The sequence below is a fragment of the Halovivax cerinus genome, from assembly GCF_024498195.1.
Classification (GTDB): Archaea; Halobacteriota; Halobacteria; order Halobacteriales; family Natrialbaceae; genus Halovivax; species Halovivax cerinus.
The window spans coordinates 2393339-2450162 of record NZ_CP101824.1; the positions used below are offsets into that span (position 1 = coordinate 2393339).

Consider the following 56824-nt stretch of genomic DNA (forward strand, 5'->3'; position numbering starts at 1 on the left):
AGTGCAAGGCTGATTCGCCACTCCACACGAACTCTCATGGTAACCCCCTACGAGACACGCAACTAACCACGATATATCGGGATTCCGGGTAGGGAGTATTAAACCATCGTAATACGACGGGCGCGGAGATCTTTCTGAGGAGATTGGGTTAGACAAATCCTTCTTTAGTGGCGCCGTTTGTCATCTCACCTGTTCAGCACGGGGAATGATCTATAGCCGGAGTTACCCTACGTAACCATATGAACGTCCGTCCACCTAGCGTTCGATATCCACACTCGTTCTACGACGTCTTCACCATCGTCGTGACCGCCGTTGTCGTTGCGGCGATCGTTCTCTCTGTCGCGTACGGCACGGTTATCCGGATTGAGATGGCTGTACTACTGACGGTGGTTTTCGCGTGGGCCGCCTGGGCTATCACTAAGATACTCGCGCAGGAGACCGCCCCGGGAAAGACGAAGCCGTACAAATGAGATACCTGTATCAGAATAGCATTTCTGTCTATCCAGCCGGAAACCCGGGTATCGAGAACATTCAGGCGGGAGTTTACAGCACGCCCAAACTGATTACTGCTAACACGAATGGATTATGTCTCGTGAGTCGTAAGGCCTGACAAATGTATATCATCGTCGTCGGTGCCGGTGACATTGGTACTCCGTTAGTTGACATCGCCACCCGGTCCGGAAATGAAGTCGTCGTGATCGAACAGGACGAAGAGCGGGCAGACAGGCTCGCGGGTGAGTACGACTGCTTGATCCTCAATGCAGATGCAACGATTAAGAATACGCTTCAGGACGCGGGGGCCGACCAGGCAGATGCGATTATCTCGACGACCGACCGGGATGCCACGAATATTATGATCTGTCTACTTGCGAACGAACTCGAGATTCCTTCGGTCGTCTCTGTCGTTCACAATCCTGATCACATGCGCTTGTTTCGTCAGGTAGGCGCTCACACGATGAAAAACCCCGAGGAACTCATCGCCGAGCATCTCTATCGGGGTGTCGCTCGGCCGTCGATCGTCGATTATATGCGAATCGGAGAGCAGGCGGAGGTTTTCGAAATCACCGTCGAGGACGATGCGCCAATAGCGGGGAGAACCCTGCACGAAGCTGCGACGAACGATATCCTCCCAGGCGATGTCTTGGTCGTCGCTATCGAACGGAATGGCCAGGACCCACCGGTCACGCCTCAGGGGAATACCAGGATCGAACCCGATGACTTGCTGACAATCTATGCCGCTTCTGGGGTGACGTCAGAACTGGTCCAGGTGTTCGGCTACTCTGAGAAGTGATATAACGTCTTTTCTGGCTCCCGGACGGACTCAACTGTTCGGGTTATACGGCCTGCCGACAGTGCTATTGAAGTTTGGCGGCCCAGTCGCCACAAATTCGATTGGACGGGCCTGCCATCGTTTCGGTGTATATATGATCCTCTGTTGAACAAGAAGGTACTGATGAAGGCGGCACGTAAAACGATCGGGCGGGATTTAGGGCGCATTTTGCAGGCACTCGCCGCCCTGCTGTTCGTTTCTCTCTTCATTTCGATCGCCTGGGGGGAGTACTATGCGATTCCTGCGCTCGTTGTCTCCGGCCTCGTTCCGTTGTCTATCGGCAGGGCCTTCACAATCCGGTTCCGCGACGCCGCGAACCCCGGAAAGCTCCACGGAATGATGATCGCTGCCGCCGGCTGGCTCTTCGTCGCAATTTTTGGCTCACTTCCGTTTTTTCTGATTGCGTGGACTGTCGAACTCTCTCCAGCGGTATTTTCCTCACCGCCACAAACGGAGACGCTCGCGGCCTTCAAATCCCCGCTCAATGCCCTTTTTGAAAGCATGAGCGGTTTCACCGGAACTGGTTTGACGATGACCGACAACGAAGAAGTACTCCCCCGGACCCTCCAGTGGTGGCGCTCGTTCAGCGAGTGGATTGGGGGTGTCGGGGTGATCGTCCTTACCACCGCGATCCTCGCGAGACCAGGAAGTGGATCGTTGACCCTTTACGAGAGCGAGGCACGATCCGAACGAATCCACCCTAGCATCGTCTCCACAGTCCAGACGATCTGGTGGATATTTATTCTCTTTACATTCCTCTCAATCCAGGTCCTTTGGCTGGTCGGCATGCCACCGTGGGAGGCGATCAACCATGCGATGACCGGCCTTTCGACCGGTGGATTTTCCGTAACTGATGAATCGATAGCCACGTACGACAGCGCTGCGATCGACTTCGCACTTATCCCGATTATGGTTCTCGGGAGCATTGCGTTTCCCGTACACTATCTCATTCTTCAGGGCCAACTTCGCAACTTCTACAAAGATCTCCAGACCCGCTGGGTGTTTATCTACATGACCCTCGGATCGGTCTCGCTAACTGGACTTCTGTATTACGGCGGGACGTACGATACGCCTTTCAGCGCGTTTCGCTACGGTTCGTTTCAGTTCGTTTCGGCGGCTACCTGTGCGGGCTTCCAAACGGCAGTCGACGCTACTAACGTTGGTCTTGGCAACTGGCCAATCCAGGCACAACTCGCCGTCGTATTCGGTATGGTCGTCGGCGGTGCTGCAGGGTCTACAGCCGGCGGTATCAAGCTTATTCGTGCAATCACGTTAGTAAAAGGCACACGCCACCGAATCTCCGACGTTTTCTACCCCGACACGGCAGTCCGCCGGTTGAAAATCAACGGTCGGCGATTGACGCAAACGGAAATTCGTCAGGAGTTCGAAGAGGCGGCGATTATCGGGTTCCTCTGGTTCGTCTTCCTGGGCGTTGGGATCTTCGCTCTGTTACTCACCCTCCCGATGGGGGAGTACACACTCGAAAATGTGCTCTTCGAAGTGGCGAGCGCGCAAGGGAACGTTGGGCTATCGACGGGAATCGTCGGGGCCGAATCGCTTCCAACTCCGGGAAAAATAGTCTTCCTGTTCAACATGTGGATCGGCCGCCTGGAGATCATCCCCGTTCTCGTTACGCTACGCGCCATTTTCCGTCGAGGAGGACTCTACCGATGACAAGGCCCGATCTATCACGCATCGATCGAGTCGTTGACTTCGGTCCTGACGACAGCGTATACGTTTGGCTCTTACTCGTCGGCCCGGTTGTAATTTCGCTCACTGTGACTTTTGGTCGATCGTGGGCGTCGGTTAGTGCCTCCCTACTGTACGAGGCTGCTTTCTGTATCGCCATTGCGTATCGGTGGATAACCGAGTCGTGATCCTGGTATTGCACCCTCGAAAGACGCTCGCTACCGTTGTCACAGGTTCGTACATTGAGCGTGGATGATGCTCTTCACATACTCTCAATTACCTCGTCAAGCACTGCGGCGTCGACGAAGACGACGACGTGATCGCCGGGCCTGACGATCGTCGTCCCGCGGGGCGTGATCAGGTCGCCGCCGCGGGAGATCGCGCCGATGACGACCCCGTCTGGGAGGTCCTGCGTCGCCTCGGCGATCGGCTTGTCGGTGAGGGTGCTGTCCGGTCCGACTTCGATTTCGATGACTTCCGCACGGTCGTGTTCGAGCATCGCGACCTTCTCCGTGCGCGCCGCACGCGTAAAGCGGACGATCTCTTCGGCCGTCTCTTCACGCGGGTTGATCACCACGTCGACGCCGACCGTCTCGAACAGCGTGGCGTACTCGACGTTCTCGATGACCGCGACCGTCCGTTCGACGCCGACGCGGTGGGCGAGCAAGGCGGCGAGCAGATTCTTCTCGTCGCTGTCGAGGGCGGCGACGAGGACGTCGGCCTCGTCGATGTGCTCGCGCACGAGAAAGTCGGTGTCGGTGGCGTCGCTCTGGAGCACCATCGTGTTCGGCAGGTTCTCGGCCGCCTCTCTGGCTCGCTCGGGATTTCGTTCGATCATACGGAGTCGATGGCCGTGCTCTTCGAACTCACGGGCTGCTTGGATGCCGATTTCGCTCGCGCCGACCACGACGACATCCTTGGTTCCGTTGTCCTCGACGCTGGCGACCTCGTTCGCGAACCGGGTGATCGACTCGGGACTGCCGATGACGACGACCCTGTCTCCCTCGCACATGACCGTGTTCCCCTTGGCGACGAGCATCTCGTCGTCCCGGAAGACGGCGGCGAACGTCAGCGAGTCGTAGCGGTCGGCCTCCTTGACGGTCTGTCCGGCGACGGGGCTGTCCTCGCGGATCTCGAACTCGGCCATCCTGACGAGCCCGCCGGCGAACATGTCGACGTCGCGAGCGGCTGGCAGGCCGGTGACGCGAAAGATGGCCTGTGCCGTCAGGAGGTCGGTACAGACCATGAAGTCGACGCCGAAGGCGCCCTCGGAGCCCTGCCAGGTCTCGAGCAAAGTCCGGCGCCGAACCCGGGCGATAGTGAACGCATCGCTCTCGGTCTTCGTCGCACCGCAGATCACGACGTTCGTCTCGTCGCTGTCCGTACTCGCGATGACCATGTCTGCCTCGCCGATCTCGGCTTCGCGGAGCGTCCCGATCTCGGTGCCGTCGCCTGCGATGGCGAGAACGTCGAGCTCGTAGGTGAGGTCCTCGACGATGTCCTCGTCTTTGTCGACGACGATCACGTCGTGGCCGTCGGCCAGATTCTCGGCGATAGTCCGGCCCACGGCGCCGGCACCGACGATCACGACGCGCACGATCGATCACCGTCGTTCATTGGCGGCGATTGCCGAGCCACGATCATATACGTTCCGTCATCCGTATTTCCTACGCCGATGGTCTGAGGGTGCGATTAACGACAAATGCGTTCGAATCAACGGACACTACTGGCTTTAGCCTGGCCCGTTCGGGCTCGCCAGTTCGAGTCACGACGCGCCAGTTCCGACGACCTGCTCTCGAGGCGAAGCGAAGCGCCACTCCCCATCGCCGTTCCGAATCCATTATCTCTCCGCCTGTCCCAGCGGGTGATACGCAATGGCCCTTCGGGTAGACTGGCGGTCGAGTGCGAGCCAGACGGGGACGGTACTGAAGTGGCTGTCCGTCCCGCTCGCAGCGCCGCTGCTACTGGCACTCCTTGACGGCAGGGCCATCGTCCCGTTCGCCGTCGCAATCGCCGTCACGCTGGCCCTCGGCACCGGGATGGAGCGACTGTCTTCGGTCCGGAACCTCGGCCACCGGGAAGCGCTTCTCGTCGTCGCCTCGGCCTGGTTCGGTGTTGCGCTCGTCGGGGCGATCCCGTTCGTCCTCGTCGGACAGTCGGCGCCGCCCGAGTCGGCCTTCGCCGGATTTCCGGTTGCAGTCGGCGGTGGCGTCAGTTTTACGGGTGAGTTCGGTGGCGTCGTCAACTCCCTTTTCGAGAGTATGAGCGGGCTGACGACGACTGGCGCGACGATCATGAGCGCGTGGGACTTCGCGAACCAGTCCCGGGCGATCCTCCTTTGGCGCCAGCTCCTCCAGTGGCTCGGCGGGCTCGGCATCCTGATCGTCGCCATCGGCCTCTTTGCGAACCTACGCGTCGGTGGCGCACAGCTGATGGAGACCGAGACGCAGACACAGAGCGTGAACAAGCTCACCCCGGAGATCGAACAGACCGCCCGGATCATCTGGGGACTGTACGTCGGATTGACGATCGTGACGATCGCCGTCCTGTACGGGCTACACGTCGTCGGGATCGCGCCGGAGATGACTCTCTTCAACGCGGTCGCCCACGCGCTCACGAGCGTCTCGACGGCCGGTTTCTCCCCGGAGGCTCAGAGTATCGGCGCCTTCGAACCGATCGTCCAGTGGGTCCTCATCCCGGTCATGCTCGTTGGGGCGACGAACTTCATCCTGCTGTGGTACGTCGTTCAGGGAGACCTGGAACGACTGTTGCGATCGGAGGAGTTTCGGTTCTACCTCGGTATCGTCACCGTGGCAGCGTCGATCGTGATCGGTGTGCTCGTCGTCGATCCGGGACACATCCAGTCTGTCGAGGCCTCCGTTAGACACGGCCTGTTCAACGTCGTCTCGATGATCACGACCACGGGATACGCGTCGTACGATTACACGACGTGGGGTCCGGGCGCCCAGCACGTCCTCTTCCTTTCGATGTTCGTCGGCGGGATGGCCGGCTCGACGACGTGTTCGATCAAGACGTTGCGCTGGCTGGTCATCCTGAAGGGGCTCTACCGGAACCTATTTCTCTCTATTCACCCGACGGCGGTCCGCCCGATCCGGCTCGGCGACTCGGTCGTCGACGAGGAGACGATCGGCGACATCTTCTCGTACGTGATGCTCGCCCTGCTCATCTTCTTCGGACTGACGGTCCTCGTAGTCGTCGACGCCTCGCTCTCGGGACGAGCCGTCTCCGAGTTCGACGCGCTGGGCGCGGCGGCGTCGATCGCGCTCAACATCGGCCCGGCGTTCGGCGAGGCCGGCCCGATGGACAACTACGCGGTGTTCCCGACCTCGACCCGGTTCGTCATGGTCGTCATGATGTGGATCGGCCGGATCGAGTTCATCCCGGTGCTCGTCCTGCTCCTGCCGGCGTTCTGGAAGTCCTGACTGACGAACGGAGCGCACGGACGGCAGTCCGTACGTGTTCGTACGACGCAAATTGCAGCCGCTGTAACGGTCGCGTCGGAACGTGACCCCGACGTACCGTGTTGGTCCGACGTACCGTGTTGGCCCGGCGTACCGTGTTAGCCCGACGTCACGGTTCTCGAAACGTCGACGCGAGCAGGGTCGAGCCCCGCAGTGTCGACGCTCCTCCCCGGATCTGGATTTTCAGCCACATCGGACCGAACAGGGTGCGAGCCACGACGCGGCTGCCCGCCCGGCGACGCCACGAGGTGCCGGCTCCCCGGCAGTCGCCAGCCACGACAGCCTATCGGCGCGTGGCGGCATCCCCCAATCGAATCGAATCCGGGGACGTACCTCGCGACACGTCGCTATCGGCGGAGAATCGAGGGGCTGGTTTGCGAGACGTTTATGTCTCGTGGGCAGGTACGCAATCATGGCTTCAGCCTCTTCGGTGGAAGCCACGTCTCGGGTGCTCTGACACCCGGGGCATTTCAGCGCATCCCCCTGCGACAGTTCGGAGACGGTGACTTCCAGCGAGAGCTACTTCGCAGTGTGACTTATATCTACTGGTGAATATCGGAAATATTGGAAGGTGCAGTCTCTCGAATCGATTCTGGCGTCGACGATCACATCGTTCTATTCTACGGGAATCGGTCGTAAATCGAAGACCGGTGACCGACGGTACCGATCTTCATCACCCGTTCGTCGTGATCGAAGCGCACGATCGCGCGGTAGTCGCCAACACGAAGCGATTGCCACGGATCCATCCCGGTAAGCGGTTTCGCAAAGTCCGGTGGAGCTCGGAACTCGTCAGTGACGACATCGTCGAACTTGTCCAGAAGCCGTTGCTGTGTCGTCGCGTTCAGCCCACCCAGCGCCTCCGCAGCGCGCTCGGAGAGTTCCCACGTCCAACTCACTCTTCTCACTCGTCGCTGTCCGTCCCGAACCGTTCACGGGCTTGCTCGGCGTTCACTGTCTTCCCCTCCGCGAACTGTCGTTCGCTTTCCGCGAGATCTTCCAGCGCCCGTCGAGAGAGACGGGTTCCGTACACCGCATCGCGCAGTCCTTCTCGCATGAATTCCGATCGAGAGTCGTAGCCGTCTTCCTGCCATCGTTCATCCATGTCCGCGAGGAAGTCGGTGGGCAGTCGAAGGTTCACCTTCTCATTGTTGTCGCCACCGGTGGTGTTTGAGTGAGCCATATAGTGTAGTACGTGCGTACTACATAAGTCGCTTTCGCCACTGATGACGCTACTCGATACCGAGTAGTGTCGCCAGCTATCGCGCAGAGTCGACACGAGCAGGGCCGCCCCCTGTAGTGTCGACGCTCCTCCCCGGATCTGGATTTTCAGCCACATCGGACCGAACAGGGTGCGAGCCACGACGCGGCTGCCCGCCCGGCGACGCCACGAGGTGCCGGCTCCCCGGCAGTCGCCAGCCACGACAGCCTATCGGCGCGTGGCGGCATCCCCCAATCGAATCGAATCCGGGGACGTACCTCGCGACACGTCGCTATCGGCGGAGAATCGAGGGGCTGGTTTGCGAGACGTTTATGTCTCGTGGGCAGGTACGCAATCATGGCTTCAGCCTCTTCGGTGGAAGCCACGTCTCGGGTGTGTCAGCACCCGGGGCATTTCGGCGCATCCCCCTGCGGCGGATTGGAGACGGTGTCTTCCAGCGAGAGCTACTTCGCAGTGTGACTTATATCTACTGGTGAATATCGGAAAATATCGGAACCGGGAGTGACACTCCGGCCGGGGATTCGATGGGGGATATCGTCGCCAATACCGGATCTCGTTTGCGGACCCGGATGGTTCGACAGCCGATTCATCGGCTACGGTTGGTCCGTAGTACCTGAAGCGGGTATTTGAGTGATCCTCATTTATTTATGGCAGTCGACGGTACTTTAATTATGGTCTCCCGGGTTTCGGTGGTCGTCGTCCTGCTCACTGTCCTCGGCTCTGGATGTGTGACTGGCCCGGTATCGTCTACCGATACCGAACCAGCGGCTCCCCTCCCCGAGAAACCGGACACGCTCACCGAACGGACGGTCTCGAATTACACGACCACGTACGAGGCGACCACGATCTACAACCGGTACGTAGACGACAATCCGACGAACAATCAGCTATCCTGTCGAAGCGACGTCCGTGTCGCCCTCGAATCGGCGTTCGTCGTGCGCGTACAGTGTACGGGCGGTGTGCAACTGGCCGGCGGTATTATGGAGAGCGATTCACACGTCGACGTCGCTGCGTCAGTCCAGTACTACGTCAGCGACGATACCACCATTCGCATCGATACAGCCGACTTTCGAGCAGTTAGACATCAGGGGTACCAGCCGGACGGGTCCGATCGAACGGGTTTCACTCTGGTGAACCTCGCGAACGATTCGGCCGCTGTGCACGTCGAACTCGAACGTAACGGCTCAGCGTCGCCGCTGCACTTCGAATACGATGTCGATCCGTACGAGGGCGTCGCCCAACTCGGACTTCCGTTCGAGTACGGCACTACGAGGGAGATGCGAATCCAGACCGACGATTCGACGGCCACTGCAGAGTTCACCTCGGAACGGATCGAATTCGATGCGCCGACGGTCGGTTACATCCTCCCCGACGGGAACGTTCGCATCACAGCGGGCCCCTCCGAACTGTGACGATAACGGATCCGTCCGTCGCCATGCAGAGAACCAGGTCGCGACTCAGCGGGAGTAACCTCGAACTTCGTACGACTGCTCCCCGGAGATGGGGATTGGCGCTCGATTAGACCTGCCCGTGGACTCGTGTGCCGGCTACCGTCGCGTTTCGGAACGGCGCCCCGCCGGCCCGTACCAATCCTTTTGCCGTCAGCCGACGAATCGTCGCCCATTGCCATGCACTTTCGACACCTGTGCGTTCCGGTCGCCTCCGAGGCCGACGCGGACGTGACCTGCGCGGCGCTCGATCCGTACCTCGAAGGGGTCGACCGGGTCACGGCCGTCCACGTCATCGAGAAATCCGGCGGCGGGATCGACAAGGCGCCGCTGGGGAAGCGAGAGGAGGATTCGGCGGACATCCTGGACGCCATCGAGATGGCACTCGGCGATCGGGTTCGGGTCGACACGGACCGGTACTACGGCACCGACGTCGCGGAGACGATCTTCGAGGCTGCCGGCGACGTCGACGCGGACGCGGTCGCGTTCCGCGCCCGTGGCGGCAGTCGAATCGCCCGTCTGCTGTCGGGTGACGTCTCCACGCGGCTCGTGACTGATCCGGCGATCCCGGTCGTCTCGCTCCCCGAACCGGCCGAGTAGTCCTCCACGTCGAATCCGCCGGCTGCAGCCCATCGTTACGATCGGCCGAACAGCCGCTCGAAGAATGAACGCTTCGTCGGCCGTTCGGCCAGCAGGACCGAACACTCGACCTCGTCGACGACGTCGTAGACGAGCGAGTGATCGACGAGCCGGGAGAGCAGCCCGCGCTCGGTCGCCCCGATGAGCAGGAGCGTCCGATCGGCCGCCTCGCGTCGGATCGCCGCCTCGACGTCGCCCGTCGCGTCGATCGTGAGGGTGGCGTCGGCCAGATCGTGGTCGGCGGCCCACGCGGAGAGGAACGCCTCGCCTTCCTCCCGCTCGGACGGATCGTCGACGACGTACAGCAGTTCGACGTCCGCGCCGGTCGTCCGCTGTAAGGTGCGGGCGACGTCCGCGCTCAACTCCGAGTCCGGTCCGCCCGCGGTCGGCAGCAGGATGCGCGAGGTGTCGAAATCTCGCTCGTTCAGGACGAGGAAGTCACACGGCAGGTCGTGCGTGAGCTCGTCCAGCGGGCGCTCGGCCCGTCCGGCCGCCCACGGCCGGTCGTCACCCCATCCCATGACGACCGCGTCGGCGTCGTGTCGATGGGCGGCGTCGAAGATCGCCTCGAATGGCCGGTGCGAGACGACCGTGGTCGTCTCGATCTCGACGTCGGATCGGGAGACGCTCTCGCGAGCTTGATCGAGCAGTCGCTGTGACTCGGCGTCGATGCGATCGGTCATCGCCGCGCCACGATCGAGCGGCGTCTGGTCTGGCACCTTGACGATGTGGACGGCGTGGACGATGCCGTCACGGTCCGCAGCCAGTTCGCTCCCGAGTTCCATCAGCGCACCTTCGGTTCGGGGGTTCGAGAGCGGGACCATCACGCGGTCGGGGACCGCCTCGTCCGGAGCCGCGACTTCGGCCGCGGAGACGGCGGCGTCGGGCATCTCCTCCGACCGGTCGAGAATGTGTTCGCTGAGAACGCCCTGGACCGTCGTGTGTTTTCGCGCGTAGAACCAGTACCAGGCGACGGAGCCGACGACGAAGGCCATACTCAGCGCGATGACGATCCCGTCCATGAAGTAGATCAATCCGAAGGAAAAGAGCGCTCCCAGGATGGGCGTGACCGGGTAGAACGGGACCCGGAAGTCCGGATCGTACTCCGGCACGTCGGCCTCGCGAAACGCGATCAAGGCGACGTTCATCAGGGCGTAGACGACGAGGTGGAGGACGCTCGCGGCGTTCGAGAGGATCTTGAGATCCTGTCCGAGCGCCACGATGAAGAGGAGGATGAGACCACCAGTCAGAGCGATCGAGCGATACGGCGTCGCGTATCGCGGGTGAATCTCGTTGAGTTCGTCCGAAATGAGCTTGTCGCGCCCCATCGCGAAGTTGATACGCGCCGAGGCGAGGATGGAGGCGTTCGCCGAGGAGGCCGTCGCGAGCAGCGCCGCGACCGAGATGGCGCCGACGCCGACCAGTTCGAGGAGGGGGATGCCGGCGAAGCTGCGTTCGGCCACCTGTGAGACCGGCGTCTCCAGGTGCAGCTGGTCCCACGGGACGATGCCGACCATGATGCTGACAAGTATCGCGTAGAAGACCGTGACGATCGCGACGCTGCCGATCACGGCCAGGGGGAGATTGCGCCCAGGGTTCTTCAGTTCCTCCGCGACGGTCGCGATCTTCGCGTAACCGAGGAACGAGACGAAGACCAGCGCCGTGCCCGGGAGGATCGCCCCGTAGCCGAGGTCGGTCGGGGCGGGGCCGTCCTGGAGCAGGACCGCCCACTCGAACTCGAAGAATCCGGCGGCGGCGAAGACGGTCAAGATCAACAGCAGCGTGGAGACGATGATCGTCTGGATGCCGCCGGTTTCCTTCGCACCGATGTAGTTGACGCCGACGAACGCCACGCCGGCGAGCAGCGCCCCGATCTGAATGTCGGAGACGCCGATCGTCGTCGTTCCGCCGACCAGTGTCGTCCCGAGGAATTCGGCCTCGAAGAGCGATACTTCGGGGAGCGACACGGATGGGAGTGAGAACGTCCCCAGTGAGAGCGAGGGGAGTTCGGCGGCCGTTCCCTCGAGCATGCCGGTGAGGTAGCCGCCGAACCCGATGCAGTAAAACGCCGAGGCGAAGGCGAGCCCCATCCAGTCGCCCATGCCGGAGATCGACCCGAACATAGGGCCGAGGCCGCGATTGATGTAGTAGTACCCGCCTCCGGCTTTCGGCATCGCCGTCCCGAGTTCGCTCACGGCGAGGGCGTTGATCATGGCGATGGCGCCACCGATGACGAACGAGACGACGACGATCGGGCCCGCCTCCTGCGCCGCGATCCCCGGCAGGACGAAGATCCCGGCGCCCATCATCGTCCCGATCCCGATCATCATCGCCGAGACCAGCCCGAGGTCCTTGGCGAGTTCCTCGTCACTCATCGGTCAGGAGGCCTCGTCCGTAGCTGTGTCGCCACCGGTCGGTGGAGGACGGTGCGACTCGCGTTCGGTTTCGACAGTCGGGTTCATGCTCAAGGGCTACTAGCGACCCACCTTAAGCGTTCTGAGGACCGCTCGATCGACGGTGGGCGTCTCTCGGCCCGGTCGATTCGACGCAGTCGGTCGGTATCAGGCCGATCTTGTCTCCAACCGAGGCACCACCACCGCTTCGATTCGGTCGGCGTAGCCCATCAGCGTCGTTCCCAGCACACTCATCGCGAGGACGTAGCCGACGGCGAGGGCGTAGAGTTCGTCGGCGACGCTGCCGGGAAGCACTTCGTTCGCGCCGGCCGTGAGGGCGACGCTCGCGATGATCAGCGAGAACTCGCCGCGAGTGGTCATGCCGAGGGCGACGCGGAGGGATCGTTTCGCCGAGAGGTCGTAGACGCGTCCGCCCCAGTAAGCCGTGACGAGCTTCGTAACCGTCGTGACGACGACGGCGATCGCGATGAGGTCGACGACGGGCCCGAACGACCCTGGATCCGTACGCAGGCCGATCCAGAGGAAGAACAGGGCCGCGAACGCATCCCTGACGGGTTCGAGGAGCCGTTCTAAGTCGTGAACGTGGCCGGTCGAGGCGAAGCCCATGCCGACGAAGAACGCGGCGACGGCTTCGCTGACGCCGAGCGAGAGCGCCACACCCGCGATCAACACCGTCAGCCCGAGCGTCCGGATCACTGTGAACTCGTGGGAGGCACCGGCGAGCAGTCGCTCGAAGAACGGCTCACCGACGGAGACGAACGCGACCAGTGCGCCGATGAAGCCGAGGCCGATCGCGACCGATCCGAGTGCCTCGGAGACGCCCCCGCTCCCCGTCGCGATCGCGGTCGCGATTGCGAGGTAGACCGCGATGAAGAGGTCCTCGTAGACCAGGATGCCGAGGATCGGGTCCGCCTCGTCGTTCGCGATCCAGCCCAGGTCGATGAGCGACTTGGTGATGATCGCCGACGAGGAGATGTAGACGATCCCGGCCACGAAGAAGGCGGCCAGTGCGCCGCCGAACAGGAGCCAGCCGAGGCCGAACCCGACGACGAAGGTGCCCAGATCGATCGTCCCGGCCGTGCCGATCTTCCGCCGGGAGGCAAGCAGTCGTTCCAGATTGAACTCGAGCCCGAGGAAGAACAGCAGGAGGACGATCCCGAGCTCGGCCCCGAGGGTAACGAACTCCCCGGTTCCGTCGACGGCGACGGCGCTCGCCCCGGCGACGAGGTCGACGCCGGCGACCTCGAATGGAGGGGCCACGTCCGGCAGGCGCCCGAGGACGAACGGCCCGAGGACGATCCCGACGAGGATGTACAGCGGGATGACGGACTGGCCGGCCCTGTCCGCGACGAGACCGGCGAGGGCAGCCGCGGCAAACAGGATGCCGACCTGAAAGAGCGTCACCTCGGCCACGGTCGCACCCCCACGTGATACCGTTTCGACGGGTACCTCGCCGTTGGCGCGCGCTTCGGCGGTCGCGCCATCCGGTCGTGCGCCGCACTGAGTCGGGCCATCGTCACTGGTTCAGGCCTCGTCACCGGATACCATCGATTCGAACGTCTGACAATTCTCGCGTTCGCCGACGACGACGACCGTGTCGCCCGCCTCGATGACGGTGTCCGGCTCCGGCGGTGACAGGACGTCGTCGTCGCGCTGGATCGCCACGACGGAGACTCCCGTCCGTTCACGGACCCGGGACTCTGCGAGCGATTGTCCGACGAGTTCGGCGTCGTCGTCGACGTTGTACCACTCGATGAGGGTCTCGTCGGAGAGCAGCGTCTCGACCTGTTTCGTCTCGACCGGCTGGAAGTACGCCCCCTCGAGTATCGTCCCGACCGTCCGCGCGAGACGATCCGAGAGTTCTGCGACCTTCTCGCCGTCGGCGTCCGCCGACTCCTTCCGGTAGAGTTCGCGTTTTCCGGTGTTGTGCGTGATTATCACGAGGCGAGCGTCGCCTTCGAGTTCGACCTCGTGTTTCTTGCCCACCCCGGGCAGGTCGCTCTCGTAGATGTCCATACCCAGACAGGGGGATCGAACCGCCTTAAATCGGTTGTCGGAGACCGCGTTCGAACCGGTGTGGAAGAATCCCTGGAACCGCCGAGTTGGATCGCCGGTTGGACTGGACCCCGTGAGTTCGACCGTACTGGTCTCTTCGAGTCCGACCGTACTGGCCTCGTCGAGTCCGACCGTACTGTTCACCGACCCGGATCGACTCACTCGTCGGGCGCTACCTCGATCGTGGGCGAGTGGCGCGTCGACTCGATGGTCGTCCAGACGAGTTCGCGGTACTCGGCGGTCGTGTATCGTCCCGTCGTGTACGCGTTCGCCCAGTCGGTGTAGACGACCACACTTCCGATCGGTTCGTCGGGTGATTCGAGGATCGTCGTCCCGAGTGCGTACGCGTCGTATCCGGCATCGACGAGTGCCGCGTACGCACCGGCGAGTGCGGCCACGTGGTTGCCGATTCCCTCGCTCCGATCGACGTCCGTGACGTAGTCGACCGCCAGCACGTCGCGTTTCTCACGAACGGATTCGACGCGTGGTACCCGAATCGTCACGGCCTCTGTGAACGTCTCTACGTCGCTGACATCCGCCCCGGCGGCCGCCTCGACGCTCGCGTCGAACCGGTCGGCTCTGGTCTCGATGGGCAGCGACGGGATCAGTTCTGCGACCGGCCACTTCGTGTTCGGCGGCAACTCCGACCCGACGTCCTCGGTACAGCCGGCCAGTCCGGCGAGCCCCGCAACTGCGCCGATACGGAGTACGCGCCGGCGAGTCAGCCAACCGGTTGGCGACGTCGAGCGCGCATCGCTCCTACCGTCGGCCTGCGATCGCTTCTCACCGCCGGTGGCGCTGTTCGCTTTCACCGGCACGACCCGGTGTCCGGTCATAGTCGTTGCTGGGGGTCGCTGCCGAACTACGGTGGGCTTGCGTACGTCGGGCGGCGGGACACCCACGAACGACGGTAGCACCGTCTCGATGCCGCAGCGGACTGCGATCCGTGGACAGTGGTAGGTGACCGCTCTCCGTGGACAGTGGTAGGTGACCGCTCTCCGTGGACAGTGGTTTTTGTCCGTTGTCGTGGGAGGGAGGGCACGTGGCGTTCGAACTGTACGATCTGCTGGTGATCGTCGCCGGCATTCTCCTGTTCGGTATCGCTATCTTGCCGCGCTTCGTCGCTCGGCGAGCCATCTCGCTTCCGATCCTCTTCGTGGCGTTCGGTGCCGCCGTCTTTTCGCTGCCGATCGGGCTCCCAGCGCTCGATCCGTTAGAACAGCCCGCGGCGACCGAACGACTGGCCGAGTTTGGGGTGATCATCGCGCTGATGGGCGTCGGGCTGAAACTCGATCGGCCGCCAGGACTGCGATCCTGGGCATCGACGTGGCGCTTGCTCGCCGTCGCGATGCCGGTGTCCATCGCTGGCGCGGCGGTAGTGGGGTGGTGGGTCGTCGGCTTCGTCGCGCCCACGGCCATCCTGCTCGGGGCGGTCGTCGCCCCGACCGATCCCGTCCTCGCCGCCGAGGTGCAGGTGGACGAACCCCAGACGGGAGCCGAGTACGAGGACAGACCCGTCGGTGACGACGACGTCTCGTTCGCCCTCTCCTCGGAGGCGGGGCTCAACGACGGGCTAGCGTTCCCGTTTACCAATCTCGCGATCGCGATCGCCCTGATCGGGCTGGCGCCGGGCAACTGGGCCGTCGAGTGGCTCCTCGTCGACGTGGGCTACCGCATCGTCGTCGGCACCGTCCTCGGCGTCGCGTTGGGGTGGCTCGTCTCACGGCTCATCTTCCTCACCGCTCCGGACACCAAGATCGCCCAATCGGTCCAGGGACTCGAAGCCGTCGCCGGGACCCTGCTCGTCTACGGACTCACGGAGGCGGTCGGTGGCTACGGCTTCATCGCCGTGTTCGTCGCCGCCGTGACGATCCGCAGTTCGGAGCGCTCTCACGAGTACAACGACGCGCTCCACCAGATTGCCGAGCTTGCCGAACAGCTCGCGATGGGCGTCATCATGATCTTCTTCGGCGGCGCGATCGCGAGCGGCTTGCTCGCCCCGCTGACCGTCGAGGCGACCGTCGCAGCGGTGGCGATCGTCTTCGTGGTCCGGCCGCTCGCTGGCGTCGTCGCACTTCTGGGCTTCGACCGGCCGTGGACGGAACGCGCCACGATCGCGTTCTTCGGAATCCGCGGCATCGGCTCGTTTTACTACCTCGCTCACGGACTCAACGAGGCCGTCTTCGCGGACGTCGAGTTGCTCTGGGCGCTCGTCGGAGCGGTCGTCCTCGTCTCGATCGTCGTCCACGGTATCACGGCGACGCCGATCGTTTCTCGGGTGACGAACGCGTAACGCGAGATCGCGGGTGGACGGGTGTCGTCCTCACGAGGACGTGTCGTCGACGGGTGGCCAGGCCCACGCGTCGGCTTGCACGACGCCCAGAAGTTTCCGTCGACGCTCCCGTCGATCGGCGAGTACGTCGGCGAACGCCTCGTCGGAGACCGTCTCGATGCCGGCGATGCGGAGTCGGTCGATCTCCGGCGGTGGCGGGAGCGCCTCGGCGGGGTCGATGAACGATCGGTCGAGCGTGTGGAGGTACCGATCCACGCTCGACCGGGCGCTCCTGAGGAGGGTCGCGTTCGGCTGTGCGTCGGGTTCGACGCCGTGTCGGAGGAGTGTCAGTGCGTCGTCGAAGAGGGCGACGGCGACGGCCGAGGAGTTTTCTGAGCGCTCGCTGTGGTAGTAGTGCAGGATCGGGTAGGCCTGATGTTTGTCGGAGAGCAGATCGAGCTGATCCGAGAGCGAGTTCAGTCGCTGCTCGAGTCCGTCGAAGCCATCACGGTCGGTGTGTCCGTTTCGGACGAACGCTTCGCTACGCTCACCGAGGCCAGTGACGGCACTGGCGAACGCCCGTTTCTCGGAGACGGCGGAGAGTACCGTGAGAACGTACGAGACGCCGAGCGTGACGAGGGCCATGCCGCTTGCGGTGGTGGCGGCGCTGGCGAGTTGCCAGCCGTCGGTCGTCGGGACGTAATCGCCGTTGCCGGCGGTAAACATCATGTACGAGACGTAGTAGAGTCGGCCGGCCCAGTCCGCCGGCGCACCGCTGCTCGAACTGATAACCGCGAACCGATCCCCGGCGAAGAAGAAGCTCCAGCCGAGCCAGAGACCGACGATCCAGAGCGTCAGCGTGGCGGTGAGGATGAGCGGACCGGCCAGGCTCAGCGCCCGTTCACTCCCGCTTACTCGCCGGAGTCCCCGCCAGAAACCGGTCGTCAGCGGACCGGAGAGCGGGCCCGATCCGCCGTCCACCCACAGCGTCGTCCAGAGGATGTCGACGATCGTCGCGACGAGCACGACGCTCCCAACGCCGAGGTAGAGGGGGCGCATCGTACCCAGGTACGTCGCCTGCGCCCGTCAATGTCGGGCACGCACATCGTGAGCCGACGAACCAGATACACTCCACTACGGGGGTGACGACGTCACTGTCAGAGCTCTGCGACCATCACGTACTGTACCGGTGTGCCGTCGGATTCGACTACGGCAGACTCGTATTGTCCAAAAAAGTAAGCGTCGATCGGCCGTCGATCGGCCGTGACTGTGGTCGTTACTCGTCTCCCATTCCGGCGTCCTCGGATCCCATCATGTCCTCGTGGGCGTAGACGTAGATCGTCGCACGTTCGACGGTCCAGCTCGTGTCGACCTCGGACGTCGTCGAGTCGTCTTCGGAATCGTCCATGCCGACGCCGCCGTCGGTTTCGTTGTCGTCCATGCCGACGCCGTCGTCGGTCTCGTTGTCGTCCATGCCGACGCCGTCGTCGGTCGTGTCAGTACCCATCTCTCCGGTCAGATCGGAGAGCGAGCCCTGAGTGTAGACGAATATGGTCGCCGTATCGATACTCACCTCGCCACCGTCATCCATTCCGGTATCGGTAGCGTCCTCGGTTTCGTCGTCGTCCGTGCCGACGCCGTCGTCGGTCTCGTTGTCGTCCGTGCCGACGCCGTTGTCAGTCTCGTTGTCGTCCGTGCCGACGCCGTCGTCCCCCATCGTCGAATCGTCGGTCTCGTCACCGACGATGATGAAGATCGAGGCGGCGTCTAACTCCGAGTCGGTGAGGCTCGTGTCACCGTCCGCGCCGGTGTACTCGTCGTCGTCGATGACGACGAACACGGTGGCCTGCTCGATCGTCAGGTCCCCACTGGGGGCTCCGTCCATGGAGCCAGTGTCACCGGCCTCGGATTCGGTGTCGTTCGCGTCGCTCTCGTCGGTTCCAGCGTCATCGCCGGTCGCGTCGGCCGCTCCGCTCGCGTCCATGCCGGTCTCCTGGAGGTCGACGACGTTCGGTGCCTCCACGGTTACCTGCATGTGGACGTTGTCGAACCGATCGACGCTATCGGCACTGGTCTGGTGATCCCCGGCGTCGTCCGTTCCAACGCCGGTGTCGTCGGACTCGTTGTCGTCGGTGCCGACGCCGTCGTCGGTCTCGTTGTCGTCCGTTCCGACGCCGGTGTCGGTCTCGTTGTCGTCGGTCGTGTCTCCGGCCATATCGCCCGCATCACTGACCGGAACGTTCGATTCGTCGGGGACGACGAACACGGTGGCGTTCTCCACCGTTACCTGTAGCTCGTCGTCGTCCGTTGTTTGTTCGTGCTGGTCGGTCCACGCGCCCGTGCTTGCCACCCCTACCGCAGCAATGCCCGAGAGGAGCATCGCCACTGTGAGGGTGACGGCTATCAGTTGTTGTCTGCTCATGCCTCGCGAATCGACCGACGAGGGCCTACGGGTTAAAGTAGAAGAACGATTTCATCCGGTAAGTGCCTCTTTCGCGGCGAAATTCACGAGTAGGTTGATCTTCATCAACTTCTATAGCGTTCTATCTACTATTCGTGACATTCTGATCTGTCCGTCGTCCGTGTTCGACTTCGATCGTGGGCATACGGGCCAGAAGAATCCACTTTGTCTCTTCTCGTTTCTACCGGTCTCCGCCTCCCCGGGCCACGAGGACGGAAACCGGGGAGCGCCGGACGACCGTTTCTGCGACACTGCCGAGCAAGACGCGCGAGAGGCCTTCCTGTCCGTGGCTGCCGATGACGATCAGGTCCATCGATTCCGTTTCTGCGTAGTCGACGATCCGAGTGTCCGGTTCGCCGGTCACGTGCGTCGTCTCCAGGTCCCGTCCGTACTCCGCCGCGACGTCGCTCGCCGACTGGAGGATTTCTTCTGCGTGTTCTTCGACCTGCTCACTGACGGGGAGCTGAAGTTCGGGGCCGACGAGCTGGGCCCAGTAGCCCTGCGGGATCTCGATGACGTACAGCGCCGTCACGTCGCTATCGGGGAATTCGTCGAAGACCAGTTCGAGCGCCGCTCGCGACTGTGGCGATCCGTCGTAGGGAACGAGAATCCGGTCGGCCATGCGCCTCCTTTTCGCTCAACCGATATAATACTGTCCAGAACGGCGACAAATGATCGGTTCGCCCGCCAGTTTTCGAACGCAGTTCTCTCTCTCTCTCTCTCTCTCTCTCTCGCGTATATCCTCGCTATCTCGTCCACGAGTGCCAGAACGGAGTGGGGGAACCGACCACAGTCACGGGACCGACCGGCTCGATGCCGCTCACGAGGCCGTCCGGTTATCCATACCTGTTCCAGCCATCGTCTTGAGGCGCTCGATCCGGCGGGTCGTTTCGGGGTGCGTCCGGACGAACCGGGTTCTCGAGCGCTCGGCTGGCGGGAGGATGTCGAGCGCGCTCGTCGAGCGCGCGTACTCGCGCTTGTCCTGTGTCGGAGGCCCGCGACTGTCGTCGAGCGTCTCGAGCGCGCTTGCCAGTGCACTGGGTGACCCGGTCAACTCCGCCGCGGCGCGATCGGCCGCGAACTCGCGCCCGCGTGAGAAGAGTCCGATGCCGAGTTCACACAGCCGTTCCTGTGCCGTCGGTACCGCGGTCAGGACTCCCCACGCGAGGAGGCGACCGCCGTGGGTGAACGGGCTCATGGCGTGAACCCGATTCAGGGTCGGTCGCTCGTCGGCCTCGAGCCGTTCGGCGACGAGCAGCGGGACGAGCAATCGTCGCATGAATCGACTGTCGTCGTTTGCCAGGTGTGCGACTTCGTGGGCGAGCACGGCGAGCCGCTCAGCGTCGTCGAGTTCGCGTATCAGGCCGCGGGTGAGCACGATCGTCCCGCTGGCTCGGCCGCCGATCGCGTACGACTCGGGGCGTCGTCGGTTGACGATGCGGAGGTCGGGTTCCGGAACCGCCGCCTGAGCGGCCAGTTTCCGGCTCGCCGCGGCGAGTTCGGGGTGGCGGTCGTCCGCCGGCGTCCCGGGCTCGGCGATCGCCCGCTCGAACGCCCGAATCTCGGCTCGCACCGGCCGCAGATAGACGAGGGGGAGCGCGACGAATCCGATTCCGATCGCCGCCGCGACGAGCGTCGTCGGTGGAATGTCCCAGACAGTCACGATCCAGGTTTCCTCCAGAACGGGGAAGAACAGGGCAGATAGCAGCGCCACTACCGTTCCGACGACGAGGAGGGCGGTGGCGCCGAGGACGCCCGCCGCGATCACGGCGATCGTGAGCGAGACACCGGTGACGATCACCAGTGCGCCGAGCCCGCGCCCGACCAGGGACAGATGGTGCCGTGTGAGTGACATGGCTGAGATTCGTTGGTTATCGGTTCTCCCAGTGACGCATGAATATTGTGGTCGTTGACACGAACGCAGTGGTGCTGGAATCTCCCCTGTCGGGATGAGCGGACAAACGGGCGCCGTCGACAGTTGTCCACCCTGCGTTGGCCGGGACCTGCGTTTTCACGAGCGGAGTGGTCGACCGAACGGGTGTGACCAGTGCTCGGTACGACGACGTGGGCCATTCCGGAAGGCTACATTCCCGTGGGAAGCACCGGTTCAGAGCCGGAACTGGAGAGTCACGAGACGGTGTGTCTCTTGAACGCGGGTGACGAGGCCGCAGTCGTCGAGATAACGATCTACTTCGCCGATCGAGAACCGGTAGGCCCGTACACCGTCACGGTTCCGGCGAGACGGACCCGTCACGTCAGGTTCGACCAGCTCGAGGAACCGGAGCCGATCCCGCGCGGGACCGACTACGCTAGCGTCATCGAAGCCGACGTCCCCATCGTCTGTCAGCACACGCGACTGGACTCGCGACAGGCCGAGAACGCGCTCCTCTCGACGATGGCGGCGCCGATCGAGTGAGGAAATTCGAACGAGGCGAGAGTGAACAAACTCGGACGAGTTGGAACCCGGACGAGTTGGGTACGACCGCGCGCGGACCACGCGGCTGCGTCGATAGCAACGTTTTCGACCCTCGTCGCGAAACGCGGGATATGAACTTCTTCGATCGGCTGCACGACCGGATCGTCACGGTCGACAGCGTCGTCTCCGTCGGGCTCGACCCCGACCCGTCTCGCATCCCGGCTCACCTGCAGGATCACGACCTTCCGCGGTGGGCGTTCAACCGGCGAATCATCGACGCGACGCACGAACACGCGGCCGTCTTCAAACCGAACGCTGCCTTTTACGAGGATCCGGACGGGTTCCGGGCCTTGGCAGAGACGATCGCGTACGCCCACGGCAAGAACGTCCCCGTCTTGCTCGACGCCAAGCGGGCGGACATCGGCAACACGACGCGACAGTACGCCGAACTCGTCGATCCCGATTCCCCCGGGCCGTCGGCGGATGCGATCACCGTCAATCCGTACATGGGTAGGGACTCGTTACAGCCCTTCCTCGCGAACGAGGAGGCCGGCGTCTTCGTCCTCTGTCGCACCTCGAACCCCGGCGGGGCGGATCTCCAGGACCTCGAACTCGAGACCGGCGAAGCGCTGTACGAACGCGTGGCTGCACTGGCCGACCTCTGGAACGAGAACGACAACGTGGGCCTCGTCGTCGGCGCGACGAAACCCGAGGAACTCGCGGACCTCCGGGAGCAGGTGCCGGATTTGCCATTCCTCGTCCCCGGCGTCGGGGCCCAGGGTGGCGACGCGGAGGCCGCCGTCGAGTACGGCCTCGCGAACGGCGTCGGACTGGTCAACTCCTCGCGCGGGATCATCTTCGCTGGCGAGGATGCCGGCGCGGACTTCGACACGGCGGCAGGGAGGGCCGCGAAACGCCTCAAGAAACGACTGAATCAGTACCGCGACGAGTGAGTTTCTCTCTCTCTCTCTCTCTGCCTGCTCCCGCCACGTAGGCCCTCCCTAGAACCGGTGAATCTCCGTGTCGTCGGTATCTCCTGGTTGTGCCTGTGCCGCACAATCCGCACAGAGGCCAAGTCCTCCCTCGAAGTGGACGTCACAGACGAGTGCCCCGCAGTTCTCACACCGATGCTCCGCGGGCCGTGACTCGCAGATCTGACAGAGGCCTTCGACGCTCATAGCTTTCCCACGACGCCGAAGGGCTTGAAAGCACGGTGGTCGGGGTTCGGTGCGGTCGACAACTGCGTCCGAACCCGAGTGTACCCGAGAACGATCGATCGATTCTCGCGACGGCGTTACGTCGAATCGAGGCTGAACACCTCTATCTCGTTCCCCTCACTGTCGACGAAATGGAACGTCCGGTAGTCGCCGATTTCGAGTATGGTCTCGTGGACCATCTCCGGTGCGATCGATTCGATTCGTTCGTATGCATCGTCGACGTCGTCGACCTCGAAATTCGGCACGCAGTTGTTCCCGAATCTGATCTCGTGGCCGTCGTACGCAGCGTTGTACAGGCCGAAATCGATCGTACCGAACGTAAAGATCGAAAATCGTTGCTCTTCCTGTTCGGGTTCTCTGTCGAATAGCTCACGGTAGAAGTCGACCGCTCGATCCATGTCCTCGACCCCGACGTAGACGGAACTCAGTTCCACGCTGATCGCACCCTCTGGTCCGTTTCAGTCATGATGTTTTCGAACACTTTCTGCCGATCGTTCATAAAAACACTCCGGATACTGAAACTGAAACCTATCAAGCGCGCTATACAGAATCTGCACGGATAGGGCGCTATCGACAGTACGCAGTGACGGCTACTCACTAGCTGTGACGGACGATGGAGAGCGAACTCGCGACGACGGCTCCCACACCGACGTAGTACAGGAGATGCACGACGGCGAGGCCGACCCACGGAGTACCGTGTTCGAGCCCGCCCCAGCCGCCGAGGAATATCGCCCCAGCGATGCTGTCGGCGATCGTCCGTGGATCGGCGAGTGCCGTCACCGCCAGCTCGTCGACGAGAGTCGCGGTGATGATCCCTGGGAGTATCAACGCCAGCCCGAGCGCCAGATCCGATCGGCTAGTGGTGTGCATGTCTTGCCATTCGGTCTGGCCTGAACGTGATTTGTATTCAGCAATGGACGTGGGAACTCTTTGTCACCACCTCTACCGGGGCGATTCGAGTCCTGTCGAGCCCATCGTCCGTAGACGGTGCCTGGATGCGGTCGCTGTCTCATCGGAGCAGACCGGGGTGGACGCCGGTCTGTCGTGGAATGCTAGCACGGATCACTGGCGAAGATTTTTCCTGTGTGAGTGGGTACCGAACTGTATGTCCCGTGACCGGGCCCTGTTGCAGCGGGCCCTGGACCGTGGCGAGGAGGACGGTGGCAACGTCGAATTCAAAGAGCGTCTCTCCCGACACATCCACCTGGCCGAGGGACGTCGCGAGAGTCTCGCTGCGCAATTGCGCCATCGGGTTCTTTCGGGCGACGGAGAGGCGACCTACGTCGTTGGCGTCACCGACGACGGCGGCCTCGCCGGCATCTCGCCGGACGCGTTCTCCGAGTCGATGGACGTCCTCTCTCTGCTCGCCGAGGAAGCCGACGCCCACATCGAGGACGTCCAGACGTGGGGCGTGGATCGATCCGACGCGGATGCGGACTCGTCCGTCGGGGACGGGAAGGCAGGCGCGTCGGAGGGTGCCAGCGAGACCGAGTCCACGGGCGGGCTCGTCGGCGTCGCGACTATCTGTGACGGCGCGGTTCTCGAGACGGACACCGAACACGTCGTCGTCGGGACGGCCGGCCACGTCGACCACGGCAAGTCCACCCTCGTCGGTTCGCTGGTGACCGGCCGGGCCGACGACGGCGAGGGCAACACGCGAAGCTTTCTCGACGTCAAGCCTCACGAGGTCGAACGCGGCCTCTCGGCGGACCTCTCCTACGCGGTTTACGGGTTCGACGACGATGGCCCGGTTCACGTTCGGAATCCGAACCGGAAGGGCGACCGCGCGGCTGTCGTCGAGGAAGCCGACCGACTCGTCTCGTTCGTCGACACCGTCGGGCACGAACCCTGGCTGCGGACGACGATCCGTGGCCTCGTCGGGCAGAAACTCGACTACGGGTTGCTCACCGTCGCGGCCGACGACGGGCCCACCCGTGTCACGCGCGAACACCTCGGGGTCCTCCTCGCGACGGATCTGCCGACCATGGTCGCCATCACGAAGACGGACCTCGTCGAGGACGAGCGCGTCGAGGAAGTCGAACGCGAGGTCGAACGCCTGCTGCGCGACGTCGAGAAGTCGCCGCTGTCGGTCGAGCGCCACGGCGTCGACGCCGCCGTCGAGGAGATCGACGAGACGGTCGTTCCGATCGCCCGCACGAGCGCGGTCACGATGACGGGCCTCGACACCCTCGACGAATTGTTCGACCGGTTGCCCAAGACCGCGGGCGAGGACGGCGAGTTCCGGATGTACGTCGATCGCTCCTACTCGGTGACCGGCGTCGGGGCGGTCGCATCGGGGACGATCAAGTCGGGTGCGGTCGAGGCCGGCGACGAATTACTCGTCGGTCCGATGGCCGACGGCGGGTTCCACGAAGTCGAGGTGCGCTCCATCGAGATGCACTACCACCGCGTCGACAGGGCTCGCTCCGGTCGGATCGTCGGTATCGCGCTGAAGGGGATCTCCGAATCGGCCCTGGAGCGAGGGATGGTCCTCCTGCCCGCCGACGCAGATCCCGAACCCGTCCGGGAGTTCGAGGCCGAGGTGATGGTGCTCAACCACCCGACCCGCATCGGGGATGGCTACGAACCCGTGGTACACCTGGAGACGATCGGCGAGGCCGCGGCGTTCTACCCCGAGGGTGGTCGTCTCCTGCCAGGCGACACGGGAAAGACACGCATTCGTTTCAAGTTCCGTCCGTATCTCGTCGAGGAGGGCCAGAAGTTCGTCTTCCGCGAGGGCCGCAGCAAGGGCGTCGGTACGGTGACGGACGTCACGCCCCGAGTCTGACTCGAGCCGGTTTACGCCAGGTGACGGACGGGGTTCTCAGTACCGAACCTGACAGAAACAGTTAGTATTCCCGCGGGTGAACTGTCGACTATGCACATCTTCGTCGCCGGCGCGACAGGCGTCCTCGGACGGCGACTCGTCGCGGAACTCGAAGATCGCGGCCACAACGTGGTCGGACTAGTACGGGACGACGCAGGCGCGGAAGCGGTCCGATCGCGTGGTGGGACGCCGGTCGTCGGTGACGTACTCGACCGCCCCTCTCTCGTCGAGGCTGTCGGGCCTGACATCGATGCCATTGTCCACGCGGCGACGGCGATTCCGACCGACGCGAAACCGTCCGCGGCGGACTGGAAACGCAACGACCGGATCCGGATCGACGGAACCGAACATTTGCTCGCGGCGGCCAGAGAGGCCGAGGTGGGGCAATTTGTCGCACAGAGCATCGTCTGGGTCGCTCGCCAGCCCGACGGGAGCGCGTTCGACGAGACGGCGACGCCGAACCCGGATCGAACGACGGCGTCGGCGCTCGAAGCCGAGGAGCTGGTGGAAGCGGCGACGGCCGGGACCGGGATGGATGGCTGCGTTCTACGCGGCGGCTGGTTTTACGCCCCCGATGCGGCACATACGCGCCAATTCGGCGAGCGTCTCCTCGCCGGCCGGATGCCTGTCGTCGGGAGCGGCCTCCTCGGTCGCCGGGACGCGACGCTCTCGGTGGTGCACGTCGACGACGCCGCGGCGGCCTACGCCAGCGCGATCGAACACCGCCTCTCTGGGGTGTATCACGTGGTCGACGAGGAACCGGTGACGCTGGCTGCGTTTCTGCGCACGCTGGCGGACGAACTCGGCGCGTCGGCGCCACGTCGAGTTCCCGGCTGGCTCGCACGGCTGGCCGTCGGGCGCGACACCGTCCGACTGCTGACGAACTCGATGCCGACGAATGCGGCGCGTTTTCGTGCGGAGACGGGCTGGAAACCTGTATACTCGACCTACGAGGCGGGGATCGAACGCGTCGTCGAACGGTGGCGGGAAACCGGTGCGATCGAACGGGTCGACGGTAGGTACGTCTGGCGGGGCGAGGTGTGACCGGACGACGATCTACACTTGCGCCACACCGTCCGCTCACTCCGCGAGCCGATACCCGCCTTCGACCCGTTCGACGAGGCCGAACGCCGCGGCCCACCCGAGCAGTCGGTCGATACGGTCCGTCCAGTGCTCCGTGAGGTCGTCCCCGTGGCGGCGCCGAGCCGTGCGCGGGATCCCGCCCCCTTCGTCGAGGTGGGCGAAGACGGCCGTCGGCGGGAGCGGCTCGTCCGCCGTCTCGATCGCGTCGAGGACTACGGCAGCGCCCACCACTCGCGATCTGAACGCGTTCGCGAGGCACTCCGGGTCGAGGGTACCGTCTATCGGGTTGCGCCGGTAGCCAGTCGATTCCTCGGCGGCGAGTTCGAGCGCGCGGCAGAACGTCAGCCAGTCCGCCGCGGCGTCACGCGTTTCGATCGTCGTTATCGCCATCACTCGGGCACAGCAATCGAGTTCGGGATCGGGCGTCGCCGGAAGCGCCGTCCGGACGGCGTCGAGCGTGACGAGCGGCTCGTCGGCCGGTGGAGCGGGGAGCGGTTTGAATTGCACGGGTGGTCTCGGGGATCGACTACAGGTCGAACGACTCGACGAGGACGTCCTCGTGCGTCTCGCCGAACGTGTGTGTCTCGCCGCCGAGTACGTCGACGGTGACCGTCGCGGGACCGAACAGTTCGGCTGGCGCGTCCTCGAAGTTCCAGTCCATCCCGTCGAAGATCTCCGCGAACGGACTGCCGTGCTCGTCGGCGGCCGACGACGCGATCGCGTCGAAGTCTTCGAACGGTTCGCGGACGACGAGGTGAGCGCGACCGCCGTAGGCGACCGCGTCGGTCGTACGGCCGATGGCCGTCCGCTCGTCCGCGGCGACGGGTGCGACCGGGGCACGACTGCTCGCGGAGACGATATCCCGGGGATCGTAGCCGAGTTCAGTGAGTCGGTACGTCGCAAGCTCGGCCACCCGCGCGGCGTTCGTCACGCTGCCGACGAGGCTCGCCGTCGGGTACGCGAGGAGGAAGACCCCGCTGGGCTGGACGTCGGCGAACGCGGCCACCTGGTCGGCCGCGGCGACCGTCGGTCGCTCGTCCGTCTCGACGGCCAGCGCCGTGAGGTCGAACTCTTCCGCGTAGCCGAGTCGCTGATAGACGTCCTCTTCGGCGACGAGTGCGCGAGCTGGACCGCTGCCGAGTCCCTCGAAGTCTTCGGTCACGAGCTCCCAGCCGGCCTTCTGGGCGCACAGTAGCGACAGGGCGGGCTGGTCCGTCGAGAGTTCGACGTACGGAATCGACGCGCCGGCGAGCGTGTCGAGCGCTCGGTGAGGGGTCGCGAGTCCGGCGGTCTGAATCTCCGTGAGTAATAGACCGGCCTCCATCCCGCCTGGGTGATCGATTCCGAAGTCGAGGACGGTCGATTCGTTCGCGAGTTCCGTGACGCCGAGGTTCAGTTCGTCGGCGTACTCGAGGGCTTCGTCGACGAGTTCGATCGCCATCCGGTTCAGTTGGTCCATGTACCGTCTTGTGGGTCACCCGTTAAGGGGTTTGTCAGATAGGGTTTGGTTCGTCTCCGGGTCGCGTCCGGATGAACGATTGTGGGGCCGATCCCACCGACCGGGCCCACCGGAGGTGACTCCTCGACGCTCCGTCGTCCGCGACCGGTCGTGCCCGAAGAAAAAGGCTTGTATACTGGAGGTGGCCTAGGCTCGAACGAATGACCCGTACGGTGGAGAAAGTGAACTCGCTCCTTCGGGAGGACGCGGAGATGGAATCCGCGCTCGAATCCATCCGCGATCAGGCGGACGACAACGGGGGTGAGGTCGCGTGGGGTGACGTCAGCGACGACCTCACGAGCGGCCAGTGGGGCCGGATCATCGAACAGGGCGTGCTGGTCGACGGGAACGACGGGTTCGAGATCGCCGACCGAGAGGCGCTCGACGAGGCCCTTGACGGTGACACGGACGGCGAGCCCCTCGGCGGCGTCGAGATCGATCCCGAGGAGTCGAAGTGGTCCCAGTGGGACAAACTCGCCGGCGCCACTGCGCTCCTGTTGATGTTCGGCTACTGGACGAACACCGTCCGCGACCTCGTCGGCAACACGATGAACGCGTTCCTCGGTCCGCTCGACGCGAACCTCCCGTTCTATGCGGTCATCCTCTCGATCTCGTTGCTCACCGGGCTCGCCTCGGCACTCGTCCAGTCGAACGTCATGGACCCCGAACGGATGGGCAAGTACCAAAAGCGCATGCAGGCCGTCCAGCAGAAGTCGAAGGACGCCCAGAAGGCACTGGAGGAAGCGAAGGACCGCGACGCGAGTGACGCGGAGATCGAACGTCTCCAGAACGAGGTCGATCGCGTCCAGCAAGAGCAGATGGAGTCGATGGGCGAGAACCTCGGCATGTTCAAAGAGCAGGGTCGGATGATGGTCTGGTCGATGCTCTTCATCATCCCGCTGTTCCTCTGGATGTACTGGAAGATTCGCGCGTCCGGACCGCAGGCGGTCGACGCCGTAGAGATGGAGATGATCATGCCCATCTTCGGGAAGACCCAGTTCAACTCGGGCGCAGTCGGTCCCATGCCGGCCTGGATCGTCTGGTACTTCGTCTGTTCGATGGGCTTCTCCCAGGTCATCCGGAAGGCTCTGGACATCAACATGAGTCCCACGACGGACTGAGTCGGCCGACGATCGAGCCGCGCGGTCGATCGGTAGCGTACGCCGGGGTCCCGACGGGACGGGCGGTGTGATTCAAAACCCATTTTACCTGCCCTCGCACACTTCGGGTATGTTACTGACCGTCTCCGGTCCGCCGGGCAGCGGGAAGAGTACCACGGCGGCGTTGCTCGCGGAGCACTTCGAACTCCAGCACGTGAGCGGCGGGGACATCTTTCGCGAACTCGCCGACGAACGAGACTACACGCCGCTCGAGTTCAACAAGTTAGCCGAGGAGAACGACTCGATCGACCGCGATCTCGACCGTCGACTTCGCGACGTCGCCGTCGAACGCGACGACCTGGTGCTCGAATCACGACTCGCCGGCTGGCTCGCCGGCGAGCACGCCGATTTCAAGTTCTGGCTCGACGCCCCGGCGTCGGTCCGCGGCGAACGCATCGCCGAGCGCGAGGAGAAGGACCCGGCGGCCGCCACGGAAGAGACGCGCGCTCGCGAGGCGAGTGAGGCTCAGCGCTACCGTGAGTACTACGGGATCGACATCGAGGATCTGAAGATCTACGACCTCTCCGTCAACACGGCGCGCTGGGATCCCGACGCGGTCCTCGACATGCTCACGACGGCCGTCGAGGAGTACGACGCGACGGGAGACGAGGGCAAAGCCCCCGTCGAACTCGCAATCGACGTCTGAGTCGATACCCGCTCACCAACACACCCGCTCATCCACATGTCTTTGCGCGACCCACCGACTGACCGCTCGCTCGTCGACAGCCTCCACTTCGGCGTCGTAAACCTCGATAAGCCACCCGGACCATCGTCCCATCAGGTAAGTGCCTGGATCCGGGACGCCGTCGACGACCGCCTGGCTGCGGTCGGTGCGGAGCCGATCGGACGGGCCGCGCACGCAGGGACGTTAGATCCCAAGGTGACTGGGTGCCTTCCCGTGATGCTCGGCGACGCAACCCGACTCGCCCAGGTGTTCCTCGAGGGGGAAAAGGAGTACGTGGCCGTTCTCGAGTGTCACGGTCCGGTTCCGACCGACGTCGAGTCGACGCTCGCCGCGTTCGAGGGCCCGATCTACCAGAAACCGCCGCGCAAGAGCGCGGTGTCGCGTCGACTTCGCGTGCGGGAGATCTACGACCTCGACGCGCTGGAGGTCCAGGAGCGCCGGCTCCTCCTGCGGATCCGCTGTGAGAGCGGGACGTACGTCCGGAAGCTCTGTCACGATCTGGGTCTCGCGCTCGGAACGGGCGCGCACATGGGCGACCTCCGGCGGACGGCGACCGATCCGTTCGACGATCGCGATCTCGTGAGTGCAACGGATCTGCTCGACGCGCTCGCCTTCTGGGTCGAAGACGACGACCCCGAGCCGCTTCGATCGATCGTCGACCCGGCCGAGCGCATTCTGACCGGACTCCCTGCGGTGACGATCGCCGAGACCGCGGCGCACGAGGTGGCCAACGGTGCACCGGTCTACGCACCCGGCGTTCTCGACGTGGAGGGCGTGCCGGACCGGACACCTGGTGACGATACGGAGGCGGGCGAGCCGCCACTCGTCGCGTGTTACACGCCGAACGGATCTGCCGTCTGTCTCGGCACGCTCGTCGGCGATCCGGACGCGGATTCGGGGACGGTCGTGGATCTCGAACGGGTGCTCGTCTGACGGTCGGTGCTGTCACGGCCTCGTCGATTGCCCAGGTCGTGACCGTTTAGCGTCCGCCCCCGAGTGAGCGAGTATGGAAATCGGAACGGCGACGGCGCGTCCCGGCGAGCGGACAACTGGGTATCTGGACGTCACCGGGTTACCGACCGGCGGCGCCGAACGACTCCCGGTCGTACTCGCGCGCGGAGAGACCGATGGACCGACGTTGTGGGTCACCGGTGGTGTCCACGGCAACGAACTGACGGGCGTCGCGGTCACGCAGGACGTCCTCGCGGACGGCGTGCCGGACGGATTGTCGGGAACGGTGGTTTGCGTGCCCATCTGTAATCCATCTGGCGTGCGGGGCGTGGAGCGAACGTCGTCCTATCACGGCGACGATCCGAACCGATTCTTTCCGGATGGGCCGACGAGCGACGCGGACGATTCGAGCGACGACCGGAGAGTCCAGGAACTGATCGACGAGCGCCTCTACCGGGCTATCGTCGACGGCGCGGACGCACATCTCGACGTCCACACCGCACAGGTCGGTTCCGTCCCCTTCGTGATCCGCGACCGAATTCTGTACGATCCGGCGGCGGACGAGGACACCGAATCCGGTGGTGGGGATGGCGAGCGCACCGAGCGCGAGGCCGCGGAACTGGCCGACCGACTCGACGCACTCGCGCGGGCGACGGGGATTCCGGTGGTGAACGAGTATCCCGCAGCGGAGTACGCCGATCGCAATCTCGACCGCTCGGCCGCCGGGGCGGTGCTCAATCGGGCCAGGATCCCGGCACTCACGCTGGAACTGGGGAGTTACGGCGTGGTCGAAGAGGCTCACCGCGCGACAGGCGTCGCGGCCGTCTATCGGACGATGGTCCACCTGGGTATGCTGGAGTCCGTACCGGATGCGGTGGCGAACGCCGCGCCGCCGGTCGCATCTCCGGTCGACTTTCCCGTCCGCCGGTACCGGGGTCCGAGAGCGCCGAGGGCGGGACTCTGTAGACACGTGCTCGAGGCCGGCGAAACCTTCGAATCCGGCGCGGAACTCGCGACCCTCGTGTCGCCACACGGCGACGAGATCGATTCGATACCCGTCGAAAACGACGGGTACGTCCTCGGTCGTGCGAATACGATCTGTTACGAGAACGACCCTGTGACGAGTCTCGCGGTCCGAGACGAGGGTCCGCTGGTCGCGCCGCGGGACTGAGCCACTTGTCGCCGACAGGGAGTCGCGTCGGTGATCACGTTCAAACGACACGCTTAAACGGCAACCGCACATCGATTCGGGTACGGGACCGTGGGGTAGTGGTATCCTCTGCGGATGGGGTCCGTAGGACCTGAGTTCGACTCTCAGCGGTCCCACTTTTCGCTTTACAACTGTCGCACAATAGGCGTTTCAGCGCCTCTAGCGGCAGTTTTGGGGTCTGGAAGCAGCCCAAAATCGGGGTGGTCTGGGTGAGCGCGGACCGTTCCGATATCGACCCCGAGATTTTCCGAAAGCGGGTGTTCGTTGCACCCTCTCCGACCACGGATCGAGAGTTTCGGTGTGGGGAGTGTGGTGCGCGCTGTACACTCCTGCTCGACGGTCACTCGGAGGCCGGGCATCACTACTACTGCTCGCGACGGATGGAACGGACGGGATCGTACCGTCGCCCGCCGGTCGCGACCGACGGGGGTGAGCGACGGTGACGGACGTGTTCGTTCCCGCGTCGGCGCTGTACGACGTCGAGACGCGATCGACGAAGGCCGTCACCTTCGACGTCGAGATGTCGGTGGCCACTCACACCGGGTGAGAGGTGCCAGTAGTCTTTTATCATAATACGTTATATTTCTCTCTGCGGGCATGTCCGTCTGTGGTTGCCACCCAGATCATACACCGAGGTGCCCGCGTTTCTCGCAAACCTTCCCCAACGGAGATTAGGTTTACCGATGCCCGATATCGGCCAGAACGCCTATTCGTTAGGGGTACACGGGTTATACTGGCGGGTAGCACCCCCGACATTGATCACCGTCAATAGCCTGGGACCCCCGCCAACGGAGACGTGGGATGTAGCGCGGTCGGTCGGTCCCCCCGCCGAGCGCGCCACTATCATTTTCGGTTACTGAACGTTGTATGGGCTATCCGCCCAACGCTATTCCAATCGGTTGCGTCGCTCCCCTCAGTGGCTGTGGCCGTGGTGGTGGCCGTGCCAGCCTGCGTCTTCCGTGTAGTGCAGGAAGTATTCGGAGTCCCCTCGTTTCAGGAAGAGGTGATCGATGGGCCCCTCCTCTTCCATCGCGCCGACGAAGTCGAACGCGTCGTGTTGCTGGAGCGCGACGACCTCCTCGGGTCGTAACGGACGGTCTGGGAGCGAGTTCTCGAGTGCCATGGGAACGAAAGTGAGTGGACCCACTTGAATTGCTCTGTCACGTCTCGGTCGACCGCCGAAACCGAATCTCGTCGGCCAGTAGAGCTAACAGGGCCACTCACTCACTCGTAGGTGGCGAGGGACACGGAGCTGTCGTTGCCGACAGGGGGCTCGACGAACCCGTTCCGACCCTCGCCAGACTCGTTGCCAACGGCTCGTGTCAGTTCGCCTCGGTCGTGTGATGCGTGGCCCGTCGTACCGTTTGGGTATCGATCGCCGCCAGACTGGCTACGGTTGCACCTTCGAACGGTGACTGTGTTCAGGAAATGTGCGATTTCTTCCGGACCGACCGATAAACGGTGAAAACAGTTTTGTAATCTACAGGGTTCGGATCGGATGCAACATGCGAGGTCTCAGCCAACTCAGCGACGAGTGTCGGACCCACCTGGAGCGTGCACTGGCGACTGACGATCCGGCCGAGAAGGACTTTCACATTCGGACCGTGATGCAGGCGGGTTGTGTCGAGGACGTTCCGGAGGACCTCCGCGACCGGTGAACCGTTCGATACTCGCGTTCGGAACGAACGGGCTGGTTCCAATTCGTTGTACCGAGGCACTACCGTTCTGGCGGACCCTCCCCCAGACTGACCGACGATTGGCGGGTAGTCGGACCGACCACGATCCCGGTCTCACTCACGGATTCCCCATCGTGGGGTTCGACTTCCCGGTTTTTGTCGCGAGTACAGATCGTCGTGGATAGCAGAAGACGGTGGGCGTTTTTGTACCCGACGTGGTAGCGGGCCCCGTGACGGAACTCGAAATACCACCTGGTTCCGATGCCGAGACTACGATATCGCTCGTTAGAGAATTCACCGATGTCGGCGCTATCGTTCGTGTTCAGACCCGTCCCTCGAGCGGGGACCGATCCGACGAGGGGACGGGTATCGAAGGGGAAGTGACGGGGTTCGAACCAGGGTATCTAGAACTCGACGGCGAGGGACCGCAGGGGAACGGAATTCGATGGGACGCCCTCTCGATACTCACCCGGATCGAATCCCAGTCGTGAGCGGTGGATTCGAGACGCTCGTCGCGAACGGCCGCCGACACGGTCGATGCGAGTGTGCCGATTTCACCTCCGACCATCGTGTTCCGCCGCGCCGGAGTGTGATCCGACCGGGTGTGTACGGTACCAACGAGGAGGTGTACCGTTCTCGACCGGGTGCGTCACCCGATCGTCCGTCGTATTCCGTCATCGTTCGGGATGGGTCTGTGCGTCGAACCCACCACGAACGAGCGGTTTCGCGACGTGGCGGCGGGCGCGAGGCGGCACTTCGTACCACCCCTCCTCGAGTGACCGCTCGATCGGGACCTGGTCGCGTCGCGCTCGGGTGGTTCCGCAGTCGCGACAGCGATATCCCTGATCGCTCCCGGCGCTTTCCATCGTTCGATCGCACGACGGACACGTCGGTGTGGCGCGTTCCGTTCGACGGAGGGTTCTGACGGCGAACTTCTCGAGTTTGAGGGTTCCGCGACCGACCTCGCCGCACGCGGTGATCCGATCGCCCGGCCTGAGTGCCCGTACACGATCTCGAAACCGTTTCGTCGGCTCGAACGCGACACACTCCTGACGATTGCCACCGACGGCTGCCCCGGGATCCGGTTCGCTTCGGTCGTCCGTGGTCTCTTCGCCGTCGACCGGTTCGTCGGCGATGGTGACGAAGACGTGTCCCCCGCGTCGTGTCTCCGGTTCGGTCGCGACGATCCCGTCGACGGCGTACGCGCGGCCGTCGCGTAGGTCGCCGAGCGACCCGTCCTGGAGGTGGACGTCGGTCCCCTGGTTCGTCAGGAATCGCTGGCTCGTGGCGATCGGTTCGCCGTCGAGCTGGTCGATCACTGCATCGACGGCGTCTGCGTCGTCACCTCTGATCCCGACGAGGACGGGACCGGGCGTCCGCGGAACGGCGACGAGTTCGTCGGTTCCGCGATCGATCGTATCCCAGACGTCCGGGTAGGCCCCGTCGGCGGCCGTCCGGAGCGATGCCGGGTCGACGTCGCGGACGGTTCCCCACCGGTCGGGCGTTCGATAGGCGATGTGTTCGACGGTCCACTCGTCGAGGGCATCCCAGGCGCCGATCGCGGCGAGCGCACCGATCAGCCCTCGCCCGTTCCCCCACGCGCTGTAGTCGTAACCCGGCGCATCGAGTCGACGCCTGACGTCGTCGATGGTGAGTCGCTCGCGGATCGCCCGGCGCGTAAACGACGCGACTGCCGGGTCGATCGACGACGCGTCTGTCGGGGCACCCGGGACGGGCCGATCGGTGACGACGAGCCCAGGGTTGGTTCGATCGTCGTCGACGATTGCCAGGTCGTCGAGGACGTCGCTGGCGACGTCGAAGGCGTCACCGGGATCGACGTCGGTGTGGATCGCGATCGAGGCGTTGCCGCGGGTCTTGTGTTCGATTGCGGGATTGAGACGAATCAGGAGGAGCCGTTCGACCCTGCCACGATCGCGAAGGTGCGCGGCGATCCGACTCGCCACGTAGGTGGTACACATCCCTCGCTCCCGGGAGTCCGTATCGTCGAGCCCGACGAGGGTCATACCCCTCGTTGACGGTGCGACGTGGTACGCGTTTCGGACGTCGGCGACGGTCGGGCTGGTGGCCCGATGATCGACGCGAGTGCCGTCTGATTCCTCGACGGTTTCGAAACTGCCGTGAACGGCCAATCTCGCTGAACGAAATGGAAATCGTCCGGGGTTTAGCACAAAAAACGCAAGCAGGCGCGCCGAGATACGGGAAAAGCATTTATACGATGAATAGCTAGTCACCACCATGTCCCGGTCCGCACTGGTCGGAAACGTCACCGCGATGTTGACTGACGCGGGGTTCGTGGTGAGCGACCGGTGTGCCATTCGCCCAAAGAGTTTCGACGTCGCGGCACGCCGGGGAGACGAACTCGTACTCGTGAAGATCCTCGGAAACGTCGACGCGTTCAACGAGGAAACCGGCATGGAGATGCGCCGGCTCGGAACCCACCTGGGTGCAACCCCGTTCGTGATCGGTCTACGAAGTCGAGACGAGGACCTGAAACCCGACGTCGTCTACTTCCGACACGGGGTCCCGGTGTTCAGCCCCGACACCGCGTACAACCTCTTCATCGAAGGGGTCCCCCCGCTGATCTACGCCGCTCCGGGTGGCCTCTACGTGAACATCGACGGCGACCTGCTCGCCGACGAGCGAAAACGCCGCGACTGGAGCCTCGGTCGCCTCGCCACCGAACTCGGTGTATCGCGACGGACTGTCTCGAAGTACGAAGATGGGATGAACGCTTCCGTGGAGATCGCGATGGCGCTAGAGGAACTCTTCGAGGGGGAACTGACGAGCCCGGTCGACGTTCTCGAGGGGACGGACGAGATCCACGAGACCGATCCGACTCCCGAGGACCCGGCGGCCGATCCAAACGACGAGGAACTCGTGGCCACGCTCGTTCGAACTGGCTTTACCGTCCACCCGACGAATCGGTCTCCGTTCAACGCCGTCAGCACGGAAGAAGACCGGGACGAAGGGCCGGTCCTGACCGGCCACTCGACGTTTACGCGAGCTGCGAAGAAGCGTGCGAAGATAATGTCCTCTATCGGGCACGTCACGCGGACGCGCTCGGTCTACGTCGTCGACGAAACCTCGCGCGAATCGGTAGACGGAACGGCGCTCGTCGAACGCGAGGAACTCGAAGCGCTGGACGACGCGGACGAACTCCGCGCCATGATCCGTGAACGCGCCGAACCGGAAGAGGCGCTGTAACGCGAAATCTCCCCGTTCGTCCGATTTTGGCTCGGAGTGCGTTCGAGCGCGCCTCGAGACGAGCCGTCGAAGCCGTTCGTCGGGAGACGCCGGACGCGTTCGGATCCGTTCCAGAGACTCGTCGTTCGAAATATAGTATCAATCGATTTACCTTCGTTCGACTCCGTCGCTCGCGTAGCGCCATCGACTCGCCGATGGCGGTTCGAACGTACCATGACTCACGAACCCGGAACAGCAGGCGCGCTGGACGATGCGTTCACGGACACGACGCTCGACGCGATCGGCGGGACACCGATGGTGGCGTTGCCGTCGATCCGGCCGAACGGTGGGGCTTCGATCGCCGTCAAGTGGGAAGGTGCCAACCCGACGGGGAGTCTCAAAGATCGCATGGCGCTCGCGATGGTCCGACACGCCAGAGAGCGCGGCGAGCTGATGCCGGGTGACCGCGTCGTCGAGTTCACCGGCGGATCGACCGGGTCGAGCCTGGCGTTCGTCTGCGCCGTTCTGGGCCACCCGCTCTCGATCGTGACTGCCGATTGCGTCGCCGAGGAGAAGATCGACTCGATGCGCGCGCTCGGTGCCGAGCTGACGATCGTCGAGACGCCAGACGGACGTCCGTACGACGGTCTTTTCGACGACCTCAGGGACGAAGCAGAGCAGATTTCGGACGAGGGCGCGTACTTCACCGACCAGTTCACGAACGAGGACCAACTGGCCGGCTACGAGGGACTCGGCCGCGAGATACTGGAGCAGCGGCCCGACGTCGACGAGTTCGTGATGATCGTCGGGACCGGGGGGTCGGCCATGGGGACCGCTCGCGCGCTCGATTCTGCGGGTGCCGACGTGACGATCACCGGCGTCGAACCCGCCGAGTCCCCCGTCCTGACCGAAGGGGAGGCCGGTACTCACAGCGTCCAGGGGACGGCGATCGTCGGTTCGCCGCCGCTCGTCGACGTCGACGTGTTCGACCGGATCGAGTCGGTGCCGACCGAGGAGGGCGTCGAGTGTGTCCAGCGAATCGCCGCCGAAGACGGCCTGCTCGTCGGGACGAGTACCGGAATGAACGTCGCGGCTGCCCGCCGCGTCGCGGCGGAGCGTGACCCGGACGAGACAGTCGTCACCGTCGCCTGCGACACCGGCCTGAAGTACCTCTCCGACGGGCTCTACGACGGACTGGACGAAACGCCCTTCTGTCTCTGCTGAGCGAGATCCGTGGTCGCGCACCGGTTGTCCCGGGAACTGGGACTCGAACGGGGTGCCTTAGATGTCGCCACCGTCGATCCAGGTGAACACTGCGGATTCGGGTGACGTTCCGATTGGGCCAACCCTGGCTGTCGGTTCGTGTCGAACTGGCCTCGATCGCCGTCGGATCGAGCCGAACTGGTCTCGGTCGCCGTCGGACCGTGTCGAACTTGCCTCGGTCGCCGTCGGACCGTGCCGATCGGTCTCGGTCGATCCGGATCGGTCCTATCGGGTTTCGATCCGCGACACGACCCGGCCCACATCGATGGACCCAACCCGACCGAGTGCGAGGGATCGCGTACCGACTACCGACTGGTGACGGCCCACATGACTGAAACACCCACCGGCTGGGACCGCTGGTCCCCGTTCACCGACTCGCGCCAGGAGGACACCGCTCGACCGATGACCGGCGGACCAGACGAGACGGACCGGACGCCGTCGCTCGAGGCGGTCCTCACGACGATCGAGGACGCCGACTGTCGGACACTCCTCGCCAGCCTCGATCGACCGAAGTCGGCGGCCGAACTGCGCCAGGAGTGTGGCCTGCCGCGCTCGACTGTGTATCGGAAACTGGACCGGCTCGCCGACGCGGCGCTGGTCTCCGAGTACACAGAGATCAGGCGCGACGGGCCGAACGCCACGCTGTACGAGCGCGACGTCACTGCCATCTCGATCGAGATAGACGACGAAGACGAGTTCGACCTGCAGATCGAGTGCCCGCCAGCGGACCCGACCGATCGTATGGCAGCCTTCTGGGCCGGGATGAAGGGGTCGTCCGACGGGGGCGAGGTCGACGGCGACGCGACGGGAGTTGCAGCCGGTGATGCGACGGGAGATGCAGCCGGCGAGGCCCCGATCGACGACGGGTCCGGGGCGGGTGAGCCATGACGATGTTGCAGACGCTGCTCGTCGTCGTGAAGATCGTCCTGCTCGTCCTCGGTAGTACGGTCGCGCTGCTCGCCTACCGGGCGTATCGCCAGACTGGAATGGATGGCCTCCAGTACTTCGCTGTCGGCCTGCTCGTCATCACGGTCGGGACGACGCTCGTCGGCTTCTTACACCACGTCGTCGGTGTGGGACTCACGGTCGGTCTGCTGGCCGAGAGTCTCCTCATCGGCGTCGGATTCGTCGTCTTGATCTACGCACTCTACTGCCGCTAAGGTGTCCCGGCCGACGGGTTCCTCTCGACCGCCCAGTCGACTCGGTTCGGCGACCCCGTCACTCGTCGCCGTAGGTTTTCTCCAGGTACTCGACGATGTCGCTGCTTTCGGGCATACCGCGGACGCCGTTCACCTCGTCGGTGATGACCGGGACGCCGGTCTGCCCGCTCACTTCTTTCACCCGTGTTCGCTCGTGGTGTGCGGCGGGAACGTCGACGGTCTCGTACTGGAGGTCCAGTTCCTCGAGTTTGCTCCGGACCATCGCACAGAACGGACAGCCAGGGAGTTCGTAGTACGTGATGTCGGTCATGGAAGCGGTTGGATACTCCGAAGCAAGAGACCGTCGGTACCGATCGCCAGGAGACCGTGGTCCAGTCGAACACCCAACCGGCGACAGATACGATCGGGTGTCGGCCGCGTTAATACGTAATAAGCCCGCCGTCGGCAGCGAAGTACATGACGAAGTACAGGACCAGTGCCCCGGCGAGCAGCCACTGACCGACGGAGACGTCGCTTCGGCGACCGACCGCCGACTTAACGAGCGGGTAGCTGATGATACCTGCCGCGAGGCCGTTCGAGACGGACGCCGTGAGTGGCATGAAGGTAACCGTGAGTCCGGCGGAGATGGCCCACGCAGGGTCGTTCCAGTCGACTTCCGTGACGCCCTGCAGCATGATGATCCCGACGACGACGAGCGCGATGTACGTCGCGTACGCAGGGATCATCTGGATGAGTGGGACGACGAGCAGCGAGACCCCGAAGAGGATCGCCACGACGAGGGCCGTGAAGCCGGTTCGACCGCCCTCCTCGATCCCGGTCGACGATTCGACGAAGGTCGTCACTGTCGACGTCCCTATCATCGCACCGACGGTGGTCCCGACGGCGTCGGCCATCAGCGGTTCGTCGGCGTTCGGGAGATCACCATCTTCGTCGAGGAATCCGCCGATCTGGGAGACACCGATGAGCGTGCCCGCCGTGTCGAAGAAGTCGACGAAGAAGAACGTAAACACGACGAGGACGAAGACGAGCGGATCCTCCGCGATCATGCCGAGCCCCTCTGTGAAACCCCAGAAGAGCGGTGTGAAGTCGTACTGGACGCTCGTTATCATGCTGATGGGCCCCTCGGTGGTGACCTGCGAGTAGGTGTCAGCAGGTGTGAGTGTTCCCGGGGAGACCAGGTCCGCGGCGGTTGCGACCCATCCGGCGATGGCAGTCGTCAGGATACCGATGACAATCGATCCGCTGATTCCTCGCGCGTAGAGGACGAGCGTGAAGATCAGCCCCAGCGTCCCAATTGCGGTGACCGGGTTGACGATTGCGTTCCCGACCTCTAGGAGCGGCGTTATTGGCTCGCCGGCGGCGTTCGTGTAGGCGACGACGAGATCGAGTTCCTGTAATCCAAGGAAGAGCAGGAAGACACCGATCCCGGCCCCAACGCTTCGTTTGACGGGCTCTGGGAACAGCGTGATCACGTACTCCCTCGCGCCGACGACAGTCAGCAGAATGAAGAGTAATCCCTCCACGAAGACGGCCGCGAGCGCGAGCTGCCACGGAACGCCGAGCAGGATGACGACGGTGTACGTGAAGAAGGCGTTGAGCCCCATTCCCGGAGCGAGACCGAACGGACGATTCGCGTACAGCGCCATCACGAGGATCGCGACGATCGACGCGAGTATCGTCGCGATGGCCAGCATCTGGAACACCTCGCCCGCGGTGTACTGGGCCCCATCGATCGTGACGGTGTCCTGGAACCCGCCGTTCTGCTGGTCCCAGGTGATCGCCTCGCTCAATATCGCGGGGTTCACGACGATGATGTACGCCATCGCGAGGAACGTCGTCAGCCCGGCCAGCGTCTCGGTCCGCAGGTCGGTTCCGTACTCCGCGAAGTCGAAGTACCCGGCGATTCCTCCCGTGTCGGCCTGCCCATCTGTCGACCCTGATGACATCGTAGTCAAGCGCGGCTACTCAGAGGGGAGAGTAAAGGTTTCCCATACGACCAGGGATGGTCTTTTGAAATAACATCACTACGCACAGATTGTAGCGATATTTTAACCTATTGGCGATAATTGTCTGCCTATCTAATGCAACCCTTCCGAGTAACCGAATTGTACTGAAGGCGACGCCGTCTCCATCCGCGCGAACGGCGCGGGAGCCGACACGTTCCAGAGCGACACTGAAGTGCCTGCTCGTCGTGGACCGACACAGTGGACGCGACAACGCTCGGACTGGATTCGATGTCCGCGGTCGCATCGGGCCTGAACCGGGGCGCTCTCGCCGCGCTCGACGTGGGTCTGGCGCAGGCCGATGGGTTCGGACTCGACCGCACAGCCGTGTGTCCGTTCGACGTCGACCCGTCAGCGGTCGTCACTGGTCGAGACGTCGGCGTGACGCGCTCGATCCGCGGGTCACTACCCTCGTGGATCGTCCCGCTCGCCGACGCGGTGACGCTGCTCGGCGACCTGGCGGTCGTGGTGGGCGGGCTCGTCCTGACGATCCTGCTCGACCTCCGTCGCGGGCGTCGCACGTCGCGCGACCGGCTCGTTTCCGACCGGACCGCGTTCGTCGTCGGGGTCGTCCTCGGTGGACTGGCGGTGACGCTGATTCTGAAGACGATAGCCGGTGCGCCGCGGCCGCCCGCCGAGTTACAGGCGGTAGAGCGAGGTGGACACGGCTTTCCGAGCGGGCACACGCTGGCCGCGACCTTCCTCTGGGGCGCGCTCGCGATCTGGGGCCGATGGGGGACGCGTCAGCGGCGCCTGCTCATCGCATCGGTCGCCGTCGGACTGGTCGCCGTCTCCCGACTCGTCCTCGGCGTCCATTACCTGCCGGACGTCGTCGCTTCCATCACGGTCGGCGTGGCTTTCCTGGTTACCGCCGGCGTCCTCTTCGACGAGAACCCGCGGCGCGCGCTTGGTGTGGCCGCCGTTCTGGGCGTCGTCGCGCTCCTCGTGACGGGGGCGACGACGGACGGTCTCCTCGCGTTCCTCGGCTGCGTCGGCGGTGCGGTGGGGTGGCTACTGGCCGGACGGACGGTGCCGTGGTCGCTGCCGACCGGGCGGTCGGCGGAGTGACGCCGTTATCCCTCGAATCGCATCACACCTCCAGAACCCACAGCTGATCCCGTCTCACCGGAACCCGTCACGGACGCGTGCGAGCAGTTCGACGCCGGTTACGAGCACCTCGACGCCGGCGAGCCCGAGTGCCGCCCCGACGGCGTTCACGCCGACGTCCGCGACGGTGCCGGCCCGATGTGATAGCCCGGCCTGGACGAGCTCGACGGCCGCGCCGAATCCGATCACGAGACAGACCACGAGTGCGAGGCGGCCCACGCCGCGGTCTGACGGCGCGGTTCCGGTGACGATCGGCGCCAGGACGACGGCGAGTCCGGCGTACGCGAGCAGGTGCCGCGTCTGGCTCGCCGTGAGGCCGAGCAGCGACGTGCCCGGTGGGACCGGGAGCGATGCGGCGGTGATGGAACCGAGCAGGACGACGCCGACGACGGCGAGAAGGGTGAGCCAGCGGACGACGAGCTGGTTGCGGGTGGTGCGTCGGTCGGCGTCGGTTCGTCCTTCGAGCGGAGGATCCGTCGAATCGCTCATCGTATCGTGAGTCGGGAGTAACCCGGCGTTATTGGACGGTGCCGTAGGCAGTCCTGCCGTATCCAGCGTCCGCGTATCCGTCGGGGACCGCGGTTTCTTTCGCACTGGCCGTCCCGGCGCAGGCCGCGGTCGATACCGCCGTCAACAGAGAACTAATCAGGAATTGTCGCCGCGGTAATCGCGATTTGTCGGACACGTACGGACGGCAGAATCCGGCGGGCCAAAGCGGGCGCCTTCAACTGTTCGCATTTTATATGGTGTGCCCGGGCGAGCGACACTAGATCGGATCGTTTCACTTGTCAGTGCGTCGCGGCGTCGGTACTGCCAGGCAACTCGACGCAACGATACGGAAATGAACGACTCGCCCCGAAAGCAGGCTTCGGGCAGCATTCCGCGCTCGATCCGTCGTGGGCGACTGTCTCGGTTCGGATACCTGATTTCAATGGCGAAGAAACCGACGGCGTCAGTCTGGAAACGGATATCAACTCGGCAAGGTACTCGTCGTCGATTCACGCAGCGCCGGTGCCGAGATGTACGCGAACGCGGCGCAGTAGATAGTACCCATCAGGAAGACTTTGAACAGGGACGTGGCCTGGCCGAGGAACAGTTGATTGCCCAGGTAAATCGCGAACACGCCGTACAGCGCGACGTACGAACTGTTGTGGTCCGTATTGGGATCGAAGTACTCGTACCCGAACCTGAGCACGATGCCGAACAGGAACGTCCCGACGAGGACACCGGGGAGCATGAAGTTGTAGTACAGTTCTCCCACGAGCGAGGGCGGGACGCCGCCGCCGGGCATGCCGACCCCTTGAGCGTAGATCGTCTCTCCGAAGAACTGTCCGATGTTTTTTGGTTTCGCTGGCCAGAGCCGTCGTGGAATCGGAAAGACGATCGGATGGAGTAACGACTGACCGTATGCCGGGTCGAGATCCGCCGGTACACGGTGGTAGATGTGGCTGACGATAGATATTCCGTTCGTCCGGGCGCCCACGATCGGATCGACAACGCGAGGCGAGAGGAGAAATGGCAGCAGGTCGGCGGATGTAACGTTCGAACTCCAGGCCAACCGGCGAAGCATTGCCATTAACCCCGCCAACAGCGAGAAGGCAATCACGAATCCGGATAGAAGTGTCGGCCCAATACGACGCCACGTGTAGTGAAAGATGACCACCAACAGGACGAAAAACCACAGCAGTCCGGATCGATTGCTCGCGTAGAAGGGCGTAAGGCTGGCGCCGACTATCATGATACCGGCGAGTCCATAGTGGTGGAGTTTGCGGGTTTCTACCGCTGCAGAGAGGTGGACGAGATAGATGATTGCGGCGACCTGAAGCAGCGTTGTCCCCCAGCGAATGTACTCCGTCGGTGGATACCGTTTTCGCGAGATGTCGCCGACTGAGGCTGGTATCCCACCGGTCGTGTAGACGAACACTGCGACCGAGGCGACGCCGAGAGCGGCGTAAACGGCGACGACTCGTCGTGCCCGTTCGCCGTGCCAGTCGAGGCTGGGTCGCCACGCTCGATCCGCTATCGACTGACCGACGGGGAGCGAGTAGCCGACGACGGCGAATCCCACGGCGAGGACGCTCAACGCCATCGGAGCGACGAGGTACTCGATCCCGTGCCCGAGGAGGAGGCCGTCGGGGTCGCCAGCGATGGCGTAGTCGATCGCCGGTCCGAACCAGCCCATCAGGAACGCGAGCCCGAGAAACCCCATCGGCGAAAAGATGTCGCGGTCTCGCAGGTACGCGATGGAGATGACGAGGAGTCCGATCGTCGCGAGTGCGACGAGCTGGACGCGTGGCGACGTCACCGCGTCGCCGACGAGGAGGGGTGAAACGCTACCAGTCATTTAGCGGTACCCAAGTGTTTCGAGGTGCGACTCGACCGCGGCTCGGTGATCGTCGGTCGCACCCAGACGGTGATCGAACTCGGGGCACGCCTCACGGAGGGTCGAAACGAGTGCTGGTTCGGTCCGACCGGGTTCTGTGATTTCTCTCCCGTCCCGCTCGAAATCGGGGCCGTCGCCGGCGGCGTAGAGTCGTTCGGTTCCGTCGTCCGCGACGACGAGTTTGTGCGACTCCGTTCGGGCGGCCGCGTATCGACGATCGTACGCGCTTCCCTCGAATGTGAAGTCGTCTCTGGTCGTCTCGGGGGCGTAGTCGGTCGACAGGTATTCGGTCACGATCGGTCCGGGCGAAGGCATCGTCGTGGGATCGGCTCCGTCGATGGAGGCGTCTAGCAGCCAGTTGTGAAGGTCGACCAGATCGACCGGATCGGAGACGCGTTCGCCACGGCCCGAATCGGGGTGGCGAACGACGAGCGGGACGTGTAACAGGGTGTCGTGCACCGAGAACCGGTGGGCCAGTAGTCCGTGGTCGCCGATGTTTTCGCCGTGGTCGCCGACGATCGCGACGATCGTCTCCGACAGCAGGTCGTGCGCTGCCAGCGCGTCGAACACGTGGCGCAACCGGGCGTCGAGGTACCGGAGCTCGCCGTCGTAGAGCGATTCCATCATCGAGAACTCCTCGTCGCCGAGCGCGAGCGCGCCGGCGTGGTAGTCGACGCTGCGCCCGCTCAGCTCGGTGTACCGCGAAGCGTCGTCGAGATCGGTCGGCAGATACGCTCTCGAATGCGGGTGTTCCTGGTACGGCGCGTGGCCTTCCATGTAGTTGACGAACGCGAAGAACGGCTCCCGAACGTCTTCCAGGACCGATCCGAGGTGGTTCGTGGTCCGCTTCGCACCGAAGTCGGACCGTCGATACCAGTACTTTCCGTAGAGCCCGTTGAGCGCGTTTTCGATGGGGTTCCCGCTCGCGAACGCTCGAAGGAGGGCTAGCCGTGATCGATCGCCGGTTTTCAACGCGTGTCCGAGTTCCTGTGCCTCCCGGAAGAGTTGCCACTCCTTGTAGAACGAGTCGAAGCCGCGGTCGAAGCCGAAGTGGTCGCTGATCCAGACGTTGTTGCTGAGTGCCAGGGTTCGATATTCCTGGGCCGACAGCGTTTCGGCGAGACTCGGGCCGCCAGGATCGAATTCGAGCGACCCGCCGTGACACCCGTGTTCGGACGGGAGCGTTCCCGTAAAGAGTGATGCGTGGGCGGGGACGGTCCACGGCGCGTTCGTGTACGCGCTATTGAATACTGTGGCATCCTCGGCGAACTCCGTGAGGGCGGGCATCGGGTCACGATCTCGGCCGTACAGGCCGAGTTGCCTGGCCCTGACCGTATCGAGGACGACGAGGACGACGTTGTATCGTCGAGTGCCAGTTGGATCAGTCATGACAGGTACCCCAACTCTTCGAGTCGCGTTCGCTGTTCGTCGGTGAGTGAGACCGCCCGTCCGCGGGTCGCCTCTGCGCGCAGCGCGTCCAGTGCATTGCGCGCTCCCGACCGCGAAACGGTTGGACTTCCGAAGCGCCGATCTCCCGCGGCGTAAGACCGGATCGCGGCGCCGAGGTTTGCCCGCAGAAAATCGCGCGTCGGACTCTTGAGCAGCTTTCCGCCGAGCGCGGCGAGCCGTTCGTGCGCGGGGGAGGCGGCGAAGACGCGACCGCCACCCCTGTCCCAGACGCCCTCGTAGCGGATCGATTCGACGCGCGACGTGACGGGCACCGGGAGCGACGATTCGTAGAACGACGATCCGTACCTCGGAAGCCGCTCGCCGATGCGGCTCACTCCGTCGCCCGCGGCCGCCTCGGCCGTTCGGTCCGACGTCGGTTGCCCTTCACTCACTCCGGCGGCCGTCGGTTGCCGCCCACTCGTATCCGACACACGGTTCAGCGCGTCGACGATCGTCGGACGGAGATCGACGTGTCTGAAGACCCCCGACGTCAGGCGGGTCGCTGGCAGATCCGGATGGACGAACACCGTCGGGACCCGAACCAGGGCGGGGTGCATGGGTGCGTTGTGTCCGAGCACGCCACCCTCTCCGAGCAGTTCGCCGTGGTCCGACGTGTAGACGACCAGCGTCTCCTCACGGAGTCCACGGTCGTCGAGTTCGTCGAGCCGACGTTCGAATCGATCGGCGTCGTCCGCGACGGCCGTGGCGTACTCACGTTCGTACTCGCTCGCGGGTTGACTCCCGCGCGCTTCGAAGTACTCCCACGCGGTCCCCTCGAACGTCCCGTAGGGGGCGTGACCACCGGGCCCGCGCTCCATCACGGCGAATGGTTCGTCGATCCCGTCGAACGGGTGATCGGTCGGTGGCGGCTCGACGTCGAGCACCGAGTAGATCGGGTCCACGTCCGACGGCTGGTCCCGAACCGAGTTCACGAACCGGGTGTCGAACCCCGGGAGGTCGAAGAACGTGGGCGCGTCGGCAGGGAGCCGGTCGGTGAAGTCTCGGACGCCGTGCCGTGGCGGTGCCCACCCGGTAGCGAGCGACGCGAATGACGTCGGGCTGTGTGTCGACGCGGCGATCGTCTCGCACGAAACGCCCCGATCGAGGAGTCGATTCGGCGTGTGGTCCCACCTGACGGCGTCGCCGACGTAGACGAAGACGTTCGTCGCGTCGAATGACGCGGCTGATTCGGGCCACTGCGTCAGCATAGGCTGCTCTGTCACCGACCGCACGGATAACGCTAGTCGGATCGTACGGTGACACTCACGAGGTTCGAGAGAGTTCGATCGCCGACTGGACCGGTCGTTGACGGCACGACTGCCAGTCGTTCGATCTGTAGAAGCAGCGATCGGGACCGTGTCATGCTCCCGACTGCTCACTGTTTCGGCGGGAGCGACGATGGCACTCGTGCGTGTGGATCCTCGCCGATCGTTCGTTCGAGCGCCGGCGCGTGCGATCGAATGTACCGGAGGCGGTCGATCCAGTCGATGTCGAGTCGCCAGTTGATGCCCTTGGCGATCGGTGGCCGTCGGGCATAGGCCTCCGGAAAGCAGGCGAGAAACGCATCACGCGACAGACCGACGCCGTCGCAGTACCGGCCGACGAGCGACGAGACGACGGCGCGGTAACGGCGATCGTCGACGAACATCGTTCGAAACCCATCGCAGAACGTCTCGCCGACGTAGTCGGCGTACTGAAGGAGAAAGAACGCCGGATCGATGATCGGGTTTCCGTCGAGCTCGCCGCGTTCCCAGTCTATGACCCGGGTTACGCGCTCCGATTCGACGTAGACGTTGGAGCCGAAGAAATCGCCGTGTACGGGTGCCGGGAACAGATCCAGATGGTCCGGAGGTGAATCGGGAGAAGAGAGGAGGCGATCACCGCTGCTCGATCGCGCGGCGAGTTCGGCGTGGCTTAGTCGGACGCGCTTCCCTCTGCAGGCTTTCTGGAGTCCGACGAGCCAGTCGATCGCGATCGATCCGGTCCGATGGAGGGCTTCCGGGGTCGGTTCCATCCGATGTTTGAGCGTCGTCCCGTTGATCGGCTCCTCCACGAGCTGGGGGCCGAAGGGGGACGGTTCGAGCCGCGTTTGCGAGATCCCGGTGACCGAATCGTCTCGAAGCCGAGCGGTGATCACGGCCTCGTTGGCGTTAAACACGGACTGGCGGGTGCTGTTCGGGAGTTTCACCGCCTCGGTGATCGTGCCCTCCTCGATCGCGAGCAGCGTCGATCGGTTCCGGCCGGACATGAGCAGCCCATCTCGGGTGACGGGGGTACCGCTCCGTTTGGCGACGAAGAGGTACTCCGGGTAGCACTGGTCGAGGAGCCCAAGCCCCGCCGACAGCCTCGCGAGCGCCTTTCCGAGCCGGAGCGGGCCAGTGATGCCAGCCTTGTCGTTCGCGCCGAACACCCACTCGACGACGTCTCGGTCGGAAACGTCGAACACCCACTCGTTCTTTCGACGCGCCGAGGACAGTCGTGCGAACGTTTCGCATTCGTCGAATCCCGACCGGGCGAACAGTTGGCGGAACGCACGTTTCGTCGAGCCGAGCGCACTCGTGAGCGTCTCGTCTCTGGCGACGGGTTCGAGTTCGATGCCGAGCAGATCGGTCAGTTTTGCCTCCCGCGGTAAGCCGTTCGTCAGAACGACGAGCGTTCCGTCCCGATCGAGAACCGCGTCGAGCGCCTCGATTGCGGCGTTCAGTTCGCTCCTGGTCGCGGTAACGACGACCGTATTGAACGAGTTCGGCTCGACCGGGAGGGTGTCGAGCGACCCCCTAACCGTCTCGATCTGGGCGTGTTCGACCGAGGCAATCGCACGCGTCGCTCCGAGCTCCGGCTCGGATCCGCTCAGGACCGTCACGCTGTCGGCGATCGCCGACAGGAGGATGCCGGTCTGCCCGGGTCGAAAGCCACAGACGAGACACCGGCCCCGAAGTTCCTCCGGGAGCAACAGTCGCCAGCACGCCGTTCTGGTCTGTAGGAACCGTTTTAGGATTTCGTCACCACGGTCGCTCGTCCGGACGAACTCGTCGAAGGCGTCGGCGGGGTTCAGACGAGCGAGGAGGTCGGCTAATCGTCGATAGCGGGCCTCGTCCGAACGTGCGCTGCGCACTGGTCACACCCGTTCGAGCGGCGGATGGCGGTTCGATTCGCCCGCTTCGATTCGGTTGATCCGCGTCGACATTGTGAACGGAAGTGTCGCGTCGCGTCGCCTTAATTCGTATCCGCTCGTGCCGTGACAGTCGTCACCGGAGTAGCGAGTTGGCGCCGTTACGATTCTGGAGGTCGTCCGGAGAGGGACTGGTGTCGGCCGGGTGCTCGACTCGCGCGCCGTGGATTTATGACCGACGCCGTCGGGTTCCGCTCCATGCCCCGCGTTCTCTACTACGGGTCCTCGACGCAGGTCCACAGTGGAGCGTCGCAGTGGATGTTCCGGCTGGCAGATCGAATGCGCGAGCGGGGTCACCGGACCCTCGCTGCGCTGCCAGCCGACGGCGGTATCGCGGAGTGGTATCACGAAGCAGGCGTTCCGACGGTACGATGCTGGTCGAAGCCGCTCAGCCGCCGGCGATCACTTTTCGGTCAGCTTCGCTATCCGGCCGCACTTTTCGACGCCGTTGCGGACCTTCGGTCCGTAATTCGCGCCCACGACGTGGATATCGTTCACGTCAACGAGGTCACCTACCTCGCCGGCTTACTCGCCGGCCGGGTGAGCGACGTCGAGACCGTCTGTCACGTTCGAATCTGTCGGACGTCTTCCCCCATGCGGAACGTCCTCGGTTCGCTCGCCTACCGATTCTCCGATCGTGTCGTCTGTGTCTCCGACAGGGTTGCCGAGTGTCTGTTCAGGGACCTCGGGTTCGACGGACCGCGAGTGACGGTCGTTCGCGACGGCCTACCGTCGCCGGAACGCTTCGAGTCCCTCCCTGACGGCCGGCGATTTCGGGCGACGTTCGACATCGACGAGGACGCGTTTCTGGTGGTGAACGTATCCAAACTGATTCGGAACAAGGGCCAGGATCGCGTCCTCGACGCTGCCGGACGAACCTGGGACGAGGACATCGTGTACGCCATCGTCGGCGGCGACGTCGACGGCCACGAGGCGTACGCCGCTTCACTCCGTCGACGCGGGGCCGGCCTCGAAAACGTCGCCATGACGGGCTTTTACCCGGACCTCACCGAAGTCCTCGGTGCGGCCGATGCCCTGATCCACGTCCCGCGGCACGAGGATCCGTTCCCGGGTGTCGTCCTGGAGGGCATGGCGGCGGGGCTCCCGGTGATCGGATCGACGAGCGGCGGTATTCCCGAGCAGATCGACGACGGGGAGACCGGCTACCTGGTGGACCAGCGGGGCGATACGGAGACGATCGTCGGTCACATCCGGCGACTTGCGGCGGAGCCCACGCTCCGCTCGCGTCTCGGACGAACCGGGGCCGATCGTGCGTTCGATCGATTCGACCCGGACGCGTATTTCGACGAGATGGACGGACTGTACCGTCAGCTGTCCGACGAACCTCGGGTGCGAGCGTACTCATCGTAGGCCGAACGTAGTGACCGGGAAGCGTCGTCCCGCCCACATCACTCGCCGCGACTTCGTTTGCTGGTGGTGCGGATCCGTTTCGACGCGTGTCTGCTAGCTCCTGTCGACGGATCGACCCCGGAAAGTGCGCTTTAGTGGGTATCGACCGATACAATTTGTCCGCATACCGGATCCTTACTGGGCTTCGATCGGTTCGCGGTGTTGCTCGTACCAGTCGATGGTCTCGCGAAGCCCCGTGCGGAACGACGTGGTCGCCTCCCAGCCGAACCGTTCCCTCGCCCGTCGCGTATCCAGTTTCCGTCGGGGCTGCCCATCCGGCTTGGAGGTGTCCCACTCGATACGGCCGTCGAACCCGGTCGCGTCGGCGATGGTCTCGACCAACTCCCGGATGCTGATCTCCGACCCGCTCCCGAGGTTGACCGGCTCCGACGAGTCGTAGCGTTCGGTCGCGTCGAGAATTCCTTCGGCGGCATCTTTCACGTAGAGGAACTCGCGCGTGGGGTCGCCGGTGCCCCAGGCGGTGATCGATTCGTCACCGCGCTCGCGAGCTTCGATACACTTTCGAAGTATTGCAGGGATGACGTGGGAGGTCTCGGGATCGAAGTCGTCTCCGGGACCGTACAGGTTCACCGGGAGGAGGTAGATGCTGTTGAACCCCCACTGCTGGCGATAGGCTTTCGACTGCGTCAGGAGGGCTTTCTTCGCGATTCCGTACGGTGCGTTCGTCTCCTCGGGATAGCCATCGAAGAGGTCGTCCTCGCTGAACGGAACCGGGGTGTGCTTCGGGTACGCACAGATCGTTCCGAGAATCGTACACTTCTCGACGCCGTGGCGCCGTGCGGCATCGATCAACTCGATACCCATCACCGCATTGTCGTAGAAGTATCGCCCGGGATTGTCCATGTTGGCACCGATGCCGCCGACGCTGGCCGCGAGGTGGATGACGACGTCCGGCTCCGCCACGTCCAGTGCCCGCTCGATGGCCGGTTTCTCCCGCAGATCGTACTCGTCGCTTCGCGGCACGAAGATCTCGACACTGTCCGAGCGCGATCGAAGGTCCTCGACCAGGTGACCGCCGAGGAAGCCCGCGCCGCCGGTCACCATGACGGTCGTGTCGTCCCAGTACGCTTCGTCGCGTCTCACCGGTCCCCCGTCAGCCACCGGCTCACCGTCGCTCGTCCTCCGTTCTTCGTCGCTCATCGCCAGTCGACCCTCCCGTACCACTTTTCGGGGTGATTCGCGTACCACTCGATCGTCCGGGCGATTCCCTCGCGCCAGGGCACGCTCGGCTTCCAGCCGGTCTCTTCGTGTAACTTCTCGTAGCCGACGAGCAACTCTTCGACGTCGCTGTCGCCGGGTCGGAACCGTTCCTCTCGCTGGACGATCTCCGGGAGCTCCCAGTACTCTGCTTCCGCCCCGACGTCGAGGATCGTCCGGGCCCAGTCTCGCATCGAGACGTTCTCGCCGTAGCCGTAGACGTACTGCTCGCCGGGATTGCCGGCGAGGGCGACGTGGAGGTGCCCACGGACGCCGTCTTCGACGAAGCACATGTCGCGCTTCGATTCGAGGTTGCCGAGTTCGACGATGTCGCGTTCGAGTGCCTGCGTGATGATCGTCCCGGTGATGTAGCGCGGGTTCTGCCGCGGGCCGTAGTTGTTGAACATTCGCGTGGTGAGCGTCGGGAGCCCGTAGGCGTCGTGGTAGTTCATCGTCAGGAAGTCGCCCGCGAGTTTCGACGTCGCGTAGACGCTCGTCGGATTGACGGGCGAACGCTCGCTCAACAGCACCCGATCGTTCCCGTCGTACTCGTACTTCTCGACCATCTCCTCGTTCGGGTTGCCGTACTCCTCGCTCGTACCGGCCATGTCGAACGCCGCGATGTCGAGGTCCAGATCCACGATGGACTGCAGGAGATTGAGCGTCCCGACGACGTTCGTGTCGATCGTTTCGTACGGCCGGTCCCATGACTCGCCGACGTGTGCCTGGGCGCCGAGGTGAAAGAGCAGCGAGTCGCTGTGCTCGGCCAGGGGACGGAGCGCGCGTTCGACGGAGTGCTTGTCACGCAAATCTCCTCGATGGATCGTCAGGGCCTCGCCGTGGCCACGGATGTTCTTCAGTTCGCCGCTCGACGTCGCGCGGACGAACGCGTGGACGTCCGCGTCCATCTCGACGAGCCGGTCAACCAGGTGGGAGCCGACGAACCCGTCCGCGCCGGTGACGAACGTGGGCCGTTCTGCGAGTTGGGTGTAGAGGTCCATCGATGCGGATGGCCATTCCGATCGGCAAGAACGTTACAGTACAGTCACGTGTAGGTGACGATTTCTCCGGCGCTCGGGCACAAACGGTTTACCTGGCTTCCCCGGGACATCGTCGGCATGACCACCGCGTCGTCCGAACCGCGCGTCGTTCTCCTGTCACAGTATTATCGCCCCGATACGTCCGCGAACGCGGGCGTGCTGACCGAACTCGCGTCCGGCCTCGCCGACCGCGGCGTCGACGTCTCCGTCGTCACTACCCAGCCGTCGTACACGGCGGACGACCGCGCGTCGAAACGGCCAGCCGACGAGGTCATCGACGGCGTACACGTTCGCCGGTTGCCCGCAACCCGGTTCGACCGAAACGACGGCGTCGCGAAGCGAATGCTCAACGAACTCACGTTCTTCCTCGTCGCGTCCGCGTTCCTCTTCGTTCGCCAGCGCGGCGACGTCGTGCTGTTGCCGACGGCCCCATCGTTTCTCCCCGTGGCAACTGTCCCTCTACGCTGGCGAGGGTATCGACCCGTCCCGATCGTGATGGACCTCTATCCGGAGATGGCCGTCGCCCTCGGCTATATCGACGCAGGAGGAATCGTACACCGGGCGTGGGAGTGGGCGAATCGGCGGGCGTATCGGCGGGCCGTCGTCACCGTGACCATCGGCGAGCGGATGGCCGAGCGGATCCAGGAACGCTACGGACCTGTCCCGGTGGCGGTTATTCACAACTGGGAGGACGGCGACGAGATCGAACCGATTCCGAAGGCCGAAAACGAGTTCGCCCGGAAACACGGGTTCGACGCGGACCTGACGGTCCTGTACTCCGGGAACCTCGGTCGCCACCACGAACTCGAAAGCGTCGTTCACGCGGCCCGGCTGCTGGAAGCCGACGGCGTCGACGGAGTCGAATTCGTCTTCATCGGTGACGGCGGCAAGAAAGAGCGGCTGCAGGCGCTCGCCCGGGAACACGACCTCGACTCCGTCTCCTTTCTCCCCTACCAGCCCACGTCCGTCCTCCCGCAGTCTCTCACGAGCGGTGACGTCGCCCTGGTGACGATGGACGAGGCCGTCGAGGGGCTTTGTGTGCCAAGCAAGTTCTACACCGCGCTCGCGAGCGGACAGACTATCCTCGCCGTGGCCCCAAAATCCGCCGAAATCGCCCGCATCGTCGATCGACACGACTGTGGCGTCACCGTCGAACCGGGCGAGTCGGGAGCGATCGCCGACGCCGTTCGCGAGTGGCTCGAGAATCGTGAGGACGTAGCCGATACGGGTGCCCGTTCGAGAACGGTCTTCGACGAGAGGTACACGAAAGAAGTCGCCATCCAGTCGTATCTCGCGCTAATTCGACGCGTCGTCCACCCTTCACCGCCGTCACCTACGGTGAAACCGTCGGAATCGCCCTCGAGGTAGCGCGACGAATGCCGACGTTACTTTTCACCGCCGACGGTGAAATAGCGTCTGTGAGATCGTACAGCTTTTACGACGACTTTCGGCTGGCCATTCGCGGGTCCGGTGCGATCGCCGACCACCTCGATCTCGTCTATCGCCACTTCGCTGAGGACGAGGTACATGACCCCGACCTGCAGCTCACGGTGACAGACGTCGACGTCGATCCGGACGGCATTCTTGGTGGCCCATCGAAATTTTACACGACCTTCGACGATCGATTCGTCCTCTCGAACGAAGGTGGCGTCTGGACCGTGGACGAGGAGTGGACGTCGATCCACTGTACGCCAGGCGTCCACAACGCGTGGACGCGAGCGATCGTGGAGGCTGAGCTGCGGAGGGTGTTGGCAGAACGCGACTTTGCGATCATCCACGCCTCTGGCGTGACCGTCGACGGCGAGACGATCGTCTTCCCGGCGTGGCGCCACACGGGGAAGACCAACACGATGCTGACGATGCTCGCTGAGGGCGGCGAGTATCTCTCCGACGATCGAATGTGGGTCGGCGCCGACGGGACGATCCGGCCGTTCCCGATTCCGATCCACCTGCTCTCGTACAACTATAACGCGTTTCCCTCGCTCTCGCCGGACAGGCTGACAGATATTCTGGCGACGGCGAGTACAGCTCTCGATTCGATCGTTTATGATCGTACGGGGAAATTGGGCAAGGGCCTCGACCTGTTCAATCGGGGGTTCCTCACTCGATCCAACTGGGTCTGGCCCGACCAGTTGTTCCCGGACGTATCGGTCTCCGAGACGACGAGCGTCGATAAAGTCGTCCTCCTCCAGAGCACCGGATCGACGACGCCGTCGTTCGAACGCGTAGACCCCGACGAGTTGACGGCGATGCTCGAAGTGATAAACGAGTACGAATGGAACAGTCGCCTCAGGGAAATATACACCGTTCACGACACGATGCGAGACGCCGCTCCGCTCAAACGACCACAACTCGGCGATCTCGTCGATCGGGAGCGAGCGATTTTCCAGTCCTTCGTCGATACCGCGGACATCTATCGATTGCAACTCCCCCAGCAGGAAGGGTGGACGGACGAAACGAAGGCCCGGATCCGGTCGTTCCTGCGCTAACCGGCTCGTTCGCCGATGGATTCGAGCAGGCGTCGGTCCCCGTCTTCCAGTCCGAGCAGGGTGATCGTTGTGCCGAACGCGATCGTTCCGGTCACGGCAGCGACTCCAATCCACAGCGGACCGCCGAAGGCTTTCGAGAACGCGACGAACGTCGCAACGGCGGGAACGAGAGAGAGGCCGCCTTTCCAGTAGGACCGGTTGTAAGGGGTCGGTCCGACGAAGTATCGGACCTCCACCAGTCGAACCACGTTCAGGAGGGTTAACGAAAACGCCGTCGCGATTGCGGCCCCCAAGACACCGTACAACTGGATCAGCCAAACGTTCAACGCCGCGTTGACGAACAACATTCCTGCGGCGTTGTAGAGCTCTATCCGCTCGTAGTTGGTCATCTTCAGGACGTTCCCACCCGGCCCAGTGGCTGCTACGGTCGCCTGCCCGACGGCCAGGACGCTGAGCGCGACGGCGCCGGCACTGAAGGCTGGACCGAAGAGTCGCATAATCTCTTCGGCGAAGACGACCACGAACGCGGCGCCGAGGCAGGTCAGGTATGCCGTCCACTTCGTGATCGAGATGTAGAACGCGTCCAGCCGTTCCGTGTCACGCTGGTGGTAGGACTCGGCGATGATACTGGGAAAGATGACGTTGGTCGCGTTCAACACGATCGTGATTAGCATGGAGGTCTGAAACGCAATCTGGTAGACGCCGACCGCTCTGGGGCTGGCGAAGACGCCGAGAATGAGGATATCGACCCAGGAAGCGGCGTAGGAGGTGACGCCGGCGAACAGTAGCGGGAGCGAGAAGAGCAGAATTTCACGGGACTGAAAGTTCGGGTTCCCGATCGACTCGAACGCGCCGAGCCGATACAGATAATATCCGACTGCGACGACGCCAACGGCCAGCGAAAGGACGTACGCGTAGATCACCAGTTGCAGGCTCGTGAATACGAACGCGGCCACGGCAATACAACCCAGCGCGACACCACTCTGGATAAACTCTCGCGTGTACACGGAGTACTTGGTTTCTTTGAACCCTCTCGTGGCGTGCATGCCGATCTCCATCAACGCGAGGAGTGGTATCGCGAGGACGAACGATCGAATCACCGATCGATACGCGTCGAAGAAGCCGATGGACAGTTCTGTGAGTGCAACGAGTACGACGACGGTCACACCACCGAAGGCGATCGAATAGCCGACC

Annotated in this window: 54 protein-coding genes and 1 tRNA gene (2 of these 55 cut by a window edge); 26 read left to right on the forward strand and 29 right to left on the reverse strand. The window is 63.9% G+C overall.

Annotated features, from left to right (window positions below; translation table 11 throughout):
• On the reverse strand, window positions 1–38 hold the 5' end (the start) of the coding sequence (locus NO366_RS11215) for a TrkH family potassium uptake protein (protein ID WP_256530877.1). Its footprint begins 1501 nt before the window's first position; only the first 38 of its 1539 coding nucleotides appear in the window; it begins with the start codon at window positions 36–38; its stop codon lies off the left edge, out of view.
• Between the two features lie 201 nt (window positions 39–239).
• On the opposite strand from NO366_RS11215, the gene NO366_RS11220 reads away from it, so the two are divergent.
• The 3 genes from NO366_RS11220 to NO366_RS11230 all read left to right on the forward strand — a co-directional run bounded on the left by NO366_RS11220 (window position 240) and on the right by NO366_RS11230 (window position 3004).
• Window positions 240–470 (forward strand): hypothetical protein, encoded by a 231-nt coding sequence (locus tag NO366_RS11220; RefSeq protein ID WP_256530878.1) that lies wholly within the window; start codon window positions 240–242, stop codon window positions 468–470.
• A 143-nt stretch (window positions 471–613) separates the two neighbouring features.
• Window positions 614–1291, forward strand: a complete 678-nt coding sequence (locus NO366_RS11225; protein ID WP_256530879.1) for a potassium channel family protein — start codon at window positions 614–616, stop codon at window positions 1289–1291.
• A gap of 162 nt (window positions 1292–1453) precedes the next feature.
• Window positions 1454–3004 (forward strand): TrkH family potassium uptake protein, encoded by a 1551-nt coding sequence (locus NO366_RS11230; protein WP_256530880.1) that lies wholly within the window; start codon window positions 1454–1456, stop codon window positions 3002–3004.
• 277 nt (window positions 3005–3281) lie between these two features.
• Here NO366_RS11230 and trkA read toward each other — a convergent pair whose 3' ends face one another.
• Window positions 3282–4616: a Trk system potassium transporter TrkA gene (gene trkA / locus NO366_RS11235; RefSeq protein ID WP_256530881.1), complete on the reverse strand. Its 1335-nt coding sequence runs from the start codon at window positions 4614–4616 to the stop codon at window positions 3282–3284.
• Window positions 4617–4893: 277 nt separating this feature from the next.
• Between trkA and NO366_RS11240 the strand changes: the two genes are divergently transcribed.
• On the forward strand, window positions 4894–6462 hold the full coding sequence (locus tag NO366_RS11240; protein ID WP_256530882.1) for a TrkH family potassium uptake protein: 1569 nt from the start codon (window positions 4894–4896) through the stop codon (window positions 6460–6462).
• A 659-nt stretch (window positions 6463–7121) separates the two neighbouring features.
• Here NO366_RS11240 and NO366_RS11245 read toward each other — a convergent pair.
• Together NO366_RS11245 and NO366_RS11250 are read right to left on the reverse strand one after the other, a co-directional pair.
• Window positions 7122–7397, reverse strand: coding sequence for a type II toxin-antitoxin system RelE family toxin (locus NO366_RS11245; RefSeq protein ID WP_256530883.1), 276 nt, complete (start codon window positions 7395–7397; stop codon window positions 7122–7124).
• A 5-nt stretch (window positions 7398–7402) separates the two neighbouring features.
• The gene (locus NO366_RS11250) at window positions 7403–7681 is read right to left on the reverse strand and encodes a ribbon-helix-helix domain-containing protein (protein WP_256530884.1); all 279 of its coding nucleotides are present in this window, start codon (window positions 7679–7681) and stop codon (window positions 7403–7405) included.
• A gap of 686 nt (window positions 7682–8367) precedes the next feature.
• Here NO366_RS11250 and NO366_RS11255 point away from each other — a divergent pair.
• On the forward strand, window positions 8368–9132 hold the full coding sequence (locus NO366_RS11255) for a hypothetical protein (RefSeq protein WP_256530885.1): 765 nt from the start codon (window positions 8368–8370) through the stop codon (window positions 9130–9132).
• Between the two features lie 216 nt (window positions 9133–9348).
• Window positions 9349–9768: a universal stress protein gene (locus tag NO366_RS11260; protein ID WP_256530886.1), complete on the forward strand. Its 420-nt coding sequence runs from the start codon at window positions 9349–9351 to the stop codon at window positions 9766–9768.
• 35 nt (window positions 9769–9803) lie between these two features.
• Here NO366_RS11260 and NO366_RS11265 read toward each other — a convergent pair whose 3' ends face one another.
• The 4 genes from NO366_RS11265 to NO366_RS11280 form a co-directional block, all read right to left on the reverse strand.
• The gene (locus NO366_RS11265) at window positions 9804–12182 is read right to left on the reverse strand and encodes an amino acid permease (RefSeq protein ID WP_256530887.1); all 2379 of its coding nucleotides are present in this window, start codon (window positions 12180–12182) and stop codon (window positions 9804–9806) included.
• Between the two features lie 186 nt (window positions 12183–12368).
• Window positions 12369–13634, reverse strand: a complete 1266-nt coding sequence (locus tag NO366_RS11270; RefSeq protein WP_256530888.1) for a cation:proton antiporter — start codon at window positions 13632–13634, stop codon at window positions 12369–12371.
• A gap of 111 nt (window positions 13635–13745) precedes the next feature.
• Window positions 13746–14237, reverse strand: coding sequence for a cation:proton antiporter regulatory subunit (locus tag NO366_RS11275; RefSeq protein ID WP_256530889.1), 492 nt, complete (start codon window positions 14235–14237; stop codon window positions 13746–13748).
• 197 nt (window positions 14238–14434) lie between these two features.
• The gene (locus NO366_RS11280; RefSeq protein ID WP_256530890.1) at window positions 14435–15112 is read right to left on the reverse strand and encodes a DUF8159 domain-containing protein; all 678 of its coding nucleotides are present in this window, start codon (window positions 15110–15112) and stop codon (window positions 14435–14437) included.
• A gap of 206 nt (window positions 15113–15318) precedes the next feature.
• On the opposite strand from NO366_RS11280, the gene NO366_RS11285 reads away from it, so the two are divergent.
• Window positions 15319–16569, forward strand: a complete 1251-nt coding sequence (locus tag NO366_RS11285; protein ID WP_256530891.1) for a cation:proton antiporter — start codon at window positions 15319–15321, stop codon at window positions 16567–16569.
• Between the two features lie 30 nt (window positions 16570–16599).
• Here the strand turns inward: NO366_RS11285 and NO366_RS11290 are convergent, their stop codons facing one another.
• The 4 genes from NO366_RS11290 to NO366_RS11305 all read right to left on the reverse strand — a co-directional run bounded on the left by NO366_RS11290 (window position 16600) and on the right by NO366_RS11305 (window position 20864).
• The gene (locus NO366_RS11290; protein ID WP_256530892.1) at window positions 16600–17607 is read right to left on the reverse strand and encodes an ion channel; all 1008 of its coding nucleotides are present in this window, start codon (window positions 17605–17607) and stop codon (window positions 16600–16602) included.
• 217 nt (window positions 17608–17824) lie between these two features.
• Entirely contained in the window at window positions 17825–18970 is a 1146-nt protein-coding gene (locus NO366_RS11295; protein ID WP_256530893.1) for a hypothetical protein, read from the reverse strand.
• A gap of 220 nt (window positions 18971–19190) precedes the next feature.
• Window positions 19191–19631: a universal stress protein gene (locus NO366_RS11300; protein WP_256530894.1), complete on the reverse strand. Its 441-nt coding sequence runs from the start codon at window positions 19629–19631 to the stop codon at window positions 19191–19193.
• 198 nt (window positions 19632–19829) lie between these two features.
• Window positions 19830–20864, reverse strand: a complete 1035-nt coding sequence (locus tag NO366_RS11305) for a M48 family metallopeptidase (RefSeq protein ID WP_256530895.1) — start codon at window positions 20862–20864, stop codon at window positions 19830–19832.
• Between the two features lie 192 nt (window positions 20865–21056).
• Here NO366_RS11305 and NO366_RS11310 point away from each other — a divergent pair, with 192 nt between their 5' ends.
• Both NO366_RS11310 and pyrF read left to right on the forward strand, forming a co-directional pair.
• Window positions 21057–21425: a sensory rhodopsin transducer gene (locus NO366_RS11310; RefSeq protein WP_256530896.1), complete on the forward strand. Its 369-nt coding sequence runs from the start codon at window positions 21057–21059 to the stop codon at window positions 21423–21425.
• 131 nt (window positions 21426–21556) lie between these two features.
• Window positions 21557–22378, forward strand: coding sequence for an orotidine-5'-phosphate decarboxylase (pyrF, locus tag NO366_RS11315; protein ID WP_256530897.1), 822 nt, complete (start codon window positions 21557–21559; stop codon window positions 22376–22378).
• 48 nt (window positions 22379–22426) lie between these two features.
• Here pyrF and NO366_RS11320 read toward each other — a convergent pair whose 3' ends face one another.
• The 3 genes from NO366_RS11320 to NO366_RS11330 all read right to left on the reverse strand — a co-directional run bounded on the left by NO366_RS11320 (window position 22427) and on the right by NO366_RS11330 (window position 23512).
• On the reverse strand, window positions 22427–22603 hold the full coding sequence (locus tag NO366_RS11320) for a hypothetical protein (RefSeq protein ID WP_256530898.1): 177 nt from the start codon (window positions 22601–22603) through the stop codon (window positions 22427–22429).
• Between the two features lie 116 nt (window positions 22604–22719).
• Entirely contained in the window at window positions 22720–23076 is a 357-nt protein-coding gene (locus NO366_RS11325; protein ID WP_256530899.1) for a VOC family protein, read from the reverse strand.
• Window positions 23077–23239: 163 nt separating this feature from the next.
• Window positions 23240–23512, reverse strand: a complete 273-nt coding sequence (locus NO366_RS11330; protein ID WP_256530900.1) for a hypothetical protein — start codon at window positions 23510–23512, stop codon at window positions 23240–23242.
• A 235-nt stretch (window positions 23513–23747) separates the two neighbouring features.
• Here NO366_RS11330 and NO366_RS11335 point away from each other — a divergent pair, with 235 nt between their 5' ends.
• The gene (locus tag NO366_RS11335; RefSeq protein ID WP_256530901.1) at window positions 23748–25430 is read left to right on the forward strand and encodes a GTPBP1 family GTP-binding protein; all 1683 of its coding nucleotides are present in this window, start codon (window positions 23748–23750) and stop codon (window positions 25428–25430) included.
• Between the two features lie 90 nt (window positions 25431–25520).
• Entirely contained in the window at window positions 25521–26513 is a 993-nt protein-coding gene (locus tag NO366_RS11340; protein WP_256530902.1) for an NAD-dependent epimerase/dehydratase family protein, read from the forward strand.
• A gap of 36 nt (window positions 26514–26549) precedes the next feature.
• Here NO366_RS11340 and NO366_RS11345 read toward each other — a convergent pair whose 3' ends face one another.
• Together NO366_RS11345 and mch are read right to left on the reverse strand one after the other, a co-directional pair.
• Window positions 26550–27059 (reverse strand): double winged helix-containing putative transcriptional regulator, encoded by a 510-nt coding sequence (locus NO366_RS11345; RefSeq protein WP_256530903.1) that lies wholly within the window; start codon window positions 27057–27059, stop codon window positions 26550–26552.
• A gap of 19 nt (window positions 27060–27078) precedes the next feature.
• Window positions 27079–28011, reverse strand: a complete 933-nt coding sequence (gene mch / locus NO366_RS11350; protein ID WP_256530904.1) for a methenyltetrahydromethanopterin cyclohydrolase — start codon at window positions 28009–28011, stop codon at window positions 27079–27081.
• A gap of 200 nt (window positions 28012–28211) precedes the next feature.
• On the opposite strand from mch, the gene NO366_RS11355 reads away from it, so the two are divergent.
• The 5 genes from NO366_RS11355 (at window position 28212) to NO366_RS11375 (ending at window position 32172) form a co-directional block, all read left to right on the forward strand.
• Window positions 28212–29171 carry a DUF106 domain-containing protein gene (locus NO366_RS11355; protein ID WP_256530905.1) on the forward strand — a complete coding sequence of 320 codons (960 nt, stop codon included), beginning with the start codon at window positions 28212–28214 and terminating at the stop codon, window positions 29169–29171.
• A gap of 109 nt (window positions 29172–29280) precedes the next feature.
• Window positions 29281–29856, forward strand: a complete 576-nt coding sequence (gene cmk, locus NO366_RS11360; protein ID WP_256530906.1) for a (d)CMP kinase — start codon at window positions 29281–29283, stop codon at window positions 29854–29856.
• Window positions 29857–29892: 36 nt separating this feature from the next.
• Complete coding sequence (locus NO366_RS11365) at window positions 29893–30828, forward strand: RNA-guided pseudouridylation complex pseudouridine synthase subunit Cbf5 (protein ID WP_256530907.1); 936 nt, start codon at window positions 29893–29895, stop codon at window positions 30826–30828.
• A gap of 73 nt (window positions 30829–30901) precedes the next feature.
• Window positions 30902–32017, forward strand: coding sequence for a succinylglutamate desuccinylase/aspartoacylase family protein (locus NO366_RS11370; RefSeq protein ID WP_256530908.1), 1116 nt, complete (start codon window positions 30902–30904; stop codon window positions 32015–32017).
• A gap of 84 nt (window positions 32018–32101) precedes the next feature.
• Window positions 32102–32172 (forward strand) — tRNA-Pro (locus NO366_RS11375).
• A 797-nt stretch (window positions 32173–32969) separates the two neighbouring features.
• On the opposite strand, the gene NO366_RS11380 is transcribed toward NO366_RS11375, so the two are convergent.
• Window positions 32970–33179 carry a DUF7964 domain-containing protein gene (locus tag NO366_RS11380; protein WP_256530909.1) on the reverse strand — a complete coding sequence of 70 codons (210 nt, stop codon included), beginning with the start codon at window positions 33177–33179 and terminating at the stop codon, window positions 32970–32972.
• A 382-nt stretch (window positions 33180–33561) separates the two neighbouring features.
• Here NO366_RS11380 and NO366_RS11385 point away from each other — a divergent pair, with 382 nt between their 5' ends.
• Window positions 33562–33714: a hypothetical protein gene (locus NO366_RS11385; protein ID WP_256530910.1), complete on the forward strand. Its 153-nt coding sequence runs from the start codon at window positions 33562–33564 to the stop codon at window positions 33712–33714.
• Between the two features lie 248 nt (window positions 33715–33962).
• Entirely contained in the window at window positions 33963–34223 is a 261-nt protein-coding gene (locus tag NO366_RS11390; protein ID WP_256530911.1) for a hypothetical protein, read from the forward strand.
• A gap of 183 nt (window positions 34224–34406) precedes the next feature.
• Here the strand turns inward: NO366_RS11390 and NO366_RS11395 are convergent, their stop codons facing one another.
• Complete coding sequence (locus tag NO366_RS11395) at window positions 34407–35756, reverse strand: tRNA(Ile)(2)-agmatinylcytidine synthase (RefSeq protein ID WP_256530912.1); 1350 nt, start codon at window positions 35754–35756, stop codon at window positions 34407–34409.
• Window positions 35757–35988: 232 nt separating this feature from the next.
• Between NO366_RS11395 and NO366_RS11400 the strand changes: the two genes are divergently transcribed.
• The 4 genes from NO366_RS11400 to NO366_RS11415 all read left to right on the forward strand — a co-directional run bounded on the left by NO366_RS11400 (window position 35989) and on the right by NO366_RS11415 (window position 39359).
• A complete protein-coding gene (locus tag NO366_RS11400) occupies window positions 35989–36957 on the forward strand; it encodes a transcriptional regulator (RefSeq protein ID WP_256530913.1) in 969 nt (322 codons plus the stop codon).
• 213 nt (window positions 36958–37170) lie between these two features.
• On the forward strand, window positions 37171–38160 hold the full coding sequence (locus NO366_RS11405; protein WP_256530914.1) for a PLP-dependent cysteine synthase family protein: 990 nt from the start codon (window positions 37171–37173) through the stop codon (window positions 38158–38160).
• A gap of 366 nt (window positions 38161–38526) precedes the next feature.
• The gene (locus tag NO366_RS11410; RefSeq protein WP_256530915.1) at window positions 38527–39087 is read left to right on the forward strand and encodes a winged helix-turn-helix domain-containing protein; all 561 of its coding nucleotides are present in this window, start codon (window positions 38527–38529) and stop codon (window positions 39085–39087) included.
• Window positions 39084–39359: a DUF7521 family protein gene (locus NO366_RS11415; RefSeq protein WP_256530916.1), complete on the forward strand. Its 276-nt coding sequence runs from the start codon at window positions 39084–39086 to the stop codon at window positions 39357–39359. Before NO366_RS11410 ends, NO366_RS11415 begins: the two co-directional genes overlap by 4 nt.
• A gap of 58 nt (window positions 39360–39417) precedes the next feature.
• Here the strand turns inward: NO366_RS11415 and NO366_RS11420 are convergent, their stop codons facing one another.
• The gene (locus NO366_RS11420; protein ID WP_256530917.1) at window positions 39418–39669 is read right to left on the reverse strand and encodes a glutathione S-transferase N-terminal domain-containing protein; all 252 of its coding nucleotides are present in this window, start codon (window positions 39667–39669) and stop codon (window positions 39418–39420) included.
• A gap of 109 nt (window positions 39670–39778) precedes the next feature.
• Window positions 39779–41305 (reverse strand): NCS2 family permease, encoded by a 1527-nt coding sequence (locus NO366_RS11425; RefSeq protein WP_256530918.1) that lies wholly within the window; start codon window positions 41303–41305, stop codon window positions 39779–39781.
• A gap of 258 nt (window positions 41306–41563) precedes the next feature.
• Between NO366_RS11425 and NO366_RS11430 the strand changes: the two genes are divergently transcribed.
• Window positions 41564–42430, forward strand: a complete 867-nt coding sequence (locus NO366_RS11430; RefSeq protein ID WP_256530919.1) for a phosphatase PAP2 family protein — start codon at window positions 41564–41566, stop codon at window positions 42428–42430.
• Window positions 42431–42484: 54 nt separating this feature from the next.
• Here the strand turns inward: NO366_RS11430 and NO366_RS11435 are convergent, their stop codons facing one another.
• From NO366_RS11435 to NO366_RS11455, 5 genes are all read right to left on the reverse strand, one after another.
• Window positions 42485–42958: a VanZ family protein gene (locus NO366_RS11435; RefSeq protein ID WP_256530920.1), complete on the reverse strand. Its 474-nt coding sequence runs from the start codon at window positions 42956–42958 to the stop codon at window positions 42485–42487.
• A gap of 481 nt (window positions 42959–43439) precedes the next feature.
• On the reverse strand, window positions 43440–44813 hold the full coding sequence (locus NO366_RS11440) for an O-antigen polymerase (RefSeq protein WP_256530921.1): 1374 nt from the start codon (window positions 44811–44813) through the stop codon (window positions 43440–43442).
• A complete protein-coding gene (locus NO366_RS11445; protein WP_256530922.1) occupies window positions 44814–46241 on the reverse strand; it encodes a sulfatase in 1428 nt (475 codons plus the stop codon).
• On the reverse strand, window positions 46238–47509 hold the full coding sequence (locus NO366_RS11450; RefSeq protein WP_256530923.1) for a sulfatase-like hydrolase/transferase: 1272 nt from the start codon (window positions 47507–47509) through the stop codon (window positions 46238–46240). The genes NO366_RS11445 and NO366_RS11450 overlap by 4 nt, the downstream gene beginning before the upstream one ends.
• Window positions 47510–47676: 167 nt before the next feature.
• Complete coding sequence (locus NO366_RS11455; RefSeq protein WP_256530924.1) at window positions 47677–49416, reverse strand: MDR/zinc-dependent alcohol dehydrogenase-like family protein; 1740 nt, start codon at window positions 49414–49416, stop codon at window positions 47677–47679.
• A 255-nt stretch (window positions 49417–49671) separates the two neighbouring features.
• Here NO366_RS11455 and NO366_RS11460 point away from each other — a divergent pair, with 255 nt between their 5' ends.
• Window positions 49672–50844, forward strand: coding sequence for a glycosyltransferase family 4 protein (locus NO366_RS11460; RefSeq protein ID WP_256530925.1), 1173 nt, complete (start codon window positions 49672–49674; stop codon window positions 50842–50844).
• Between the two features lie 174 nt (window positions 50845–51018).
• Here the strand turns inward: NO366_RS11460 and NO366_RS11465 are convergent, their stop codons facing one another.
• Together NO366_RS11465 and NO366_RS11470 are read right to left on the reverse strand one after the other, a co-directional pair.
• Entirely contained in the window at window positions 51019–52044 is a 1026-nt protein-coding gene (locus tag NO366_RS11465) for a GDP-L-fucose synthase family protein (RefSeq protein ID WP_256530926.1), read from the reverse strand.
• Window positions 52041–53102 (reverse strand): GDP-mannose 4,6-dehydratase, encoded by a 1062-nt coding sequence (locus NO366_RS11470; RefSeq protein WP_256530927.1) that lies wholly within the window; start codon window positions 53100–53102, stop codon window positions 52041–52043. Before NO366_RS11470 ends, NO366_RS11465 begins: the two co-directional genes overlap by 4 nt.
• Window positions 53103–53219: 117 nt before the next feature.
• Here NO366_RS11470 and NO366_RS11475 point away from each other — a divergent pair, with 117 nt between their 5' ends.
• Window positions 53220–54509: a glycosyltransferase family 4 protein gene (locus NO366_RS11475; RefSeq protein ID WP_256530928.1), complete on the forward strand. Its 1290-nt coding sequence runs from the start codon at window positions 53220–53222 to the stop codon at window positions 54507–54509.
• 50 nt (window positions 54510–54559) lie between these two features.
• Entirely contained in the window at window positions 54560–55630 is a 1071-nt protein-coding gene (locus NO366_RS11480; RefSeq protein WP_256530929.1) for a hypothetical protein, read from the forward strand.
• On the opposite strand, the gene NO366_RS11485 is transcribed toward NO366_RS11480, so the two are convergent.
• Window positions 55627–56824, reverse strand: the 3' portion of a protein-coding gene (locus tag NO366_RS11485; RefSeq protein ID WP_256530930.1) for a flippase. It continues 296 nt past the right edge of the window; 1198 of the gene's 1494 nt are visible here — the last part of the coding sequence; its start codon lies beyond the right edge, outside the window — the gene reads right to left on this strand; its stop codon occupies window positions 55627–55629. The genes NO366_RS11480 and NO366_RS11485 overlap by 4 nt on opposite strands.

What these genes read in the sequence shown, in the direction of transcription:
- NO366_RS11220 (WP_256530878.1), top strand. Translation starts at nt 240, where the DNA reads ATGAACGTCCGTCCACCTAGCGTTCGATATCCACACTCGTTCTACGAC.
- NO366_RS11225 (WP_256530879.1), top strand. Translation starts at nt 614, where the DNA reads ATGTATATCATCGTCGTCGGTGCCGGTGACATTGGTACTCCGTTAGTT.
- NO366_RS11230 (WP_256530880.1), top strand. Translation starts at nt 1,454, where the DNA reads ATGAAGGCGGCACGTAAAACGATCGGGCGGGATTTAGGGCGCATTTTG.
- NO366_RS11240 (WP_256530882.1), top strand. Translation starts at nt 4,894, where the DNA reads ATGGCCCTTCGGGTAGACTGGCGGTCGAGTGCGAGCCAGACGGGGACG.
- NO366_RS11250 (WP_256530884.1), bottom strand. Translation starts at nt 7,681, where the DNA reads ATGGCTCACTCAAACACCACCGGTGGCGACAACAATGAGAAGGTGAAC.
- NO366_RS11255 (WP_256530885.1), top strand. Translation starts at nt 8,368, where the DNA reads ATGGCAGTCGACGGTACTTTAATTATGGTCTCCCGGGTTTCGGTGGTC.
- NO366_RS11260 (WP_256530886.1), top strand. Translation starts at nt 9,349, where the DNA reads ATGCACTTTCGACACCTGTGCGTTCCGGTCGCCTCCGAGGCCGACGCG.
- NO366_RS11265 (WP_256530887.1), bottom strand. Translation starts at nt 12,182, where the DNA reads ATGAGTGACGAGGAACTCGCCAAGGACCTCGGGCTGGTCTCGGCGATG.
- NO366_RS11275 (WP_256530889.1), bottom strand. Translation starts at nt 14,237, where the DNA reads ATGGACATCTACGAGAGCGACCTGCCCGGGGTGGGCAAGAAACACGAG.
- NO366_RS11280 (WP_256530890.1), bottom strand. Translation starts at nt 15,112, where the DNA reads ATGACCGGACACCGGGTCGTGCCGGTGAAAGCGAACAGCGCCACCGGC.
- NO366_RS11290 (WP_256530892.1), bottom strand. Translation starts at nt 17,607, where the DNA reads ATGCGCCCCCTCTACCTCGGCGTTGGGAGCGTCGTGCTCGTCGCGACG.
- NO366_RS11295 (WP_256530893.1), bottom strand. Translation starts at nt 18,970, where the DNA reads ATGAGCAGACAACAACTGATAGCCGTCACCCTCACAGTGGCGATGCTC.
- NO366_RS11300 (WP_256530894.1), bottom strand. Translation starts at nt 19,631, where the DNA reads ATGGCCGACCGGATTCTCGTTCCCTACGACGGATCGCCACAGTCGCGA.
- NO366_RS11305 (WP_256530895.1), bottom strand. Translation starts at nt 20,864, where the DNA reads ATGTCACTCACACGGCACCATCTGTCCCTGGTCGGGCGCGGGCTCGGC.
- pyrF (WP_256530897.1), top strand. Translation starts at nt 21,557, where the DNA reads ATGAACTTCTTCGATCGGCTGCACGACCGGATCGTCACGGTCGACAGC.
- NO366_RS11320 (WP_256530898.1), bottom strand. Translation starts at nt 22,603, where the DNA reads ATGAGCGTCGAAGGCCTCTGTCAGATCTGCGAGTCACGGCCCGCGGAG.
- NO366_RS11330 (WP_256530900.1), bottom strand. Translation starts at nt 23,512, where the DNA reads ATGCACACCACTAGCCGATCGGATCTGGCGCTCGGGCTGGCGTTGATA.
- NO366_RS11335 (WP_256530901.1), top strand. Translation starts at nt 23,748, where the DNA reads ATGTCCCGTGACCGGGCCCTGTTGCAGCGGGCCCTGGACCGTGGCGAG.
- NO366_RS11340 (WP_256530902.1), top strand. Translation starts at nt 25,521, where the DNA reads ATGCACATCTTCGTCGCCGGCGCGACAGGCGTCCTCGGACGGCGACTC.
- mch (WP_256530904.1), bottom strand. Translation starts at nt 28,011, where the DNA reads ATGGACCAACTGAACCGGATGGCGATCGAACTCGTCGACGAAGCCCTC.
- NO366_RS11355 (WP_256530905.1), top strand. Translation starts at nt 28,212, where the DNA reads ATGACCCGTACGGTGGAGAAAGTGAACTCGCTCCTTCGGGAGGACGCG.
- cmk (WP_256530906.1), top strand. Translation starts at nt 29,281, where the DNA reads ATGTTACTGACCGTCTCCGGTCCGCCGGGCAGCGGGAAGAGTACCACG.
- NO366_RS11365 (WP_256530907.1), top strand. Translation starts at nt 29,893, where the DNA reads ATGTCTTTGCGCGACCCACCGACTGACCGCTCGCTCGTCGACAGCCTC.
- NO366_RS11370 (WP_256530908.1), top strand. Translation starts at nt 30,902, where the DNA reads ATGGAAATCGGAACGGCGACGGCGCGTCCCGGCGAGCGGACAACTGGG.
- NO366_RS11380 (WP_256530909.1), bottom strand. Translation starts at nt 33,179, where the DNA reads ATGGCACTCGAGAACTCGCTCCCAGACCGTCCGTTACGACCCGAGGAG.
- NO366_RS11385 (WP_256530910.1), top strand. Translation starts at nt 33,562, where the DNA reads ATGCGAGGTCTCAGCCAACTCAGCGACGAGTGTCGGACCCACCTGGAG.
- NO366_RS11395 (WP_256530912.1), bottom strand. Translation starts at nt 35,756, where the DNA reads ATGACCCTCGTCGGGCTCGACGATACGGACTCCCGGGAGCGAGGGATG.
- NO366_RS11400 (WP_256530913.1), top strand. Translation starts at nt 35,989, where the DNA reads ATGTCCCGGTCCGCACTGGTCGGAAACGTCACCGCGATGTTGACTGAC.
- NO366_RS11405 (WP_256530914.1), top strand. Translation starts at nt 37,171, where the DNA reads ATGACTCACGAACCCGGAACAGCAGGCGCGCTGGACGATGCGTTCACG.
- NO366_RS11410 (WP_256530915.1), top strand. Translation starts at nt 38,527, where the DNA reads ATGACTGAAACACCCACCGGCTGGGACCGCTGGTCCCCGTTCACCGAC.
- NO366_RS11415 (WP_256530916.1), top strand. Translation starts at nt 39,084, where the DNA reads ATGACGATGTTGCAGACGCTGCTCGTCGTCGTGAAGATCGTCCTGCTC.
- NO366_RS11420 (WP_256530917.1), bottom strand. Translation starts at nt 39,669, where the DNA reads ATGACCGACATCACGTACTACGAACTCCCTGGCTGTCCGTTCTGTGCG.
- NO366_RS11425 (WP_256530918.1), bottom strand. Translation starts at nt 41,305, where the DNA reads ATGTCATCAGGGTCGACAGATGGGCAGGCCGACACGGGAGGAATCGCC.
- NO366_RS11435 (WP_256530920.1), bottom strand. Translation starts at nt 42,958, where the DNA reads ATGAGCGATTCGACGGATCCTCCGCTCGAAGGACGAACCGACGCCGAC.
- NO366_RS11440 (WP_256530921.1), bottom strand. Translation starts at nt 44,813, where the DNA reads ATGACTGGTAGCGTTTCACCCCTCCTCGTCGGCGACGCGGTGACGTCG.
- NO366_RS11445 (WP_256530922.1), bottom strand. Translation starts at nt 46,241, where the DNA reads ATGACTGATCCAACTGGCACTCGACGATACAACGTCGTCCTCGTCGTC.
- NO366_RS11450 (WP_256530923.1), bottom strand. Translation starts at nt 47,509, where the DNA reads ATGCTGACGCAGTGGCCCGAATCAGCCGCGTCATTCGACGCGACGAAC.
- NO366_RS11460 (WP_256530925.1), top strand. Translation starts at nt 49,672, where the DNA reads ATGCCCCGCGTTCTCTACTACGGGTCCTCGACGCAGGTCCACAGTGGA.
- NO366_RS11465 (WP_256530926.1), bottom strand. Translation starts at nt 52,044, where the DNA reads ATGAGCGACGAAGAACGGAGGACGAGCGACGGTGAGCCGGTGGCTGAC.
- NO366_RS11470 (WP_256530927.1), bottom strand. Translation starts at nt 53,102, where the DNA reads ATGGACCTCTACACCCAACTCGCAGAACGGCCCACGTTCGTCACCGGC.
- NO366_RS11475 (WP_256530928.1), top strand. Translation starts at nt 53,220, where the DNA reads ATGACCACCGCGTCGTCCGAACCGCGCGTCGTTCTCCTGTCACAGTAT.